55 protein-coding genes and 2 pseudogenes (2 of these 57 running past the window's edge) are annotated in these 57,671 nt (G+C 62.6%); 19 read left to right on the top strand and 38 right to left on the bottom strand.

Features of this window, described 5'->3' with window-relative positions; all coding sequences use genetic code 11:
* The 5 genes in view from X773_RS42020 to ehuB are tightly spaced (at most 54 nt apart) and all read right to left on the bottom strand, a layout consistent with a single transcriptional unit that may run on beyond the window.
* Positions 1-564, bottom strand: the 5' portion of a protein-coding gene (locus tag X773_RS42020; protein ID WP_023674261.1) for a GntR family transcriptional regulator. Its footprint begins 168 nt before the window's first position; only the first 564 of its 732 coding nucleotides appear in the window; the start codon lies at positions 562-564; its stop codon lies off the left edge, out of view.
* Positions 561-1,340 (bottom strand): ectoine/hydroxyectoine ABC transporter ATP-binding protein EhuA, encoded by a 780-nt coding sequence (gene ehuA / locus X773_RS42015; protein ID WP_023717024.1) that lies wholly within the window; start codon positions 1,338-1,340, stop codon positions 561-563. Before ehuA ends, X773_RS42020 begins: the two co-directional genes overlap by 4 nt.
* Positions 1,337-1,996, bottom strand: a complete 660-nt coding sequence (gene ehuD, locus X773_RS42010; RefSeq protein WP_023674259.1) for an ectoine/hydroxyectoine ABC transporter permease subunit EhuD — start codon at positions 1,994-1,996, stop codon at positions 1,337-1,339. Before ehuD ends, ehuA begins: the two co-directional genes overlap by 4 nt.
* On the bottom strand, positions 1,993-2,721 hold the full coding sequence (gene ehuC / locus X773_RS42005) for an ectoine/hydroxyectoine ABC transporter permease subunit EhuC (protein WP_023674258.1): 729 nt from the start codon (positions 2,719-2,721) through the stop codon (positions 1,993-1,995). The genes ehuD and ehuC overlap by 4 nt, the downstream gene beginning before the upstream one ends.
* A gap of 54 nt (positions 2,722-2,775) precedes the next feature.
* Complete coding sequence (gene ehuB / locus X773_RS42000; protein WP_023717021.1) at positions 2,776-3,645, bottom strand: ectoine/hydroxyectoine ABC transporter substrate-binding protein EhuB; 870 nt, start codon at positions 3,643-3,645, stop codon at positions 2,776-2,778.
* Between the two features lie 237 nt (positions 3,646-3,882).
* Between ehuB and X773_RS41995 the strand changes: the two genes are divergently transcribed.
* The 6 genes from X773_RS41995 (at position 3,883) to X773_RS41970 (ending at position 11,305) form a co-directional block, all read left to right on the top strand.
* Positions 3,883-5,073 (top strand): M24 family metallopeptidase, encoded by a 1,191-nt coding sequence (locus X773_RS41995; RefSeq protein WP_023674256.1) that lies wholly within the window; start codon positions 3,883-3,885, stop codon positions 5,071-5,073.
* 74 nt (positions 5,074-5,147) lie between these two features.
* Positions 5,148-6,296 carry a Xaa-Pro peptidase family protein gene (locus X773_RS41990; RefSeq protein WP_023674255.1) on the top strand — a complete coding sequence of 383 codons (1,149 nt, stop codon included), beginning with the start codon at positions 5,148-5,150 and terminating at the stop codon, positions 6,294-6,296.
* 10 nt (positions 6,297-6,306) lie between these two features.
* Complete coding sequence (locus tag X773_RS41985) at positions 6,307-7,563, top strand: sarcosine oxidase subunit beta family protein (RefSeq protein WP_023674254.1); 1,257 nt, start codon at positions 6,307-6,309, stop codon at positions 7,561-7,563.
* 13 nt (positions 7,564-7,576) lie between these two features.
* Positions 7,577-7,858, top strand: a complete 282-nt coding sequence (locus X773_RS41980) for a sarcosine oxidase subunit delta (RefSeq protein WP_023674253.1) — start codon at positions 7,577-7,579, stop codon at positions 7,856-7,858.
* Entirely contained in the window at positions 7,855-10,809 is a 2,955-nt protein-coding gene (locus tag X773_RS41975) for a sarcosine oxidase subunit alpha family protein (protein ID WP_023674252.1), read from the top strand. Before X773_RS41980 ends, X773_RS41975 begins: the two co-directional genes overlap by 4 nt.
* On the top strand, positions 10,802-11,305 hold the full coding sequence (locus X773_RS41970; protein ID WP_031211100.1) for a sarcosine oxidase subunit gamma family protein: 504 nt from the start codon (positions 10,802-10,804) through the stop codon (positions 11,303-11,305). Before X773_RS41975 ends, X773_RS41970 begins: the two co-directional genes overlap by 8 nt.
* 65 nt (positions 11,306-11,370) lie before the next feature.
* Here the strand turns inward: X773_RS41970 and X773_RS41965 are convergent, their stop codons facing one another.
* The 21 genes from X773_RS41965 to X773_RS0137015 form a co-directional block, all read right to left on the bottom strand.
* The gene (locus X773_RS41965) at positions 11,371-11,835 is read right to left on the bottom strand and encodes a cupin domain-containing protein (RefSeq protein WP_023674250.1); all 465 of its coding nucleotides are present in this window, start codon (positions 11,833-11,835) and stop codon (positions 11,371-11,373) included.
* 204 nt (positions 11,836-12,039) lie between these two features.
* Positions 12,040-12,915: an aldose 1-epimerase gene (locus X773_RS41960; protein ID WP_023674249.1), complete on the bottom strand. Its 876-nt coding sequence runs from the start codon at positions 12,913-12,915 to the stop codon at positions 12,040-12,042.
* A gap of 5 nt (positions 12,916-12,920) precedes the next feature.
* On the bottom strand, positions 12,921-13,721 hold the full coding sequence (locus tag X773_RS41955) for a FadR/GntR family transcriptional regulator (RefSeq protein ID WP_245274602.1): 801 nt from the start codon (positions 13,719-13,721) through the stop codon (positions 12,921-12,923).
* A gap of 2 nt (positions 13,722-13,723) precedes the next feature.
* The gene (locus X773_RS41950; RefSeq protein ID WP_023674247.1) at positions 13,724-14,725 is read right to left on the bottom strand and encodes an ABC transporter permease; all 1,002 of its coding nucleotides are present in this window, start codon (positions 14,723-14,725) and stop codon (positions 13,724-13,726) included.
* Positions 14,722-16,242 carry a sugar ABC transporter ATP-binding protein gene (locus tag X773_RS41945; RefSeq protein WP_023674246.1) on the bottom strand — a complete coding sequence of 507 codons (1,521 nt, stop codon included), beginning with the start codon at positions 16,240-16,242 and terminating at the stop codon, positions 14,722-14,724. Before X773_RS41945 ends, X773_RS41950 begins: the two co-directional genes overlap by 4 nt.
* Positions 16,243-16,339: 97 nt before the next feature.
* Positions 16,340-17,323, bottom strand: a complete 984-nt coding sequence (locus X773_RS41940) for a substrate-binding domain-containing protein (RefSeq protein WP_023674245.1) — start codon at positions 17,321-17,323, stop codon at positions 16,340-16,342.
* 30 nt (positions 17,324-17,353) lie between these two features.
* Positions 17,354-18,130, bottom strand: a complete 777-nt coding sequence (locus X773_RS41935; protein ID WP_031211099.1) for an SDR family oxidoreductase — start codon at positions 18,128-18,130, stop codon at positions 17,354-17,356.
* Positions 18,131-18,135: 5 nt separating this feature from the next.
* Complete coding sequence (gene dgoD, locus X773_RS41930; protein WP_245274601.1) at positions 18,136-19,413, bottom strand: galactonate dehydratase; 1,278 nt, start codon at positions 19,411-19,413, stop codon at positions 18,136-18,138.
* 103 nt (positions 19,414-19,516) lie between these two features.
* The gene (locus X773_RS41925; protein ID WP_023674242.1) at positions 19,517-21,022 is read right to left on the bottom strand and encodes an aldehyde dehydrogenase family protein; all 1,506 of its coding nucleotides are present in this window, start codon (positions 21,020-21,022) and stop codon (positions 19,517-19,519) included.
* Positions 21,019-21,507, bottom strand: coding sequence for a (2Fe-2S)-binding protein (locus X773_RS41920; RefSeq protein WP_023674241.1), 489 nt, complete (start codon positions 21,505-21,507; stop codon positions 21,019-21,021). The genes X773_RS41925 and X773_RS41920 overlap by 4 nt, the downstream gene beginning before the upstream one ends.
* Positions 21,504-24,650: a molybdopterin cofactor-binding domain-containing protein gene (locus X773_RS41915; protein WP_023674240.1), complete on the bottom strand. Its 3,147-nt coding sequence runs from the start codon at positions 24,648-24,650 to the stop codon at positions 21,504-21,506. Before X773_RS41915 ends, X773_RS41920 begins: the two co-directional genes overlap by 4 nt.
* Positions 24,647-25,513 (bottom strand): aromatic ring-hydroxylating dioxygenase subunit alpha, encoded by an 867-nt coding sequence (locus tag X773_RS41910; protein WP_023674239.1) that lies wholly within the window; start codon positions 25,511-25,513, stop codon positions 24,647-24,649. The genes X773_RS41915 and X773_RS41910 overlap by 4 nt, the downstream gene beginning before the upstream one ends.
* Positions 25,514-25,527: 14 nt before the next feature.
* Positions 25,528-26,901, bottom strand: a complete 1,374-nt coding sequence (locus X773_RS41905) for an amidohydrolase (RefSeq protein ID WP_023674238.1) — start codon at positions 26,899-26,901, stop codon at positions 25,528-25,530.
* 42 nt (positions 26,902-26,943) lie between these two features.
* Complete coding sequence (locus tag X773_RS41900) at positions 26,944-28,512, bottom strand: GMC family oxidoreductase N-terminal domain-containing protein (protein WP_023674237.1); 1,569 nt, start codon at positions 28,510-28,512, stop codon at positions 26,944-26,946.
* A gap of 7 nt (positions 28,513-28,519) precedes the next feature.
* Complete coding sequence (locus X773_RS41895; RefSeq protein WP_023674236.1) at positions 28,520-29,128, bottom strand: thiamine pyrophosphate-dependent enzyme; 609 nt, start codon at positions 29,126-29,128, stop codon at positions 28,520-28,522.
* Positions 29,125-29,625 carry a thiamine pyrophosphate-binding protein gene (locus tag X773_RS41890; protein WP_023674235.1) on the bottom strand — a complete coding sequence of 167 codons (501 nt, stop codon included), beginning with the start codon at positions 29,623-29,625 and terminating at the stop codon, positions 29,125-29,127. The genes X773_RS41895 and X773_RS41890 overlap by 4 nt, the downstream gene beginning before the upstream one ends.
* 90 nt (positions 29,626-29,715) lie before the next feature.
* Complete coding sequence (locus X773_RS41885) at positions 29,716-30,636, bottom strand: LysR family transcriptional regulator (protein WP_031211097.1); 921 nt, start codon at positions 30,634-30,636, stop codon at positions 29,716-29,718.
* Positions 30,637-32,439, bottom strand: coding sequence for an adenine deaminase C-terminal domain-containing protein (locus X773_RS41880; protein WP_023674233.1), 1,803 nt, complete (start codon positions 32,437-32,439; stop codon positions 30,637-30,639). It abuts the gene before it with no gap.
* A gap of 36 nt (positions 32,440-32,475) precedes the next feature.
* Positions 32,476-33,111, bottom strand: coding sequence for a glutathione S-transferase family protein (locus tag X773_RS41875; RefSeq protein WP_023674232.1), 636 nt, complete (start codon positions 33,109-33,111; stop codon positions 32,476-32,478).
* Positions 33,108-33,830, bottom strand: coding sequence for a Rieske 2Fe-2S domain-containing protein (locus tag X773_RS41870; protein ID WP_023674231.1), 723 nt, complete (start codon positions 33,828-33,830; stop codon positions 33,108-33,110). Before X773_RS41870 ends, X773_RS41875 begins: the two co-directional genes overlap by 4 nt.
* Entirely contained in the window at positions 33,827-34,129 is a 303-nt protein-coding gene (locus X773_RS0137015) for a hypothetical protein (protein WP_023674230.1), read from the bottom strand. The genes X773_RS41870 and X773_RS0137015 overlap by 4 nt, the downstream gene beginning before the upstream one ends.
* Before the next feature lie 223 nt (positions 34,130-34,352).
* On the opposite strand from X773_RS0137015, the gene add reads away from it, so the two are divergent.
* From add to guaD, 8 genes are all read left to right on the top strand, one after another.
* Positions 34,353-35,393: an adenosine deaminase gene (gene add / locus X773_RS41865; protein ID WP_023674229.1), complete on the top strand. Its 1,041-nt coding sequence runs from the start codon at positions 34,353-34,355 to the stop codon at positions 35,391-35,393.
* 27 nt (positions 35,394-35,420) lie between these two features.
* Positions 35,421-36,542 carry a BMP family ABC transporter substrate-binding protein gene (locus X773_RS41860; protein WP_031211089.1) on the top strand — a complete coding sequence of 374 codons (1,122 nt, stop codon included), beginning with the start codon at positions 35,421-35,423 and terminating at the stop codon, positions 36,540-36,542.
* A gap of 116 nt (positions 36,543-36,658) precedes the next feature.
* Positions 36,659-38,263: an ABC transporter ATP-binding protein gene (locus X773_RS41855; RefSeq protein WP_051406067.1), complete on the top strand. Its 1,605-nt coding sequence runs from the start codon at positions 36,659-36,661 to the stop codon at positions 38,261-38,263.
* A 2-nt stretch (positions 38,264-38,265) separates the two neighbouring features.
* The gene (locus X773_RS41850) at positions 38,266-39,318 is read left to right on the top strand and encodes an ABC transporter permease (protein ID WP_023674226.1); all 1,053 of its coding nucleotides are present in this window, start codon (positions 38,266-38,268) and stop codon (positions 39,316-39,318) included.
* A gap of 10 nt (positions 39,319-39,328) precedes the next feature.
* Positions 39,329-40,264, top strand: a complete 936-nt coding sequence (locus X773_RS41845) for an ABC transporter permease (protein WP_023674225.1) — start codon at positions 39,329-39,331, stop codon at positions 40,262-40,264.
* Between the two features lie 7 nt (positions 40,265-40,271).
* Entirely contained in the window at positions 40,272-41,672 is a 1,401-nt protein-coding gene (locus X773_RS41840; RefSeq protein WP_023674224.1) for an 8-oxoguanine deaminase, read from the top strand.
* 23 nt (positions 41,673-41,695) lie between these two features.
* Positions 41,696-42,559, top strand: coding sequence for an aromatic ring-hydroxylating dioxygenase subunit alpha (locus X773_RS41835; protein WP_023674223.1), 864 nt, complete (start codon positions 41,696-41,698; stop codon positions 42,557-42,559).
* Positions 42,560-42,659: 100 nt separating this feature from the next.
* Complete coding sequence (guaD, locus tag X773_RS41830; RefSeq protein ID WP_023674222.1) at positions 42,660-44,027, top strand: guanine deaminase; 1,368 nt, start codon at positions 42,660-42,662, stop codon at positions 44,025-44,027.
* 77 nt (positions 44,028-44,104) lie between these two features.
* Here the strand turns inward: guaD and X773_RS41825 are convergent, their stop codons facing one another.
* Both X773_RS41825 and X773_RS41820 read right to left on the bottom strand, forming a co-directional pair.
* Positions 44,105-45,169: an alpha/beta hydrolase gene (locus tag X773_RS41825; protein WP_023674221.1), complete on the bottom strand. Its 1,065-nt coding sequence runs from the start codon at positions 45,167-45,169 to the stop codon at positions 44,105-44,107.
* Between the two features lie 341 nt (positions 45,170-45,510).
* Complete coding sequence (locus tag X773_RS41820; RefSeq protein ID WP_023674220.1) at positions 45,511-46,095, bottom strand: glutathione binding-like protein; 585 nt, start codon at positions 46,093-46,095, stop codon at positions 45,511-45,513.
* A gap of 430 nt (positions 46,096-46,525) precedes the next feature.
* Here X773_RS41820 and petA point away from each other — a divergent pair, with 430 nt between their 5' ends.
* The 4 genes and pseudogenes from petA to X773_RS41800 all read left to right on the top strand — a co-directional run bounded on the left by petA (position 46,526) and on the right by X773_RS41800 (position 50,640).
* Positions 46,526-47,035, top strand: a complete 510-nt coding sequence (gene petA / locus X773_RS41815; RefSeq protein ID WP_023674218.1) for a ubiquinol-cytochrome c reductase iron-sulfur subunit — start codon at positions 46,526-46,528, stop codon at positions 47,033-47,035.
* Between the two features lie 15 nt (positions 47,036-47,050).
* Positions 47,051-48,346: a cytochrome b N-terminal domain-containing protein gene (locus X773_RS41810; protein ID WP_023674217.1), complete on the top strand. Its 1,296-nt coding sequence runs from the start codon at positions 47,051-47,053 to the stop codon at positions 48,344-48,346.
* Positions 48,347-48,369: 23 nt separating this feature from the next.
* Entirely contained in the window at positions 48,370-49,887 is a 1,518-nt protein-coding gene (locus X773_RS41805) for a mechanosensitive ion channel family protein (protein ID WP_023674216.1), read from the top strand.
* Positions 49,888-49,913: 26 nt separating this feature from the next.
* Positions 49,914-50,640: pseudogene (locus X773_RS41800) on the top strand (pirin family protein).
* A 67-nt stretch (positions 50,641-50,707) separates the two neighbouring features.
* On the opposite strand, the pseudogene X773_RS41795 reads toward X773_RS41800, so the two are convergent.
* The 9 genes and pseudogenes from X773_RS41795 to X773_RS41760 form a co-directional block, all read right to left on the bottom strand.
* Positions 50,708-51,138 (bottom strand): annotated as a pseudogene (locus tag X773_RS41795) (DUF1810 family protein).
* A 41-nt stretch (positions 51,139-51,179) separates the two neighbouring features.
* Positions 51,180-51,461, bottom strand: coding sequence for a GNAT family N-acetyltransferase (locus X773_RS41790; RefSeq protein ID WP_023674211.1), 282 nt, complete (start codon positions 51,459-51,461; stop codon positions 51,180-51,182).
* Positions 51,462-51,515: 54 nt separating this feature from the next.
* A complete protein-coding gene (locus tag X773_RS41785; RefSeq protein WP_023674210.1) occupies positions 51,516-52,250 on the bottom strand; it encodes an ATP-binding protein in 735 nt (244 codons plus the stop codon).
* Between the two features lie 128 nt (positions 52,251-52,378).
* Positions 52,379-52,816 carry a CBS domain-containing protein gene (locus X773_RS0137000; protein ID WP_031211084.1) on the bottom strand — a complete coding sequence of 146 codons (438 nt, stop codon included), beginning with the start codon at positions 52,814-52,816 and terminating at the stop codon, positions 52,379-52,381.
* A gap of 137 nt (positions 52,817-52,953) precedes the next feature.
* On the bottom strand, positions 52,954-53,475 hold the full coding sequence (locus X773_RS41780; RefSeq protein ID WP_023674208.1) for a carboxymuconolactone decarboxylase family protein: 522 nt from the start codon (positions 53,473-53,475) through the stop codon (positions 52,954-52,956).
* Positions 53,476-53,741: 266 nt separating this feature from the next.
* A complete protein-coding gene (locus X773_RS41775; protein ID WP_023674207.1) occupies positions 53,742-54,389 on the bottom strand; it encodes a hypothetical protein in 648 nt (215 codons plus the stop codon).
* Positions 54,390-54,440: 51 nt separating this feature from the next.
* Positions 54,441-54,842 (bottom strand): cupin domain-containing protein, encoded by a 402-nt coding sequence (locus X773_RS41770; protein ID WP_023674206.1) that lies wholly within the window; start codon positions 54,840-54,842, stop codon positions 54,441-54,443.
* A gap of 46 nt (positions 54,843-54,888) precedes the next feature.
* The gene (locus tag X773_RS41765; protein WP_023674205.1) at positions 54,889-55,647 is read right to left on the bottom strand and encodes an SDR family oxidoreductase; all 759 of its coding nucleotides are present in this window, start codon (positions 55,645-55,647) and stop codon (positions 54,889-54,891) included.
* A gap of 66 nt (positions 55,648-55,713) precedes the next feature.
* Entirely contained in the window at positions 55,714-56,505 is a 792-nt protein-coding gene (locus X773_RS41760) for an alpha/beta hydrolase (protein ID WP_023674204.1), read from the bottom strand.
* Positions 56,506-56,975: 470 nt separating this feature from the next.
* Here X773_RS41760 and X773_RS74180 point away from each other — a divergent pair, with 470 nt between their 5' ends.
* Entirely contained in the window at positions 56,976-57,227 is a 252-nt protein-coding gene (locus X773_RS74180; RefSeq protein WP_084640930.1) for a DUF680 domain-containing protein, read from the top strand.
* A 241-nt stretch (positions 57,228-57,468) separates the two neighbouring features.
* Here X773_RS74180 and X773_RS41755 read toward each other — a convergent pair whose 3' ends face one another.
* Positions 57,469-57,671, bottom strand: partial view of a glucose 1-dehydrogenase gene (locus X773_RS41755; protein ID WP_023674202.1) — the final stretch only. The gene runs 547 nt beyond the window's last position; 203 of the gene's 750 nt are visible here — the last part of the coding sequence; its start codon lies beyond the right edge, outside the window — the gene reads right to left on this strand; its stop codon occupies positions 57,469-57,471.

Below are 57,671 nucleotides of genomic sequence, written 5' to 3'. Positions count from 1 at the left end.
GCCCAATTGCGGCATCAGCTTCAGGACGACGCGCGCGACCTGAAAATACAGGCGCTCGCTGATCTCGCGCAGTGGCTGGTTGCCGGTCATCGCCGTGAGCTCGTAGAAAAAATCCATGTTGAGGCGCAGGAAAGCGCGCTGGTCGGGATTGAGTATATCGGAATCGCAGCGCGCGATGAGCGCCCGTATCCGGTCGAGGTCGTCCGCCGTGCGCGGGATCGGCGAAAGCTTGCCGACGAGGAGCGCCAGCTCCAGGCGCAGATGATAGACCTGCTGCAATTCCTCGATGTCGACGTCGGTGACGATCGTGCCGACGCCGTGGACGGATTGAACCAGACCCTCGGATTCAAGGCGCGCCAGCACGCGCCGGACCGGCGTGCGGCTGATCTCGAATTCCTGGGCAAGTTCTTCCTCGGACAGGTGGCTTCCCGGCGCATAATCGAGCAGGCAGATGCGGTCGCGCAATATCCGGTAGATGCGCTCGAACCGCTCTCGCGCGGAGAGCGGGCGCGGCGGCGCGGCGGTCACCGTCGTGGGCGGCTTGGCCTCTGTCTCGATCGTCACCCAGCCTCCAGGACAGCGTGCAGGAATTGCCGTGTCCGCTCGTTCTTGGGAGCACCAAACAGTTCGCTTGGCGGTCCCTGCTCGCAGATCTTGCCTTGATAGAAGAAACAAACGCGGTCGGAAAACTCCTTGGCGAAGCCCATCTGATGGGTGACCATCAGCATGGTGAGATCATGCTCGCGCCCGATTTGCCTTATCACCTGCAGCACTTCGCCGACAAGCTCCGGGTCGAGCGCCGACGTCACCTCGTCGAACAGCATGATCTTGGGCCGCATGGCCAGCGCCCTGGCGATGGCGACGCGCTGCTGCTGGCCGCCGGAAAGCTGTGATGGATAGTGGTCCTTCTTCTGGGCCAGACCGACCAGCTCCAGCAGCTCGGCCGCTCTTGCCTCGGCGTCCGCCCGCTTCATTCCGAGCACCGTTATCGGCGCCTCTATGCAGTTCTGCATCGCCGTCATATGCGGAAACAGGTTGAACGACTGGAACACCATGCCGATCTTGGCGCGGATCTTGCGGATGTGGGCGAGATCGGCGGGAACAAGCTTGCCGTTCCTCTCCATATGGGTCAGCGGCTCGCCTTCGACCCAGATGACGCCGTCATTGATCGTCTCCAGCGTCATCAGCATGCGCAGCACCGTCGTCTTGCCCGAACCCGACGGACCGATGACCGAGACTTTTTCGCCGCGCGCTATTTCGAGATTGAGCCCGTCGAGAACGGTTAACGTGCCGTAGCGTTTCGATACATTGTCGAAGCGGACCATCGGTTGTTCAGTCATCGGGTGGTCCTCCGGTTGAGCAGCCCTTCGAGGGAGCGGATGAGCGCCGCCGAAACCAGGCTCATGGCAAGGAAAAACAGGCCGACCAGCGTGATCGGCTCGGTGTAGCGGAACGTTTCGGAGCCGATGATCTTGGCGGTCTGCATCAGTTCCATCACGGCGATTGCGGAAAGCAACGGCGTTTCCTTGAACAAGGCCACCAGATAATTGCCGAGCGCCGGAACGATCGGCGGGATCGCCTGCGGAATGATGATGTCGCGGAACGTCGTCCAGGACGAGAGATTGAGCGCGATCGAAGCTTCCCACTGGCCGCGATGGATGTTGTCGAAACCGGCGCGATAGACCTCGGAGCAATAGGCGGCGTAGTGGATGCCGATGGCCAGCACCCCGGCGGTGAAAGCGTCGAGCACGACACCGAATTTCGGAAAGACGAAATAGAGAAAGAATATCTGGATAAGCAGCGGGGTCGAGCGGATCAGCTCGACCAGCACCGAAATCGTCCAGCTGGTCCATGGCACGGCGATGCGGACGACCGCCAGCACCAGACCGAGCGAGGCGGCAAGTGCAAAGCCGATCAGCGTCGCCTCGATGGAAATGACGGCGGCGCGGGCAAGCACCGGCAGGATTTCCAGGGCAAATCCCCAATCCCAGATCATGCCGCCTTCCCCCGCGCCAGTCCGAGCGACGCCCGCCTTTCAAGAAGCCGCATGCCGATGGTCACAACCAGCGACATTGCCAGGTACATCAAAAGAACGAGGGTGAAGATCGGAATGGTCTTGAACGTGTTCTGGTTCATTTGCTGCGCCTTGAAGGCGAGATCCGAAAGCGTGATCAGCGAGACCAGCGCCGTCGATTTCAGAAGCTCGATGAACAGATTGCCCCAGGGTGGGATCATCGCGACAAAGGCCTGCGGCAGGATGATCCGACGCAACATCTGCGGGCGGCTCATGTTCAATGCCGTACACGCTTCCCACTGCCCGCGGGCGACGGACAGGATCGCGCCGCGCACGCACTCCGATCCATAGGCGCCGACATTCAGGCCGAGCGCGAGCACCGCCACCACGAACGCGTTGATCGTGACGCCGAATTGCGGGAGCACGAAAAACAGCCAGAACAATTGCACCAGTGCCGACGTTCCGCGGAAGATCTCGACGTAAACCGTGGCCAGCCATCTGAGCGGCGTCGGGCCGTACATCCTTGCAAGTGCCGCAAGCACGCCCATGACAATTGCCAGCAGGCTGCCGAGGACGGCGATCTCGATTGTCAGGACCGCGCCTTGCAGCAGCCCCGGCATAAACACTTGATATGATTCCTGTGTTGCCAAGGCACCGATCACGACAAGCGCGATGACCAGCATGGCAACGAGCGTACGGATACCCATGCGATTCCCCCAAGGAAAAAGGGCGGCGCTTTCGCGCCGCCAGCAGTTGGGAACCTATTTGCCAGCGCAGAGCTCTGCGGTGGTCTTGTTGGGGAGATAATCCTTGCCGAAGCCGAGTGGCTCGACCAGCGCGATATGCTCCGGCGAACCGAGGAACTTCTTCAGCTCGGCGTTGAAAGCCTCCTGCAGGTCGGTGTCTTCCTTGCGGAAGCCGAAGCCGCCATGACCTTTTACCGATTTGCCGGCGACCTCGCCGAAGGGCTTGGTCGATTCGACGCCGTCGGCTTTCTTGGCCATGTCGGCGATCGAAAGAGCGGTCAGCGCGGCTGCATCGGCGCGGCCCGACTGGACGGCGGCGACCAGGCTTGACTGGTCGGGCAAGGAGACGATCTGCCCGCCGGCAACGCCCGCTTCCTTGGCGAAGCCGCCTTCGACGGCGCCGGCCATCACGGCAAGCTTGAGATCCGGATTGTCCTTGATGCTGGAAAAATCCTTGATGCCTTTCGGATTGCCTTTTGCCACCAGCATAGCCTCGCCGATGCCGTAGGACGGCTCGGAGTAGTTGATCTCGGCGCAGCGCTTCGGAGTGATGAACATGCCGGCGGCGATGATGTCGAAGCGGCCGGCCTTGAGACCCGGAATGAGCGAGCCGAATTCGGTCAAAACACCGTCGACCTGCGGTATGCCCATCTTGGCGAGCACCGCCTTGGCGACTTCAGGGGCCTCGCCGGTCAGCTTGCCGTCTGGCGTGGCGTAACCGAACGGCGCCTCGTTGGCGAAACCGACGCGGATGTAGCCGTCCTTCTTGGCCCGTTCGAGGGTGGTTTCCGCGTGAGCGGACAACGACGTCAATGACGTCGCGGCGAGCGCGATGCAGGCAGCCGCCTTCACGACCATACGGCGCGATATCGATGATTTGAGCATGCTTTTCTCCCATTGGACAACTGTGGATGGTTCCCAGGGCGCGGCCTTCTTCGAGGTCGACGCCTGCTAGATCAGACGTATACAACTGCCCTAGACATTTCGCAAGCAGAGATATAGAAACCATGAAAATTCGGCGATAATTCGCAGTTAGCCAGCAAATTGACGTCGAGTTGTGCACAATTTGGCCTAGTTGCCATTTACAAAAGGCAAACGGCGTACCTGGAAGGCAGGATTTCGGTGGCGACCGCGAACGGCTTCGGGACATTCACGCAAGCGGAGTATGGGCAGCGCCTCGCCGGCGTGAAGACACGCATGCAAAAAGCCGGCTTCGATCTCATCGTTTGTCAGGATCCCGCCAACATGTGCTGGCTGACCGGCTATGATGGATGGTCGTTCTACGTTCCGCAGTGCGTGCTCGTCCATCTGGAGGAAGACCGGCCGATCTGGTTCGGCAGGGCGCAGGATGCCAAGAGCGCACGCCTAACCACCGGCCTCCCGGAGAAAAACATCGTGCCGTTCTCGGAACGGCTGGTGCAGCAGCCCGTCGAACACCCTTATGACGAACTCGCCCAACTGATCCGGTCGCGTGGTTGGGGAAAGGCCCGCATCGGCGTCGAGATGGACGCGCATTATTATACGGCGCGCTGCCACGCCCATCTGGTCCAAGGGCTGCCCGACGCGCACTTCGCCAACAACCACGATCTCGTTAACTGGGCGCGGCTGGTCAAATCCGAAGCCGAGATGGTGCTGATCCGCGAGGCGGGTGCGATCTGCACGCATGCCATGAACCGCGCCATCGAGAAAATGCGGCCCGGTGTGCCTCAGAACCATGTCATTGCCGAAATCTATCACGCGCAGATCATGGGCGTGCCCGGAGCGGGCGGCGACTATGCCGCGATCTGTCCGCTGATGCCCGTTGGCGAGGGCACCAGCACGCCGCATCTGACGTGGTCCGACGCGCCGCTGCCGGACAGCGGCCTCGCCATTCTGGAGATCGCCGGCGTGCGGCGCCGCTATCATGCGGCCCTGACCCGGACGGTGCATTTTGGCCAGCCGCCGCAAGCCATCCTCGACATGGCCAAGGCGATCGTCGAGGGCGTCGACGCTGGCCTCGAGAAGGCGCGCCCCGGCAACACCGCCGAGGAGGTGGAAGCCGCCTGGCAGGCAGTGCTGCAGAGGAACGGGCTGAAGAAGGAAAGCCGCGTCGGCTATCCGGTCGGGCTCGCCTATCCGCCCGATTGGGGTGAACGCACCGCAAGCCTTCGTCCCGGCGACACCACCGAGATGCAGCCCGGGATGTGCTTCCATTTCATGGCCGGCGTTTGGCTCGACGATTTCGGCATCGCCATCTCGGAATCCTTCGTCGTCACGGATCGCGGCGGCGAACGCCTCTGCGACGTGGCGCGCGAACTCGTCGTCATCGACTGACATGGCGGCCGGGAAACCGGCTGCCGAAAAGACCATGCCCGCCAGCAAGCCGGCAACAAGCACGAGGACGCCCGATGGACCGCAATCCGTTTTCCGAAGCCGAAATCGCTGGCCGCCTTGCCAAGGTCCGCACTGCTCTAGCCGAGCGCGAGCTCGACGGGGCGGTCTTCGCCTCGCCGGAGAACGTCTTCTATCTCACCGGGCTCGATCACTGGGGGTATTTTGCCCCTCACCTGCTGATCGTCCCGCTCCAGGGAAAACCTGTCCTGGTCACCCGCTCGATGGAAATGGTGACGATCGAGAAGCAGGTAAAGGCAGCGGAATTCCGTGGTCACTCCGACAGCGAAACGGCGGCCGACCTTGCCGCGCGGGTGCTTGCGGAGCTCGGCCTGTCCGGCAAGCGGATCGGTCTCGAATACTGGACGGCCGGCCTTAGCCATGGACTTGCCGTGGCACTCCAGATGCAAGCCGATGCCAAGTGGAGCGATGTCTCCGGTCTGATCGACAAGATGCGGCGGGTGAAGAGCGCCGACGAACAAGTGCTGATGCGGCGGGCCGCAAAGGTGACGGACGCCGGTGCCGGTGCCGCGATCGCCGCGATCTCGGATGGCGCTTCCGAACAGGAGGTCGCCGCCCAATGTGTTGCGGCAATGATCCGCGCCGGCGGTCATGCGCCGGGCTTCGGACCGTTCATCCGCCCGGCCGCGCGCCTGGGTGAAGAACACACGACCTGGGGCGACGGGATCTACCGCAAGGGCGAGCCGGTCTTTGTCGAATTGTCCGGGTGCATCTCACGCTACCACGCCCCGCTCGGCCGGCTCGTTCGCATCGGCCACATCAGCGACGAAGACGCCGCAATGGCGGAAGTGACCGCCAAGGCGTTCAACGCTGTCGTCGAGGCGCTGCGGCCGGGCGCCAAGGCGCGCGATGTCTACGCCGCCTGGCAGGCTGTCGCCGACGCGGCCGGTCTTTCCCACTATCGCCGCCATCACTGCGGTTATCTTGTCGGCGCCGGCCAGCCGCCATCATGGACCGGCGGAAATTCGGTGACCGGCTTAAAGCACGATTCCGACCTCGAGATCGAGACCGGGATGAGCTTCCACATCCTGTCATGGCTGATGGGCACCGGTCGCGGCGATGACTTCGTTTCCAACACGGTGCTGTTGACCGATGCGGGCGCCGAAGTGCTTACCCGCACGCCGGCCGGCCCGATCGTTCGATAGGCCTGCACACATGGCGCGCTACTCGGCATTTTCGATCTTACGCAACGCGCTGTCCGGCCAGAAGAATTGGCAGCGCGCCTGGCGTGCGGCGGAGCCAAAACCGTCCTATGACGTGATCGTCATCGGCGGCGGTGGACACGGCCTCGCCACCGCCTTCTACCTTGCCGAGAACCACGGCATCCGCAACGTCGCGGTGCTCGAAAAGGGCTATGTCGGCGGCGGCAATGTCGGCCGCAACACTACCGTCATCCGCTCCAACTACCTGCTCGACGGCAACACCCAGTTCTACGAATTCTCGATGAAGCTTTGGGAGGGCATGTCGCGGGCGCTGAATTTCAACGTCATGTTCTCGCAGCGCGGCCAGCTCGTCACAGCGCATTCGGCCGATCAGCTCGACGGCTTCAGCCACCGCGCCAATGTCATGCGGCTGAACGGCATCGATGCCGATATCCTCGACCGAGAAGACGTGCGCCGGCTGGTGCCTTATCTCGACTTTTCCGACACCGCCCGCTTCCCGATCCATGGCGCTATCTTCCAGGGCCGGGCGGGCACGGCGCGCCACGACGCCGTCGCCTGGGGCTATGCGCGCGCCGCCGACGGCCATGCCGTCGACATCATCCAGAACTGCGAAGTGACCGGCTTCCTCCGCGACCGCGACAGTATCGTCGGCGTCGAAACGACGAAAGGCCGGATCGGCGCCGGCAAGGTCGGCCTCGCTGTTGCCGGTCATACATCCGTGCTCGGTGTCAAGGCCGGCCTTGAACTGCCGATCGAAAGCCACGTCCTGCAAGCCTTTGTCACCGAACCGCTGAAGCCGCTGGTAGATCACGTCGTCGCTTACGGCGCCGACCATTTCTACGTCAGCCAGTCCGACAAGGGCGGGTTGGTCTTCGGCGGCAATCTCGACGGCTACAATTCATACGCCCAGCGCGGCAATCTCGGCGTCGTGCGCGAGGTGGCGGAGGCGGCGATTGCATTGATGCCGTGCATTTCGCGCGTCCGCCTGCTGCGCCATTGGGGCGGCGTCATGGACATGACGCCCGATGCCAGCCCGATCATCTGCCCGACGCCGATCGACGGCCTCTATCTCAACGGCGGCTGGTGCTATGGGGGCTTCAAGGCGACGCCGGCTTCCGGCTGGTGCTTCGCCCACACGATCGCCACCGGCAAGCCGCATCCCTTGGTCGCGGCCTACGGGCTCGATCGTTTCCGCACCGGCCACACGCTCGACGAGGCCGGCGCCGGCCCCTCCGCCTGGCTGCAATAGGAGGCGGGACAAAATGCTGCGCATCGAATGCCCCTGCTGCGGCCCGCGCGATCATGACGAGTTCCGCTACGGCGGCGATGCCTCGGTCACGCGTCCGGCCCATGACGATCCCGATCCAGAGGCCTGGTATCGTTACGTCTATATCAGGACAAACCCGGCCGGCCAGCACCGCGAATTCTGGCAGCACGTGACCGGCTGCCGCCAATGGATGGTGGTCGAACGCGACACACGCAACCACGCGATCGCATCCGTCGACTTCGCCAGGAAATCGACTGTCAGGAAACAACGGGCATGAGTTCGAACCGCAAACGCCTGCCAGTGGGTGGCCGTATCCGTCGCGAGGTGCCGGTCAATTTCACCTTCGACGGCCGCAAGCTGATTGGGTATCGCGGCGACACGCTTGCCTCGGCGCTGCTCGCCAACGGCGTTACCCTGGTCGGTCGCAGCTTCAAATATCATCGTCCACGCGGCATCTTTTCAGCCGGACCCGAGGAGCCAAATGCGCTGGTTACGCTCGGGAGCGCCGGCAGGCGCGAGCCGAACCTGCCGGCGGCGACACTGGAACTCGCCGACGGCATGGTCGTGGAGAGTCAGAACCGCTGGCCATCGCTTGCCTTCGACGTGCAAAGCGTCAACGGGCTGTTGGCACCGCTTCTGTCCGCCGGCTTCTACTACAAGACCTTCATGGGCCCGACGCGCCGCGCCTGGATGTTCTACGAACATTTCATCCGCAAGGCGGCCGGCCTGGGTAGAGCCGGCACCGGCCCGGATCCCGACCGCTATGAGGTTCGTCATGCCTTCGCCGATGTCGCCATTGTCGGCGGCGGCCCGGCGGGATTGTCGGCGGCGCGGGCAGCGGCCGCGGTCGGGGCGCGGGTTGCGCTGATCGAGCAGGATTTCCTGCTTGGCGGCCAGCTTCTGGCGGAACCGTCCGACAGCGCAGCGGCTGGATGGTTGAGGCAGGCCGAGGCCGAGTTGGAGGGCTTCGAAACCGTCGCGCTGATGAAGCGGACGACCGCTTTCGGCAGCTATGACGGCAATGTCCTTGGACTGGTCAAACAGCGCGATCCAACCGATCCGAAGCCGAATGGCGAGGCCCGCCAAACGGTCACTATGCTGCGCGCCCGCTCGATTGTTTTCGCCACCGGCGCCATCGAGCGGCCGATCGTGTTCTCGAATAATGACCGGCCCGGCGTGATGCTTGCCTCGGCCGCCCGGACCTATCTCAACCGTTTCGCCGTCCTGCCGGGCAAGAAAATCATTGTCGCCACCACCAATGACGGTGCCTGGCGCACCGCCTTCGACTATGCCGCAGCCGGCGCGGAGGTGACGGTTGCCGATCTGCGCGCCGTCCCGCCCGCAGCACTTGCCGCGGAAGCCGCACGGCTCGGCGTGGTGGTGCGGGCCGCAACGCGCATCGTCGACCTGCACGGCGGCCATGCCGTCAGGCAAGTAACGCTCAACGGGCCGGAGGGCCAGTCCTCGGCCGCCTGTGACCTGGTCTGCGTGTCCGGCGGCTGGTCGCCAACTGTGCATCTCACCTCGCACCTGGGGAGCAAGCCCACCTACCGCGACGACATCGACGGCTTCGTGCCGGGTTCGTTTCCGGCCGGCCGGTTCGGCGCCGGCGCGATGATGGGAACCTATGCGACGGCCGATGCCATCGACGACGGTCATCGCGCCGGTAGCGAGGCCGCAGCCTCCTGCGGCAAGTCGGCGCCGGTGCCCGCTCCGTCGAAACTCGATCTGGACGAGACCGCCACGAGTTCACTTCGCGAGATCCCTTCCGTTGGACGTGGAAAGGCCTTCGTCGATTTCCAGATGGACGTGACGACCGGGGATATCGAGCTCGCCCATCGTGAGGGCTATGAATCGGTCGAGCACCTGAAGCGCTACACCACGCTCGGCATGGGCACCGACCAGGGCAAGACCAGCAATTTTGCCGCACTTGCCGCGATGGCCGCCCTGCGCAAGGCAACAATCCCCGAGACCGGCGCCACGACCTTTCGGCCGCCCTATACGCCCGTGGCGATCGGCGCGCTTGCCGGGCGCGCAATCGGCCATCATTTCAAGCCGATCCGCCGCACGCCGATGCACGATTGGCACATGGCGAACGGCGCCAAGATGCTCGAGGTCGGGCTCTGGATGCGGCCCTATTTCTACCGGCAGTCGGGGCGTAACGTGAACGAGGCCTACGTCGCCGAAATGCGGACCGTACGTCAGGCGGCGGGCCTGATGGACATCTCCACGCTCGGCAAGATCGATGTCCAGGGCCCGGATGCGGCAATCTTCCTCGACCGCGTCTATGCCAACGGCTTTGCCAAACTGGCGATAGGCCGCGCCCGCTACGGCGTCATGCTGCGCGACGACGGTATCGTCTTCGACGACGGCACCACGACGCGGCTGGCGGAAAACCGGTTCTTCATGACCACCTCGACCGCCAAGGCCGCCGATGTGCTGTCGCGTCTCGAATTCCTGCTCGACACGGCCTGGCCGGATTTGCGCGTGGCCGTTACCTCGGTCAGCGATGAATGGGCGGCGATGTCGGTTGCTGGGCCTAACAGCCGCGCGATCCTGAATGCAGCGTTTCCCGCTCTCGACGTTTCCGAGGAGGCGCTTTCGCATATGGGACTACTCGAAAGCGAATGGGAGGGCCGTGCGCTCCGCATCCTGCGTCTCAGTTATTCCGGCGAGCGCGCTTACGAAGTCTATGTCGGCGCCACTGCCGGTGAACAGCTCTGGAGCCGCTTGCTCGAAGCCGGCAGACCCTTCGACCTGAAGCCTTACGGTGTCGAGGCGCTTGGCGCGCTGCGCGTCGAAAAGGGCCATGTCGCCGGACCGGAGATCGATGGGCGCACGACGCTCGACGATCTCGGCCTCGGCCGCATGGCCGGCAAGCGCAGCGGCTTCGTCGGCGACGTCCTGCGACGGCGCCCTGCCCTCCGGGCGCCCAACCGGCAGCGTCTGGTCGGGCTGGAATGCATCGAAGAGGGAAAACGCCTGCGCGGCGGCGCCATCCTGTTCCTGCCGGATGAGAAACCCCATGGCCATGGGCGCGGTCGCGTCACCTCCGTCACCTTCAGCCCCGAACGCGGCCATTATGTCGGGCTGGCCCTGCTTGCCGGCGACGTCGCGGCAGAAGGAAGCGAGCTCGTGGCGATCTATCCGATGAAGGCCGAAACGGTTCGCGCCCGCGTTGTCTCGCCGGTATTCATCGATCCGCAGGGAGAACGGCTGCATGGCTAGCTTGACCTCTTCTCGGGATTTCAGCCTGTGCGTGGCGGATTGTCCGCTTATCCAGATCGAGGGCTGGGACGCGACACTGAGACAATTCGAAAAGAGCGTCTCGGCGTCGCTCAACACGAAACTTCCCGCTTCGGTCGGAGAGACGGTTCGCCACAAGGGCCTTTTAACCATCCGCGTTGCACCTCGCCGCCTTTGGCTGGCTCTCGACGAAGGCACAGAAGCGCCAGCCCTTGTCGTCGACCCCGATCTCGGCTGTTCCGTGCCCCTCGGGGAAGGTCGTGTTCGTTTGAAAATGGCCGGCCCTGGTATCGCAAGGCTTCTGTCCGGCTGCATTGCCGTCGACTGGCACGCGCCGACCGCCGCTCCGGGCCGCGCCGTGCAAACATCCTTCCATCACGTGCCCGTGCTCTTCCTGCGCACCGGCGAGACCGCGTGCGAACTCATCGTGCCGCGAAGTTTTGCCCGCAGCCTCTCGGATTGGATTGCCGGCGGCTAGCCAATACCGGTTCCTCGGGCAAGGGCCGGCTTTAGCGGCGATCCAAGCCGCCATCACGAAGCCATCTACTCTCTTGCCGGCCAGTCCTGCAGAAGCGTAATCCCAAACTTCGGCGCGGCTACTTTGAGCCGCTCGATATCGGCAGGCGTCGGCGGCCCGACCACCTCTCCCTTGCTGGGTTCATGGCCACCTTCGGCGAGAAACTGCTCGAACACACTTGGCGTGTCTATCAGGATATAGCGAACGAGTTGATTGCCGGGATTCATAAGCTGGTGCGGGATGCCCCGCTTCAAAAACATGCTCTCGCCGGGCGAGAGCGTTCGGACCACACCGTCCACAATTGCGGTCAAGTGCCCTTCGATGACGTAGACCGTCTCGTCGTCATTCGCATGAACATGGATTGGCGTTTTCGTGTGCCCGTCGCTTCTGTTTTCGAAGAGACTCAACAAGCCTCCCGTCTGTTCGCCGGAGACCAGTCGCTTCATGACGATGCCTGCGAGCACGAATTCTTTTGGTTCAACATCCGTCATTGATCCAATCCTGCCAGGCACATTTGGTGGGCCGTCAAGCAGACGAGCTGCGCAGCGACATCCGGCAAACGTCGAATTGGCTCACCCGGTTCCCGGTCGCCGGAGTTCCCTCTTCCCAAGCTCCGTTTGGACGAAAAGCCGGCTTCGTTCTCACCGGACATGCTGGCCGACATCCGCCAATTCGAGGGCGCCGCAGAGATCCGCCTAACTGACGGCAAAGCTGCAACGGGCTGCCAGGCTCTCGCCGGGCCCAAGCACCGACAGTCCATTCCATTTGTCGATCGAACCACGATTGTGAGCATCGACAGCATGACTGACCGGTTCAAAACAGAAGAAGTCGCTCTCGTCCGATGGCGAATAGACCAGGTAGAAATTCAAGGGCGATGAAGCTTCAATCCGCAGGCTGCAACTGTGCTCCGGCCACGATATGGTGGCGACGCCGTTCCAACCGGCAAACAGATTGTTTATCCATCCACTCGGCAATACGGCTGGGGCGCCGAAATTCCAGTCGGGACGGGTTTTGACATCCACAAACCGTTCAGGGAGGTGGTTGGGCAGTTCGAGACAAACCTGCGAGGCCGGCGCATGAAGCGCGGTTCGTGCCGTTCTCGGGAACCATGGATGGATGCCAAGCCCGAACGGCAATCTCATCGAGGCCCGATTGACGACGCGAAGTTTCAGCTCGAGCCCCTGTCCGGCCAGCGCGTAGCTCACCTCGGCGCGATATCGGTATGGGCCGGGCCCGTTGCTGATGAGCGACAGCTTTGCGTTGTCCTGCGTTACGCTGTCGACGTCCCACTCGCTCGAAAATCCATTGCCATGAATGGGAAATGGCTCGCCTGCAACATTGGCAGGCAGTTCGTGGAATTTGGAGTCGAATGTGAACCCGCCGCCCGAGATGCGATTTGACCATGGCAAAAGCAGGTTGCAGGCAAGGTCGAACGGTTTGCTGCTCCCGCCGTTTGGCCAAGGCCTGAAGAGCGGCACGCGTCCATGGTCCAGTCTCGCAAGACCTGCCCCAAGCGATGGGACGATTTCAGCGGACAGGTCTCCGCTTCTGATCTTGATCGTCCCGACCATCCGCTTCAGACGGTATCGGCCTTGGCAGCGGCGATCGGCTGTTGATGGCGGCCTTTGCGAGCCACTGCAAGAAGGTCGTTCGACGCGATCCCGATGAGCGCCTTCATCTGATCGTGTGCATCGTCGGCCCTCCGCATCCTGATTGCCTCCAGCACGTCGCCATGCGCGCTCAGCGTCTGCTGGTAATTAGCGGTGGCCGATGTGGTCAAGCGGAAGGAGAAGCTGAGGGCGGCCGCAAGCATATTGCCGAGATTGGCGAACACCGGGTTGCGGCTGGCACGAAGGATGGCGGTATGAAACCTGACGTCGGCATCGAGACACGCAGCGAGATCGTCCTGCGGAGCAATGCGCATGGCTTCATAGGCCGCTTCGATGACTGCGAGATCGCCTGACGTCGCCATCTTGGCCGCAAGTTGGGCGGCAGCGGGTTCAATGACCAGCCGCGCCTCGATCAATCCGCGGACGAAATCGAGATCGGGCTCGATATCGCGCATCCATTCCAGAACCTGTGCATCCAGCCTGTTCCATTCGCTCGACACGCGCACACGCGTCCCGGCCCGCTTGCGCGCCTCGATCAATCCTTTCGCCGAAAGCGTCAGAAGAGCATCGCGAAGCGCGGTGCGGCTCGCCCCGTAGATAACGCAAAGCTCGGCTTCCGTCGGCAGGACGGAGTGCTGGGCGTAGGAGCCGGCGAGGATGCGCTGTCCGAGATCGCGTGCGATGCGATCCTTGAGCGATGACGTGGTGCCATCTGCGGCAGGAATGTCCTGCTTGCCTTGGCCAGTCGAAGCGATCGCCGCGTCCATCGTCATGTCCTGTTCAAGTGGTACTCGGCAATTACCACAGCAAGTATCAGCAGCGAGCCCTTGGCAAGCAACTGATAGAAGGTTGGCACGGACGTCAGTATCATTCCGTTGTTGAGGACGCCAATGATGGCGACGCCCAGCAGTGCGCCGACGATCGTGCCCTTGCCGCCCTGCAAGGCGCAGCCACCCAGCACGGCCGCTGTGATGGCCTCGAGTTCCAGGCCTTGGGATCCGGATACGGGCTGCCCGGAGCCGGTACGGGCAGCCAACAGAATCCCGGCCAATCCGGCCGCCACTCCACTCATGATGTAGATGCCGACGCGGTAGCGGTTGATGTTGATGCCGGAGAAGCGTGCGACAACGGGATTGCCGCCCAAGGCATAGATGTTGCGGCCAACGATCGAGCGGGCAAGGAAGAGATGGAACACGATCGCGGTCAGCAAGAGAATCCAGATCAGCAAAGGCAGGCCGAGGATTCGTCCGATCCCGATGAAGCGGAAAGTGTCGCTGAAAATCGCGATCGATTGTCCATCGGACATGATGAACGCGATGCCGCGGAAGATCGCCATCGTACCGAGAGTCGCGATGACAGCGTTGACCCGCCCATAGGTGATGATGATGCCGTTCACGAGGCCGGCAAGACCGCCCAGGACCAGGCCGGCAAGAATACCCGCGGCGGGTGATCCGGTGGCCTGGATGGCCATTGCCGTCGATACTGTGGTCAGACCGACAATTGCGCCGACGGCAATATCGAGCCCTCCGGCGACAATAACCACGGTCTGGCTCATCGCCAGAACGCCCAGGATGGTAATGCCTAGACCGATGTTCAGCAGGTTTCGGCTGGAGAAGAACACGTCGCCTCTCAGGGTGCCGAAAATGAGCACGAGAATGGCGAGAGCAACAAGAAGGCTTATGTTGTGAATGCCGATGCGCTCTGCGATGCGCAAGGAAGCGCGCCTTTTGCCGGTTTGCGTTGTTGCTGTCCTGAGCTCAAGGCTGTTCACTGAATTTGTCCTCCAAGCGATGCTGCAGATTGAGGCATGGCATGTCTCAGGATCGTGGCCTCGTCGATGTCAGGGCGGGAAAGTTCGGCCGTGATCCGGCCTCCAGCCATAACAAGCACCCTGTCGGCCAGCCCGATCAGTTCCGGCATTTCCGAGGAAATCAGGATTATGCCGATGCCGCTGGCGGCGAGTTCGTCGATCAGGCGATAGATTTCCGCCTTGGCACCGATGTCGATGCCGCGGGTCGGCTCGTCGAGGATGAGAAGCATCGGCTGCCGGGCAAGCCAGCGCGCGAGAACGACCTTCTGTTGGTTGCCACCCGATAATTTCGAAACCTGTTCGTCTAGGTTAGGCGCCTTGATCGACATCTTTGCTGCAAGCGGTGAGACGATCTCCAGTGCCTTGCGCCGGTTGAAGAAGCCGAAGGTCGACGTTCTGTCGGGCACGCAAAGCGAGGCGTTATCAAGAATGCTTCGGAACAACAGCAGCGCCTCGTGCTTGCGGTCTTCCGGGGCAAAGCCGATGCCCGCCACGATCGCTGCATGCGGGCTGTTAGGGCCAACGGGCACACCATTCATCGTTATGGTTCCGTCGACGCGTCTATCATAGCCGACAATCGCCTTTGCCAGTTCGGATCGACCCGCACCCATAAGGCCGGCAATGCCGAGCACCTCGCCACGGCGGACCTTGAGGCTCACATCGGTGACGTGGTCGGTGGTCAGGCCCGTCACCTCCAGCAACGGTTGCCCCGATTGCCACGTCTCGCGCGTAAACAGATCGGCTATGTCGCGGCCCACCATGAGCTTGGCTATGGTCTGCTCGCTGGCACCGGCAGCGGGGGAATCATCGACCAGCCGGCCGTCCCGCAAGACGACAATGCGATCCGCAAGGTCGATGACCTCGTTCAGCCTGTGAGAGATGTAGACGATCGAAGTGCCCTCGCCGCGCAGCCGGCGAATTACTGAAAACAGACGGCGCGCTTCGTCGTCGGTCAGTGACGAGGTCGGCTCATCGAATGCGATCAGCCGGCCGCCGGCACGTATGGCGCGCATGATTTCGATCATCTGGCGCTGTGCCGGACCGAGTGTGCTGCAGAGTTGACGCGGCAGCATATCCTGCTGCATGCCGAAGGTCGCAAGCACCTTATCAGTCTGGTCCTCGAGCCTGTGCCAGTCGAGCAGGACGCCTGCCAGCCGCGGCAGTTCGCCGACGAAAATGTTCTCGGCCACGGTCAGGTTCGGAACGATCTCCGGCTCCTGATGGATGACGCGTATTCCGGCTCTGTGGCTGTCGCGCGGTTCGCTGAAAACGATCGGCGCGGAGCCATGCAGCACGGTGCCGGTGTCCGGTGCGAACACGCCCTCGAGAATTCGCATCATTGTCGACTTGCCGGCGCCATTCTCGCCAACCAGGGCAAGCACCTCTCCTGGCCGAAAGGCAATCGAGACATTGTCGAGCGCCTGCACGACGCCGAAGCGCTTCGATATCCTGTCGAGCGAGAAGAAATCCGATTGCATCAAAAGCTCACTCCCGAGGATCGATCCCGTGTGCCCGCCGACGAACTGCCGGCCCAAAGAGCGTCATGCGCACTGCGGCGCATGACGCATATCTGGTTCAGTGGCAGAGCTTGGCTTTGTAGTCCGACGCAAAATTATCGGCGGTGATGTATTCCGGGTCCGTGAAGGACTGAACGGGAAGCTTCGTTCCGTCCTTGATGGAGGCCAAGAGAATCTTCACCGCCAGCGCGCCATGATTTTCCGAATTGAGCCACATCGTACCACGGAACGCCGAGGGCTTTCCGGATCCGAAGGCATCGCAGGCGCGGCTCCCGTCGATGCCGATCCCCATGCCCTGGTCTGCGGAATAGCCGGCATTCTCCAGTGCTCGCGCACCACCCAGCACGCCGTCATCGTTGCATGAATAGAATATCCAGTTCGTGACGCTGGGATTGGCCGTCAATGTGGTGGTCATCACATCGATGGCGTTGACCATCGTATTGTCGTAGGGGACGCGAACGATGCTGCCCGGCTTGAAATCGGGCACCGCCTTCAGGAACGCTTCTTCCGCGCCCTTGTTGCGCTGCATGCAGGTATCGGCCTTGCGGTCCTCGATCGAGGCGATGCGCACCTCTTTGCCCGCCCAGCCTTCAGCCTTGTAGAGCTTGGCAAGCTCTTCGCCCACCCGGGCACCGATATTGTAAGCATTCATGCCGACATAGGGGACCTGGGTGCCATCCTGGTAGTAGATATCGTCGTCCACCGCCACCAAGGGAATTTTTGCGGCCTTTGCTTTCTCCGCGATGACCGGTCCCAGCGCCTTGTCGGGGACAACGATGGCGATGCCTTTCACGCCATCGCCGACCATCGTATCGAAGGTCGTGATCGTCAAATTGGCGTCGAACTGAACGTCCTGCGACACGAACGCGGCCCCTGCCGCCTCAGCCGCTTTCTTGGCGCCGCCGACTTCGGCGACAAACCATGGATGGTCTCCCATCTTGTTGATGTAGCCGATCTTGATGTCGTCTGCGCTTGCTGCGCCACTCATCAGTCCGGCAGCCAGTACCGCAAATGTCGCCAAAGCCTTTGTTGTGGTTTTCATGAAGATCCTCCCTGAGCTCAATGGTGGTTGCTAGTCGTGGTAGAGAACCGAGCGCCCACCATCGATGGTGATCGTCTCGGCATTTATGAACGGCGCTTCGTCCGAAGCGAGGAAAACCGCCGTCATTGCAACCTCGTCCGGCCGGCCAATTCGCTTGGGCGGATGGAGGTCGTAGGCTCGCCGCTTCTCCTCGGCGGGGTTCGGGAATGTGTTCCAGTAGGCTTCCGCGATTGGCGTCTCGATATAGCCGGGGGCGATCGCGTTCACCCGGATACCGCGTGCGGCATATTCGATCGCCAGCGAACGGGTCAGGCCCAAAAGTGCATGCTTGGCGACCGGATACGGAAACGTATGGGGAATGATCTGGAAGGCGTGACAGCTCGCTATGTTGACGATGGACCCCGAGCCCTTCGCCAGCATCGTCGGCAAAACCGCCTTGGCGCAGAACCACGCGGCCTGGAGGTCGAGCTTGAGGCAGCGCTCCCATTCCTCATCCGGCATCATCAGTGGTTCGTAGAAGACGTTGGCACCGGCATTGTTGACCAGAATGTCGACGCCGCCATAGGCCGTGATCGTGCGGGCGACCATGTCCGCGACCGCGGATGCGTCGGTGACGTCCGTCTCGATGAACAGGGCGTCCGCGCCCTGGGCACGCAATTCGTCGGCGATTGCTTTGCCGCTTGCCGCATTCAGTTCGGCAATGACGGTCTTTGCCCCATGCATCGCAAAAGCCCGGGCGGTGGCGGCACCTATGCCTTGGCCGGCGCCCGTGACGATTGCGATCTTTCCTTGCAGCCGGCCTGCCATTGCATTCACCAGTCAACCACGGTGCCGTCCGGCATGACGGCATTGCGGGCATGCAGCACTTCCTGCTTAAAGGGGTGACGCGCGATCACGTCCTCATTGACGGTGACGCCCAGGCCCGGCAGTTCGGGCAGGTCCCAGCGGCCTGGTTTACGCCGAATTGGCCAGGTAACGACCTCGTCGTACCAGGCGACGGCACCGGACATCTCCTCCTGAATGACGACGTTTGGCGTCGATATGCCGAAGTGAAGAGCAGCGACGCCAGCGATCGGACCGAGCGGGTTGTGCGGCGCAAGGCCGATGCCTGCCGTTTCCGCCATGGCCGCGATCTTCTTTGTCTCCAGCAGACCGCCAGTGTGGCAGATATCAGGCTGGGCAATGTTGAAGGCACGGGCTGCGATCGAGTGCGTGAATTCGCGACGTCCGATCAGCCGCTCGCCGGAAGCAATCGGCACGGCCGATCGCGCCGTGATATGCGCCAGTCCGGCAACATCTTCGGGCGGCACGGGTTCTTCCGCGAACATGATGCGGGCCGGCTCGATTGCTCTGAGGTAATCCATCGCAGCGTTAACGGATGCAGGGCGTCCATGGAAATCGACCATGATGTCGATGTCCGGACCTATGGCCTCGCGAAGTGAGCCAACCATGTTGGCGACAGAATCAACGGCTTTCGCAGGCGATAGGTAGTGGGTGTAGGGAATGCAGACGACCTTGACAGCGTCGTAGCCTGCCTGCGTCACGATGCGTCCGCGTTCCACGATCGCGTCCGCGGATCCGGTCTCATAGACCGCCTTCATGTCCCCGAGGCCGAGATGCGTATAGGTGCGCAGATACTCGCGGACCTGTCCGCCCAAAAGGCGCCAGACGGGGACGCCCAATGACTTGCCCAGGATGTCCCAGAGCGCGATCTCGATGCCGCTGACGGCGGACATTCCCTCGACGCCGAGACGCCAAAAGCCGTGCCGCGTAAGTATCTGGTAGCACTGCTCCACGTTGCGCGGATCTTGCCCGATGAGCAGGGCCTCAAGGTCCTGAAGCGCCCCAACGACGGCTCTGGTCTTCCATTCCAGCGTTGCCTCACCCCAGCCAAACAGGCCTGGCTCGTCGGTTTCGACGCGAACGAAGACCCAGTTGCGCATTTCCGCATTGCAGACGCGCGCCTTGATGGCCGTGATTTTCACTGATCCTCCCAGACCTGCCGTCTTTTTTCGATGGCAATATGTACGATTTATTATGGATAATATGGACGAGTCAAGCGCAACGTCGATGTGGACCAGCGCCGCCAAGGAACTGGTCCTCAGGAGGATCCGAGCAATTTTCGATCAATCCCTGTCCGCCGATGGAAGGGCTGTCAGCCGCCGATCCACGAATATCGCGGGAAAGGCGCGGCTAAATCACCGCGCAGACCGTTTTCGTCTCGAGATAGTTCCCCAGGCCCGGTGCGCCGTTCTCATAGCCCCAACCGGATTGCTTGTGGCCGCCCTTCGGCAATTCCGGCGAGAAGTAGGAATGGCAATTGATCCAGACGGTGCCCGACCGGATACGTGCAGCAAGGCGGTGCGCAGCGGAAAGGTCGCGGGTCCAGACGCTTGCGGCGAGGCCGTAGGGCGAGTCGTTCGCATGGCTGATCGCCTCCGCAACATCGTCGAACGGTGTCACGGCAACGACGGGGCCGAAGATTTCCTCGCGCATCATGCGCATGTCTGGCCGTACGCCGGTAACCACGGTCGGCTCGAAGAAGTTGTCGAAGCGCCGGCCGCCGGCGATGATCTCGGCGCCGCTGGAGGCACCATCGCCGACATAGAAGGCGACGCGCGCAGCCTGGGTTCCGTTGACCAGCGGACCAAGGTCGGTATCCGGGTCAAGCCCGTGTCCGAGACGCAGCTTTCGCGCCTCTTCCGCCAGCCCCTCCACCAGACGGTCGTAGATCGAGCGATGCGCATAGACACGCGAGCCGGCGACGCAGACCTGGCCGGCATTGGCGAAGATCCCCCGAGCCACTCCGGGGATTGCGAGCCCCATGTCCGCATCGGGCATGATGATGGCCGGCGACTTGCCACCCAGCTCGAGCGTCAGCTTCTTCAGATTGCCGCGCGCTGCGGAGACGATCATCTTTCCGACTTCCGTCGAGCCGGTGAAGGCGACCTTATCGACATCGGGATCTGCAGCCAATGCTGCGCCCACGGTTTCACCGAGACCGGTCACGATATTGACGACGCCGTCCGGCAAGCCGGCTTCGATCATCAGTTCGCCGAGCCTGAGCGCGGTGAGCGACGTTTCCTCAGCTGGCTTGAGCACGATCGTACAGCCGGCGGCAAGCGCCGGGGCGAGCTTCATCGAGGCCATAAGCAGCGGCGAATTCCATGGCGTTATGGCTGCCACGACACCGATCGGCTCTCGCACCGTGTAGGCGAAAATCTTGCTGCCCGCCGGTTGGTAGCTGATGGAGGTGGGGATGGTCGTGCCGAGGACTTTCGTGGCAAAACCGGCAAAATAGCGGAACTGCTCGGCCGAGGCGGGAATCTCGGCGAAGCGCGAGGTCTTCAGCGACTTTCCCTGATCAAGCGTCTCGAGCTCTGCAAGCTCATCGGCATGGCGCTCAATCAGGTCGGCGATGCGCCATAGCAGCTTGCCGCGTGCCGACGGTGTCATGTCGCGCCAGCTCTCGCCTTCAAAAGCAGCACGCGCCGCAGCAACGGCACGCCCGGCGTCATCGGCTGTGCCTTGCGCCAGCAGCGCGAGCGTGTCGCCAGTCGCAGGATCGGTCGCGGGCAAGGTTGCGCCATCGCTGGCGTCGCACCAGCCGCCGCCGATCAGGTGCCGCATTTTGGGTTTGGCCAGGAACGCCTTGACGCCTGCATGCCTGGCTTCACCGTTTCGAATGATGACCGTCATGTCGGTATCCCGCGAGCGAGCGCCTCGACCGCGGCGAGAGCACCGCGGATGATGGAATGATAGCCGGTACAGCGGCAGATATTGCCTTCGAGCGCAGCGCGGATCTGAGATTCGTCAGGAGCCGGATTCTCCAACATCAGGGCGGTCAGCGCAACAGTGATGCCGGGTGCGCAGTAGCCGCATTGGAAGGCGTTTTCGCTCGCCAGAGCCTCGCGCAGGACATCGGCTTCGGGAAGATCGTCGAAACCTTCCGGGGTGATGATGGTAGCCCCGTCGAGCTGCCACGACATGACCAGACAGCCATTGACCGCGCGATCATCCATCAGCACGGAACAAGCGCCGCAGCGGCCGATGCCGCAAGCCATTTTGGCGGCAGTCATGCCGAAATGATCGCGTAGCAGGTCGATCAGGCGTAACTCGGCAGGCACGGCCAGCGCCCGGCGGCAGCCGTTGAGGTTAAAGGTAATCGCGATCTCGGCACTCACGCTGCACTCCTCTGCAGGGCATCGAGTACCCATTCAGGATCGACCGGGATGCGCTCGGGCCAAGCCCCTGTGGCGTCCGCAATCGCGTTGACGATGGCTGGCGTCACGGCGCCAATGCCAAGCTCACCAACTCCGCGCGGACCGAACGGGTCGTCCTCGTCCAGATCCTCCAACGCGAAGGTCGCGAGGCTTTCCGGCGTGTCGGCAATGCTTGGCAGCATGTAGAAATCGAGGTTGCCGGCAAGATACCGGCCATCCCGCATCGCCGCGTCCTCAGTGAGGGTGAAGCCCAGCCCCTGGACGCCGCCGCCTTCGATCTGGCCAAGATAGGCGGCAGCATCGAGCATCGGTCCGGCCGCGGTGTGCTGATGGAGCTCGAGCATGCGTACCTGCCCAGTGATGCGGCTCACGGCAACGCGCGCCAGTGTCGCGCCGAAGGCGAAGATCAGGCGTGCATTGCCTTCCAGATAGTCCGATTTCGGAAACTCGAAGCTGACGGCAGCAGCTGGCAGCCGGTCGGGAGGCAACGCCTCGGCAAGCTCGGCGAAACTCATGAGCAGTGAGCCGCTGTTGGAATGTCGCTCGACGATACCGCCGGGCGCCAGCGCCAGCGTCCCGGCTTCGCGGCAAAGCAGCTGGCCCGCTGCGGCCAGCAGGTCGCGCGCAAAAGCTGGTGCGGCGACTGCCGCGACCCGCCAGACCACGTGAGTGCCGCGCGAGGCGGTAGAGGAACCGGATTCGGGCGTCGCCGCCGTATCGCCGGTGACCGGCCGGACATCGTCGCGACCGCAGCCGAGCGCTCCGGCTACGGCGGCCTTGACCGAGGTGAGCAGGCCCTGTCCCATCTCGTCCAGGCCGTAGAGAGCTTCGATCATGCCATCCGCAGCCAAGCGCAACGCGCCTCCGGCCGGGTCCGGCGGCAGCGTGCCTAGTCCGTTGCCTTGATAGTTCATCGCCATCCCGACGCCGATCGTCTCACAGCCGTCGAACGACGGACCACGCGGCTTGGCCCAGATCGGGTCAGCAGCGGCGGCTTGCAGCATCTCGGCCAAACGTTCGGACGGCGCGACCTGCTGGCCGAGATGGCCTCGCGTGCCAGGCTCGCGCAAATTGCGGCGCCGTATCTCGATAATGTCGATGCCGGCGGCTTCGGCTAGCCGGTCCAGCTGGCACTCTACCGCGAAGGCCATCTGGTTGGCACCGAAGCCACGAAACGCGCCGCAGACGCCGTTATTGGTGTAGGCGAGCCTGCCCGAGCTGAGGACGTTGGGAACGACATATGGCCCGCAGGCGTGTTCGAGGGCCGTCTCAAGCACGCCCGGACCGAGCGACGCGTAGGCGCCGGCATCCGCGATCACATCCACCTGCTGTGCGAGCAGCCGACCTTCGGGGTCGCAGGCGGTACGCATATGGATGCGCATCGCATTGCGCTTGGTGCCCGCGATGACGGATTCCGCCCGGTCGAGATGCAGCCGCACGGCGCGTCCGGTCTTCAGCGCCAGCAGGGCCAGGGCCGGCTGCACGGTCAGCTCGTCCTTGCCGCCGAAAGCGCCGCCAGTCGGGCTGGTGACCACCCGTATCTGCTCTTGCGGCATACCGAGGATGCGCGAGAGCTGCATGCGGTCGCGGCGGCCATGCTGCCCACCGGCAAAGACGTTCAGGGTACCATCCGTACCGACGAAAGCGTAGCCGCCCTCCGTCTCCATAAAGCCGTGCATCTGGCTCGGCGTTTCGTAGACAGCCTCGACGATATGAGCTGCCTTGGCAAAAGTCGCGGCGGCATCGCCGCGCGTGAACTCGAAGCTGCACTGCAGATTGCCGGAGGCGTGGACCAGCTCCGCTCCAGCGGCGAGTGCCTGTTGGGGATCGCTCACAATTGGCAGCGGCTCGTATTCGACGCTGACGAGAGCAAGCGCGCGTTCGGCCGTCTTCATGTCAACAGCGGCAACAGCAGCAACCGCGTCGCCGACATAGCGGACCTTGTCGAAGCACAGTGCCGGCTGATCCTGCACGACAATGCCGAAGGCATTGCTGCCGGCGATGTCGCGGTGCGTTACAACCGCCGCGACTCCTGGCAGCGCCTCGGCCGCGCTCGTATCGATGCAAACGATCCTTGCATGGGGAATGCCGGCACGCCGAATGCGCCCGACCAGCATGGCGGGCTCGCGATGGTCGGTCAGGTATTCGAGCCTGCCTGCGATTTTCGGCGCAACGTCCGGCCGCTGGTGCCAGCGTGCGCCGATCTCCGATCGGGACACGAGAATTTCGGCAGGTGGATTTCCGGACGGCACGGTCCGCCGGCACGGCGAAGGTGCTCCTTGGGACAACTTTCCGCCGAGCCCGAAGACCAGCGCATTCGCCACGACACTGCGCCGATAGCGTTCGGACCGCCATACATCATCGATCGCCGGCGCCTCTTCGAGAATTGCGGCGTGCAGCTCGGCCCAATCGATCTCCTGCAGGCGGCGGCCGACAAGCAGTGCTTCAGCGCGGCCAAGGCGGGCCGCTTGCCCGCCGCCGCTGGCCGCGAGCCGCGCGACGGTGATGCGATCATACGCTGTCTCGACCAGCCCGGCGACACCGGCCACGCTTGGGGTGAATGCGGCGCGCAGGCCAACTTTGCGATGGGTCCAGCGAGCGGTAGGTTGCGGTCGAACAATCACCGCCTCGATGAGGTCCGCTGACGGCGTGTCAGCCAGCCATTGCGCGAGCGGCACGACGGCGTGTCCGGCCGGTGAGGCGATCTCCAGCTTCGCGTCGGACGCGAGCAGGGCCGGTAGAAGGCAACCCATGAGCCCGGCGACGTTGCCGCCCAGCGTTCCGAGATTGCGGACGGCAGGTCCCGCGGTGGCGCGGACGGCGGCTGCGAGCAAAGGCAAATTCTCGCCTATCGCCCGGTCACGCTCCATGGCACCCAGGGTCGTCAGTGCGCCGATGCGGAAGCCGTCGCCGGCCGGTTGGATGCCCTTCAGGCAGGCGATTCGGCCGATGTCGATGAGGCGCCGCGGCTTTGGCAGGCCCTTCGCCCAACCGAGCTGCAGCGCCGTGCCCCCGGCGACCAGTTGCGACGCGCCCTCGCCTGCCAATGACAGCGCCTCGGCAACGGAGGTCGGGCGAAGCACCTGGAGACCCGGCTCGGTCATGTGGCTCCGGCGGCCGTGCCGAAACGGATGCCCCTTTCCTTCAGCCAGCGGCGGTAGGCGATGGAGGACCCGTCGGCGCGGGTCGGGATTTCCATCCGTGGCTCGAGCGGAAGGCGCAGCGGCCGCTGGTTCTCCACGATGATCCGATCCTGCAGGAAGATGACCTGTTCGAAGTTGAGCAACGCCGTCTGCGTCGAAGCGGAGTCGACCAGATACATGACCGGCTGGGCGCGGCAGAGGTCTTCCTCGATGGGCTGAATGAACAGCGCGATCGCGTCGAGCCGGTCCGGCGCTCCAGGGCATACACGGTAAAGCATGACAACGAATGGGCTCGGCACACGATAGGTCAGGTGCACAAACGCGCCGGAGCTTTCCGTTGCGGCAATGCGCGGCTGGAAGAACGTGCAGTTGGTCGCCCAGACCTCGTCCACCTCGCGACGTATCTCGCTCAGATAGGCCGGCACTTCCGTGTGCGGCTCCGAACCGAGAATGTCGGTATGCACGAACGGGAAATGCGCCATGTCGAGGAAATTCTCTACGACGCGCAAACCCGACGCCCGCATCGTCACCCAGCCGCAGGGCACGTAGCGGCGGTCGGGTTCCGATGCCTCGGCGATCTCGAAGATTTCCTTCCCGGGCAGGCCCAGCGTCGTCCAGACGCAGCCGTAGCGCTGCCGGACGGGCAGCGCGGGGCCGCGGTTGCCGTCGTCCAGGACCTCCCGAACCGTGATTGCACCCGTGATGTCACGGACCAGTTCGATGTCCTGGCCGAGCAGCCGCGTGCGGCTCGGCGCGCCATCCAGATCGGCGACCATCGCCACCGCGTACCAATCGTCCAGTGCCGCCCTGTCCGTCGTCTTCATCACCGAGGCCCGCCCTATTGGGTCCATTGCAGGCTGCCGCCGGAATTCTGGGCAAGGAAAGCGGCGCGCCGGGCGAACAGGCCAGGCGCGACGCGATGGACTTCGGCGATGATCTCGCGCAGGTCGCCGGTGCGCAGCACGCCGTCCTCGGCCAGGATCTCGCCATCGACCATCGTCAAAGACACGTCGCTGCCGCGCACGGCGTGGACAAGATTGTGATGGAAGTTGAAATAAGGTCCGTCGCGGAAGACCGGCGTCATGCGCGGCGTATCGGTGCGGACCGCGATAATGTCGGCGCGCTTGCCGACTTCGATCGAGCCGATCTCGTGGTCGAGGCCGATCGCCCTGGCGCCGAGAATGGTGGCCATGCGCAGCACCTGCCAGCTATCCATGGCGGCGGCGTCGAAGTCCTTCAGCTTGCCCAGCAGCGAAGTCACCTTCATCTCTTCGAACATATCGAAATTGTTGTTCTCCTTCTCGCCGTCGGTGCCGATCCCGACAGGCACGCCGGCCTTCAGCATCTCGGCCACCAACGCGATGCCGCTTGCCAGCTTCATGTTGGAAACAGGATTGTGGGCCACCGAAACGCGGCGCTTGGAAATAAGCTCGATCTCTTCTCGATCGAGCCAGACGGCGTGGGCGATCATGGCGCGCGGCGTTTCGAAGAAGCCAAGGTCGTCCAGCGCGAACATCGGGCGTTTGCCGTAGCGCCGCTTAAATTCCGCGATCTCGATCTCGGCCTCGCTGCAATGCGTGTGGAAGCCGGTGTCGTGTTTCCTTGCGAGTTCGATCGCCCTGCGTTGGCCGGTCTCGTCGGCATAAAACAGATGCTCCAGCCCGACCCACACATTGATGCGGCCGCCCGCCTTGCGATGCCAGCCCTCGATCATCGCCTCGTTCATGTCGAGCGTGTCGAAGTAGTTGTAGTCGGGATGCTCGCCGACGTAAGGCACGGCGACCAGGCGGTTGCCGATCGCCTCGGCCGCCCTGGCGCTGCCTTCCATGAACCGCCACATGTCGACGACGGTGGTCGTGCCGCCGAGCACGGATTCCGCGTAGCAGAGCCACGATGCCGCCTCGGCCTCGTGCGGCTGCAGCACGCGATGCATCGGATTGATATGGAGCGTCAGCCAGTCCCAGACCGGCAGCTGCTCCGCCGTGCCGCGCAGAAAACCGGAATGCGCATGCGCATTGACCAGCCCGGGCAAAAGCACCGCATTGTCGAGCTTCTTCACGGCCACGGCCGGATACGCAGCGCGCAATGCTGCGAGTGCGCTGACCGCGGCGATACGACCATCCTCGACCAGCACGGCGCCATCAGGCAACACGTGGTTATCTTCATCCATGGTGAGCAGCGTGTCGGCAGCAAGGATGAGGCCTTGGGTCATCGAGGGTGGTACTCCGTGTGCGGTCCGTCGGTCATGACATCCTCAAGCTGCCGCCGCGAGCAGGAAATCGGCGGCGCGCTCGCCGATCATCGTGGCGGGCGCGTGGGTGTTGCAGGTCGGGATCGTCGGGATCACCGAGGCATCGGCGACATGCAGGCCGTCCAGCCCGTGCACGGCGAGACGGCTGTCTACGACGGCCATCGCGTCCTCGCCCATCTTGGCGGTTCCGCAGGTGTGGAAGAACGTCGAGCACGCCTCGCGGATGAAGGCGATGGTCTCGGTGCGGGTCAGTCGGCGGTCAGGTGCGGCAAAGTTGCTGAAGAGACCGGCGTTCGCCTTTGCAGCCGCCATCTCCATCACCATCTCGACCGCAGTGACCATGGCGTCGAGATCTTCCGGTTCCGCCAGAAAGTTCGGTTGGATTTCGAGCGGCCCGCCGGGCTTGCCGTCGAGCAACTTCAAGTGCCCGACGCTCTTCGAGCGCATCAGGCCCGCACCGAAGGAAAAGACATCGCCGGATAGATCGTAGCGCGCGCGGATCGCCGGTTCGGCGCTGTTGCCCTGGACGGGGAAGGCATGCAGGTCGGGCTGCGGCAGGTCCGGCCGCGACTTCCAGTTGACCATCGAGCCACCGCCATTGCCCACTATCGGTCCGATCGGTCGTTTCGCGCGGAAGACGCAGGCCTGCGCCAGCGGATGATCCTGAAGGTTCCGGCCGACGCCCGGCAGGGCGCAAACGAGCGCAATGCCAAGGCGCTTCAGTTCGAGCGGATCGCCGATGCCCGACAGCATCAGCATGCGCGGCGTGTCGATGGCACCGGCCGCGAGCACGATGCTCTCGCGCGCGCGTGTTTCGCGGATTTCGCCGCCGACGAGGTGCTGGACCGCGACGCATCGGCTGCCTTCGACCGTCAGGCCGATGGCCGCGGAACCGGTCAGCACCGTCAGCATCGGATGATCGAGTATAGGCACGAGATAGCCCGTCGCCGAACTCCAGCGCTTGCCGTCGCAGATGTTGAAATTCGCGGCCGCCGCCCCCTCGTTGCTGGGGCCGTTGGGATCGTCGATTACGGGGATGCCGATCTCGGCCGCGCCATCGATCAGCGCCTGCGCGACCGGGTGCAGTGCCGCCGGCCGCTCGACACGGAGCGGACCACCCGCACCGCGAAACTCGCTTGCACCATCGCGCCAGTCCTCGCAGCGCCGGAAATAGGGCAGCACGTCGGCGAAGCTCCAGCCCTTGGCGCCGCCAACCTCCCAGGCATCGTAATCATGTGGATGGCCGCGATACCACATCATCGCGTTGATAGCGCTTGAGCCGCCCAGCAGGCGACCACGCGGGATGCCGATGGTACGGCCGTTCACGCGCGGTGTCGGAGCATAGTCGTAGCCCCAGTCATAGGTGCCGCGGCCAAGCGGCACCCATTTGCCGGGGTCGTCGATTTCCGTAATCCCAAGACCCGTCGTGCCGGCTTCGATCAGGAGGACGTCGGCGCCGGCATCGACCAGCCGCCGCGTCACCGCACAGCCACCGGAACCCGAGCCGACCACGACGTAGTCGTAGCTGGGTTTGAGCGCGCGTCGGGGGACGACAGGTCCGAGGGTGCCCATGATCTCGTCAGTTGTGCTCGCTCGGGCCCATGATGACGATGCCTTCGCTCGCCTCGACGTGGCGGACGAAGATATACTTGTCCTCGCGGCCGTCGCTGTGTTTGCGCTTGATGTCCGGCTGAACCGTTCCCGAGACCTTGGCGACCACCAAATAGGGAGCGTCCAAGGCGAGCCCCCTCGCGCAATGCGCGTCGAACTCCTCCACGGTGCGCGCCGTATGGGCGTTCTCGACGCCGGCGCCGCGCGCGATCGCGGCAAGGTCGACGCGGCCCAGCGCCGTATGCGTCGGCGGGCCGCCGATCGACTGGTAGCACTCATTGTCCCAGACCACGATGAAGAGGTTTTTCGGTTGTTCGTTGCCGAGCGTGGCCAGGATGCCTAGATTGAAGAGCAGGCCGCCATCCGTATCAAGCGAAACGACGCGGCGGTGCGGCAGGCCGGCGGCGAGCCCGAAGGCCTGCGGCGTGACGCAGCCGAGTTGCTGCTGGAACAGGCTCGCCTCGCGCATATGCGGCGCGGCGTTGTACCACTCGTCGACGCTGCCGCCGAGCGAAAGGATCACCAGCTCATCCTTCAGCCGCGCGGCAAGAGCCTTCATGCAGTCGAAGCGTTTCATCGCACCACCTCGCCGCCGAGCGCCACGGCCGAATGGTAGTAGGACGCATAAGACCAGGAATAGGCGTCAACGATGGCGCGCTCGATCTTCGCCTCCTCGGTGACGATCCGGTACGGCACGCGCAGCGCGTTCAGCACCGGCTCCATGGTGATGCCATGCGGAATAGCCCACCAGTTGTTCTCTCCGAGCTCGCCGCGATAGCTCATCAGCATCACGACCGGGATGCCGGCTCCAAGGCCCATGCGGGCCAGCGGCTCGACCGAGGCGCGCAAGCCGGAATTTTCCATGACCAGCGCCGCGCGCTTGCCCGACAGGAAGACCCCGCCGCAGATCGCCGCGCCCTCACCCTCGTTGGTGACGCGGATCGTGCGGATATCCGGATCGGCATCAAGCGCCGGGTAGAGCTCCTTGAACAGCGAATCGGGCAGGTAGCAGACGATGCTCACTCCCGCCCGCTTAAGCCCCCGAATGACCGCGTCGACCGCACTCTGCTTCATGACATCCCCTTCGGCCGGGAAGTCTCGCAAAGCTCAGTTGTTCGAGATAGGGACAAATTACTCTCTTTATCGATGCGCAAAGTGCAACAACTAACCATGCAACGCCTCGACCATGCGGGCCAGCAGCGCCGCGAATGCGGAGGCCGCATCCGACATTTCGCGTTCCAGCCGGGCGAGCAGCATCAGCCGGTGCGGGTTCATGCGCGAATCGCGCAACGGCACGAAAACGATCGATCCGTCAGCCACTTCCGGTTCGATGCCGAGCTTGGTGCGAAGCACCACGCCGAGGTTGAGGCGCACCATCTCGGTCATCAGTCCGATCGAGTTGGTCCGCGACCGTCGCGTGATGTCGATCATGGAACGCCCGATCGCATCGTCGATCGAAATGCCCAAAGCAAGGCTGTTGTCCGAGACGATGACCTGTTCGCCGGCAAGATCGAACAGCTTCACTTCCTTGCGGCCGGCAAGGCGGCTGTCCGGATGAGCGACGACGCCGAGCGGCAGAGGCATGCTCGCGATCTTGCGCACGTTGCGCGGCACGCGCACGTCGAAAGCAAGCGCCAGATCGCATTCGCCGTCGGCAACTGCATCGCAGGCCCGCTGCGACCCGGCGACATGCACATCGACCGAGATCTGCGGGTGGCGTTTCCAGAATTCCTTCAGCGCGTTCGGCACCAGCCCGCGCGCCGCGCTCTCCACGATTGCCACGGACAACGAGCCGCGGTTGAGGCCACTGAGATCGTTGATCTCGGACGAGGCGCGCGCCAACTCGGTGATGCTCTGACGCGCGTGGTAGAGCAGAAGCTCGCCTGCGCTGGTCAGTTTCAGTCGCTGGCGCACACGCTCGAAGAGCGGCGTGCCCAGTTCGTCCTCCAGACCCTTGATGACGCGGCTGATGGAGGATGGCGCCACGTTGAGCGCCTGCGCGGTCTGGCGAACCGAGCCCAGCCGCGCGACCATTTGGAAATAATGAATGCGCGGTGAGACCAGCCCAAGTCGGAAGGGATCCACTCAGGCGGCCTCGAAGGCGGGGACGATCTCCATTTCCGGCACCAGCACGAGACCTTTGTCGGTGATACGGATTTCGGGGATGACCGAGAGCGGGATGAGGTTGAAGCCCATATAGGGAATGCAGCAGCCGGCCGCCTCCCATTCCCGTTTGAGGATCTTCACCTCCTCCGCGACCTCAGTGACGCGCTTGTCGGACAAAAGGCCGGCGATCGGCAGTTCAACCATGGCAGTCACTTTGCCGTCGACGACGACACAGACGCCGCCTTGCGTTTCCTCGATCGCCCGCAGCGCCACCTGCATGTCGGCCTCGTTGAGGCCGGCGATGATGATGTTGTGGCTGTCGTGACCAACAGACGATGCGACGGCGCCGCGTCGCAGCGTGAAATTGCTGAGCAGCCCGTAGGCGACGTTGCCGTCCGACTTGCCATGGCGCTCGACCATAGTGACGAAGCACAGGCCGTGGCGGTCGAAATGGTTCTGCCAGTCGTTGGCCGGATCGAGCGTGATCTTCTGGTGGCCGAGCGTGATCCCCGGCAATTCGGTGCGGATGGTATGCGCCACCACCTTGCCGGTTGGCAGGTCCGGCGTCAGCTTGATCTGCTTCGGCAACTTCACTGTGTAGTAGGCCGCGTCCGGATAGCGGTAGCGGGTCGAGAGGGCCTGGTCGAGCAGCGGCGTGATCTTGCCGCCATCGACGACGAGTTCGCCGCCATACCACGTGCTGACGGGATCGAAGCCGTCGTCGAGCAGCACCAGGTCGGCACGGCGGCCACCACCGAGGCCTCCGATTTCGCCTTCCATGCCGAAGCGCGTCGCGCCATGCAGTGAGCCCATAGACCAGGCCTGCTCCGGCGTCATGCCGGCCTTCATCGCCTCGCGCGTCACCCAGTCAAGGCCGAAGAGCATCAGGTCGTCAGCATCGCGGTCGTCGGTGCAGACCGCGATGCGCTTGTGCGAGGCTCCGAGTTCCGTGATCGTCTTGATCGCTGCGGGCAGGCTGTGCCACGGCGTCGTCGGCGGGCCGCCGCGCAGGAACAGCCAGATGCCGGCTTCGAGCATGTCGTCGGCGATCTCGCGGTCGATCGCCTCATGGGTGTCGGTGACGCCGGACGCCGCATAGGCCGACACGAATTCGCGTCCATAGACGTGTCCCGATACCGGGCGGCCGCGTTTCAGCGCCGCAGCGAGGATGGCATGGCTGCGTTCATCGCCCATAGCCACTGGCACGAAATCCATCTTCTCGCCGAGCGCCACGGCTTCCGGCCATTTGTCGAACAATGCGCCGATCTTCTCGGCTGTCAGGTCGCCGCCGGCCGTTTCCAGCAACGACGATGTCGCCGGGACGGTGCTCGGTACCGTCAGGAAAATGGACAACGGCGCCAGGCGCGCGTCCTCCAGCATCGCCTCGATGCCAGCAACGTCCATGACGTTGCCGATCTCGTGGCTGTCGCAGAAGAGGGTCGTGGTGCCGTTGAGCAGCGCCGCCTCGGCATAGGCGCAGGCCGTCACCATCGAGGATTCGATGTGGATGTGCGGATCGACCAGGCCGGGGGCGACGATGCCGCCCCTGGCGTCATATATCCTGGCGCTGCCGCCCTTATAAGTGCCGGCCGGCTTCACTGCGGCGATCCGCCCTCCCGACAACCAGATCTCGCGGCCTGGAAGCAGGCGCTCCGAATAGGTCGACAACACGCGTGCGCCGGCAATGACCAGATCGGGATCGGCTCGCCCGGAAGCGACGCCGGCCAGCCGCCGGGTCATGGACGAGAGCGGCTGGACGGAAAAGCGCGTGAGAGAGGTCATTCTGTTGCTAGCCTCGTCCTCGTTGAATTTTGGGCGTCAATGGTAATCGGGGATGCCCGGCATGGTCATGAAGCCGGGAAGCGCGCGGAAGCGACGCGCCCAGCGGCGCAGCGCCGGATACTCGTCATGGTCGACGCCGAAATCGCGGCTCAGCGCAAAAGCCGGAAAAAGCGCGATGTCGGCGATGGTCGGGCGGTGCGCAGCGAACCATTCTTTTTTCTCGAAACCCCGCGCGGTCATATGGTCGTCCATGGCGCGGAGCGCTTGCGCGGCACCGGCACGCAACGCAGCCTCGTCGCCGGCGGCACCGAACATGGCATGGCGGCGCGCGGCGCCGGCAACGCCGAGATCGCCGGCAGCAAAGAAAAGCCACTGCATCACTTTGGCGAAATCCGCACCATCCGCCGGCAGCCATGCACCCGTTGAATCGTGGCTGCGCGCCAGATGGGCGATGATGGACTCGGCGCCGAACATCGTCATCTCGTCGTCGCGGAGAATGGGCAGGCTGCCCGCCGGGTTCATGGCCAGGAATGGCGGCGTCTTCTGCTCCGCCCCCGGAAATGCATCGACTGCGACGGTCTGCCATTCCAGGCCAAGCATGGAAAGCGCCAGCCGCACCTTGTAGCAGCTTTCGTCCAGCTCGTAGTTGTATAGCGTGATCCTCGCCATCATGCGGCCCGCGTCGTCGAGGTCGCGCCGGCACGCCCGGTCTCGAGGTGGTGGCGCAGTTCACTCGTCCAAGCGAAGAAATGTTCCTGTCCCTTGCCGGCATATTTTGCCGCCGGTCCGTCAATCACGACATGCAGGGCCGATCGTTTGCCGGTCAGCTCTTGCAGGCCAAGAAGCAGCGTCTCTTCGCCGACCTTCAGGCTGAACAGCGTCCCGCTCAGCGCCTTCAGATCAGCGAGCCCGGATCCGCCGGAGGAAGATGTGGGCGGCATGGCCTGCACGACATCGATCACCATCCCGGCGGAACAGTCGAGATACAGGCTGCGGACCGGCACCACCTCCTCTGGCAAGGCAGGCAGTTCAGGCAATGCTGCTGCCGGGTCCAGCGTCGTCCAGATCATGCCAGCCGCCTCGGCCGTGCTGTAGACCGACACGGTAATGGACGCCGGCACCCTGAGATCGGGGTGGGCCGGAATGTATCGGCACTGGCCGGCCGTGTCGTACTGCCAGCCGTGATAAAGGCAGGCGATATGGTCGCCGCGGACAAAACCGAAGCTCAGCTTCATGCCGCGATGCGGGCAGCGATCCTCCCACACATGCGCTGCGCCGCTGTTGTCGCGCCACACCACCAGTTCGTTTCCGCCAAGGCGGATCCCGGCCGAACTGCCCGGCTCGATCGATCCCGACAGCGCCACTGGGTGCCATCCAGCCTGTATCGTCATCCTGCGTCTTCCTCTCTGGAATATCCCCGAATTTCGGCCCGTTCGCAGTCCATCACCAGACAGTCGATTGGTCCCAGGCTACATGCCATCTCGAAGGCATCGATGAGATCGGGCTGGCCCGAAACCTGGACGACAAAAAAATCGTCCGCGGCTTCGTGCACCAGCAGATCGAGATTGAGCCGAGCGGCACGCCTGTCGGCGAACTCGCTAAAGCTCGACGACACCAGTTGGCCGACGAAGCGCAGGCGCGTTGTTTGAGGCGGAGGCGCAAGGTTCTGCGCTTCCGGTAGGTGCTTCATGCCTATATTTCTCCCGGACTGCACATTTTTTAAGCAGTTTTAGAATGTGTCTAGTTAGGCATCATTTTTTGGCTTGTGCAAGCCCCGTTTCCCTGACATCTGTTGCGTATCAGGTGATCGGACAGTTGGAAAAAACCGCGATTATCGAACAACTCGGCAGCCGTCCGTCGCCCAAGAAAACCAGGTGCGGCTTGGGATTGCCGGTCCGGGCGGGTGAGCGTCGATGTCGTTGTCAAGTTTCATTCAGCTTATACCCAAGGTCGAGTTGCACTTGCACCTCGAGGGTGCCGTCTCCACAGAGACATTCGCCGAGCTGGCGGCGCTAAACGCGGTGTCGCTGCCGGACGGCAGATCGACATCGGAGCTCTACAGCTACGGCAACCTGCTGGATTTCCTGAAGATTTACGATCTGGTTTGCGCCTCGATCAGGACTGCGGACGATTTCTCTCGCATCACCTTCGAGGCACTGGAGCGCTGCGCGAAGGCCGGTGCGCGCTACGTCGAACTGTTCTTCAGCCCGCATGCGCATCTGGCTCATGGCGTGGCCTATTCGACTATGCTCGAAGGCATCCTCGACGGCTTTCACCGCGCAAAGGAGCGCTATGGGCTTATAGCAAAGCTGATACCGGCGCATGCGAAGCCGCTCGGCGCGGCAGGTGGCGAGCGCTTCCTGGACATGGTTCTGGCCGAGCGCCCGGCTGAGGTGATCGGCATCGGCTTCGATTACGACGAACGCCCGAACCCACCGCCGATGTTTGCGCGCATCGTCGAGCGAGCGCGGGCTGCCGGGCTCAATGTCACCAACCATGCGGGCGAGGATGGCCCGGCGGGCTACGTCCGCGACACCATCGACATTCTCGGCCTGGGACGGGTCGACCACGGTTACCATGTCGTCGACGACCCGGCGCTGATGGCACAGTGCAGGGAGATGGGCATCGTCTTCACCTGCTGTCCGAGCACGACGCTGGCCACCACCGTCTGGCGTGACCTTTCCGCGCCCGACCACGCGATCCGCCGCATGATCGAGGCCGGGCTTACCGTGACGATCCACTCCGACGATCCGCCCATGTTCGCCACGACACTCGACCGCGAATACGCGCTGATCGCCGAAAATTTTGCGCTCGGGCCGCCGGCACTGAAGCGGATCGCGCTGGCTGGCCTGTCCGCAGCATGGCTCGACGACGACATCAAGCAGGCATGGCTGGCCGACTGGTCGGCAGAAATCGACCGCCTCATGGAAACCGAACTGTCTCTCCCGAACTGAACACGACACGGAACAAAGGACCGAAGCATGATCGACCTGCGCAATCTCTCCCGCCGAGGCTTCCTCAACATGGGCGCCGCAGCCGGCGCCTCGCTGCTCCTGCCGAAATCCGGCCTTATCACGCCCGCCCATGCACAGACGCCGCTCGCCGCCGTCGCCGAGGAAAACGCGGTCATCGCCTTCGGCCACACCGGTCCGGTGACCGATGAAGGCTGGACCTGGAGCCACGACCAGGGCATGAAGGCCGTGCAGGAAGCGTTCCCGAAGCTGAAGACGCTGTTCGTCGAAAGCATCCCCTATTCGGCCGACGCGACCCGCACCTTCCGCCAGTTCGTCTCGGAAGGTGCCAACATGGTGTTTGCCACCTCCAACTATGGCGACTTCCTCTACGACGTGGCCAAGCGTTCGCCGGACGTCGCCTTCTATGAATGCGATGGCCGCAACCCGCTCGAAAATCTCTCGACCTACTATCTCGCCCATTGGTACCCGACCTACGTCACCGGTGTCGCCGCGGGCCTGATGAGCAAGAGCGGCAAGCTCGGCTACGTCGCCTCCTTCCCTGTTCCGTCGGTCTTTTCCGGCACCAATGCCTTCCTGATGGGCGCCCGTTCGGTCAATCCCAACGCCACGATGCAGACCATCGTCATCAATTCGTGGTTCGATCCGCAGGCTGCCACCCAGGCCGGCACCGCACTCATCGACAACGGCGCCGACCTTCTGTTCGGCATCATGGACGAAGCAGGCTATCTGCAGGTGGCCGAGCAGCGCGGCGCGAAGGCCGTGATGTGGAATACCGACATCCGCCGCTATGGGCCGAAGGCCTACGTCTCCTCGATCGCCATCGACTTCAAGAAATTCTATGTCGACCAGGTGCGCCTGCGCCTCGAAGGCAAGTGGACGCCCTCGCAGACCATCCTGCCGATGGGCGGCGGTATCGACCGCGATGCCTGGGGCGAGACGGTGCCCACCGAGGTCGCAAAGCAGGCCGATGCCGTGCGCGACAAGATTCTCGGCGGCTGGAGCCCGTTCGAGGGCGAGATCAAGGACACCAAGGGCAACGTCAAGGTGGCTGCCGGCCATCGCATGACCGAAGAGGAACTCTACAACTGGGATTGGTCGATCGAAGGCGTCAGCGGCCTCCAAGCGTGATCCCGAAAGATTGCAGAGTTTTCGGATAGACTATGCGGGCAGAAGGCAAAGCGCTAAGCGGGATGAATGATTTTGTTCCAGTTCATCATGCTTCGAGTGAGCACCGCTACGGCGGCATGGAGGTGCCGTCCACCTCCCCGGGGCGTTACGAGCCTGGCTCCGGCGCGCCGCCGCTCGTGCTGCTCAAGGGCATCAGCAAATATTTCCCCGGCGTCGTTGCCAACCAGGATGTCGACCTGGACGTGATGCCGGGGGAGATCCACGCCTTGCTCGGCGAGAATGGCGCCGGCAAGTCGACCTTGATGAACATCCTCACCGGCATCTATCAGCCGGATGCCGGTGAGATCGTCGTCGACGGCTATGCCAAACGTTTCGCATCTCCAGTCGATGCGATCTCCGCCGGTATTGGTATGGTCCACCAGCATTTCAAGCTGGTGACCGCCTTCACGGTCGCCGAGAATATTCATCTCGGCTGGTCCGAAACGCCCAAGCGTATTGGCTCGTCGGTGCTCGAGGCGCGGACTGCCGCACTGGCCGAGAAGCTGAACCTCGCGGTACGGCCATCCGCGCGCGTCGCCGATCTTTCGACCGGCGAGCAGCAGCGCGTGGAAATCCTACGCGTGCTCGCGCGCAACGCTCGCGTTCTGATCCTCGACGAGCCGACTGCAGTGCTTACTCCGGCGGAAGCGCGCGAGCTCTTCAAGGCGCTCAAGCAGTTCGTGTCCCGGGGCAATGCGGTGGTCTTCATCAGCCACAAGCTCGACGAGGTGCTGGAGATATCCGACCGCATCACCGTGCTGCGCGGCGGCCGCAAGGTGGCCACCGAAAAGACTGCGGACTGCGGCGAGAAGATGCTGGCGCGCCTGATGGTTGGCCGTGAGATCGTGCTTAGCAATCTGCGTGCCAGGCAGCCAGGCGCGGCCGGCATCTCCGCCGAGCCGGTGCTCAGCCTCAAATCTGTCGTCGCGCGTGACGACGTGGGCGGCATCCTTCTCGACGAGGTTTCGCTCGACATCCATGCCGGCGAGATTGTCGGCATCGCCGGTGTGGCCGGCAACGGCCAGAAGGAGCTGACCCAGGCCGTCACCGGCTTACGGCTGATCCATTCCGGCCAGATACTGCTCGGCGGAAAGGACGTCACGACCGCCGGCGCGGTCGATTACGCGAAGTTCGGCGTCGGCCACATTCCCGAAGACCGGCTGCACAGCGGCCTGGCGCCGGCGCTTTCAATCACCGACAACGCCATAATCCGCGAATATGCGACGGCGCCTGTTTCAAAAGGCTTCGTGTTCCGACCGCGCCTTGCGGCTGCTCTCGCACGCACGATCGCCGAAGCGGCATCCGTTGCGGTGCCCGATTTCGGCATGCCCATGCGCAACCTTTCCGGCGGTAATCAGCAGCGCCTCGTCGCACGCCGCGAGATGCGCATCGCAAGCAAGGTTCTGATCGCCGCCTATCCGAGCCGCGGCCTCGATGTCGGAGCGATCAACACGATGATGCACTACCTCGTCGAATTGCGCGATGCCGGCGTCGGTGTGCTCTTCATTTCCGAGGAGCTGGAAGAGCTGTTCAACCTGTCGGATCGCATCGCCGTGATGTTCCATGGCAAGATCATGGGCGCGGTGGAGACTGCCTCCACCGACATCGAGGAAATCGGCCTGATGATGGGCGGGCAGATGCGGTCCAGTGCTGGCGCCCAGGCCGCTGCCGGGAAGCACTGACCTTGGCGATCAAGTTTCAGCGCGTTCCATCCGCGCAGCCCTCCGTTGCCTTTGCGGCACGTGCCCTGGCGATCGTGCTGGCGCTGGGGGTCGCCGGCCTGGTTCTGGCCGCTCGCGGCAATGCTCCCGTCGAACTCGCCTGGGAGGTGCTCAGCTCGACTTTTGGCTCGAGCTTCGGGCTGGAAGACGTCGGACTTCTGGTCACTCCCCTGATCCTGACCGGCCTGTCGGTCTGGGTAGCGCTGAGAATCGGCGCCTGGAACATCGGCGCGGAGGGCCAATTCTATGCCGGCGCCTTCAGCGCCACGGCGGTCGCGCTGTTCATTCCCGGCCCGACCTGGCTGATCCTGCCTGTTATGTTCACCGCTGGCGCGCTCGGCGGGCTGCTCTGGATACTGGTGCCGACGCTGGCGCGCGCCTACGCCGATGTCAGCGAACTCATCACCACCCTGCTTCTGAATTTCGTGGCGACGCTGATGGTTTATTACGTCGCCACCGGCCCATGGCTCGACCCGAGCGGCCATGCGCTCGCGACCACCGCACGTCTGCCGCATGACGTGCCTGAATTCTGGGGTATCGTGCACTACGGTTTCCCGCTGGCGATCCTGCTCACCTTTGTCATCGCAGGACTGCTCAACTACACGCGCTGGGGCTACGAGGTAAGGATCGCTGGGTCGAATCCAAGCGCGGCGCTTTATGCGGGCATGCCGTTCCGCCGCCGCCTGATCGTCATCCTGCTGATGTCGGGAGCGATCGCCGGCATCGCCGGTATGCTGGAAGTAGCTGGCACGGTGCATCGCCTGCAGGGCGGCATCTCCAACAATTTCGGCTATCTCGGCATCATGGTCGCGGTGCTGGCGCGCGGTTCCTCACTTGGCGTGCTCGCAGGCGCGGCTTTGATGGGCGTCATCCTGAATTCGGGCATCATCCTGCAGACGCAAGGCATCACCGTCTCGGCCGTGCTCGCCATCACCGGACTGATCCTGTTCTTCACGGCGATCGGCAACGAACTCGCTCACTACCGCATCACGCGGACCGAACCGGCCGCGAGCTGAGGAAACACCCATGGACATGATCGCCGGACTGATCCAGACCTCCATTCTCGCCGGCGGCGTGCTGGCGCTGGCGGCGCTGGGCGAGACGCTCTCCGAGCGCGCCGGCGTCGTCAATCTCGGCGTCGAAGGGCTTATGGCGCTCGGTGCAATCACTGGCATCGCGGTCGTCGTCGCCACGCCGCACCCTATGCTCGGCTTCGTCCTTGCGCTTGCCGTCGGTTTCCTCGTTGGCTGCGTCTTCGCTCTTGGCACCGTCGTCGTCAAAGCGAACCAGGTGTTGTGCGGCCTGGCGCTGACGCTGATGGGCACCGGCATGGCCGCAACGATCGGTCGCGCCTATTCCGGCATGCCGGCGCCGGCGACCTTCGCGCCGATCGCTATTCCCTATCTTAGCGACATCCCGCTGCTCGGTCGCGCGATCTTCACGCAGAACATCCTTGTCTACCTGATCTACATCGTCCTGCCGGTTGTGCTGCACTACATCATGTTCCGCACGCGCCACGGGCTGAACATGCGCGCGGTGGGCGAAAACCCCGCGGCAGCCGACGCCGCCGGCATTTCGGTGCAAAGCATCCGCTTCTGGTATGTCGCCGCGGGCTCGGCGCTGGCGGCCGGCGCCGGCGCTTACCTCACGCTTGCCTTCGTTCCCTCCTGGTCGGAAGGCGTCGTGGCCGGCCGCGGCTGGATTGCCGTCTCTCTCGTCATCTTCGCAGGCTACCGGCCCCTCAACGCCGTGCTGGCCGCTCTGCTGTTCGGTCTCATCACCTCTCTCGGCTTCGTCGGCCAAGCACGCAACTGGCCGATCGCGGCGCCGATCCTGTCGATGCTGCCCTATCTCGGCACGATCGCCCTGATCATCGTGCCGGTGCTTGCCTGGCAGCGCATGCGCCGGGTAATGGCCGCGCCGGCTGCTCTCGGCGAACCCTATTTCCGCGACATGCGTTGAGACCATCATGCCCCGCCTGCTTGTCAAGAACATCGATCTGCTCGCCACCTTCGATGGTACGCGCCGCGAGATTTCCGACGGCGCCTTGTTGATCGACGACAACGTCATCGAAGCGGTCGGCACCACCGCGGAACTCAGTGCCTCCAGTGCCGACGAGGTGCTCGACCTATCGGGCCATGTGGTCATGCCGGGCATGGTGAACACGCATCATCATATGTACCAGAATCTCACCCGTGTGATGGCTCAGAACGACGAGCTGCTTGTCTGGCTGAAGACGCTCTATCCGATCTGGGCCGAGCTCGACGACGATGCCATAGGCGTCTCGGCGCGCGTAGCGATGGCCGAGCTCATCCATTCGGGCTGCACGACCAGCTCCGATCACCTCTACATCTTGCCCAACAATTGCACGCTCGACGCGACGATCGGTGCGGCCCGCGATATCGGTCTGCGTTTCCACGCTGCGCGTGGAGCCATGTCGCGCGGCGAAAGCCAGGGCGGCTTGCCGCCGGATCGCTGCGTCGAAAAGGAAGAGGATATCCTGAAGGATGCCGAACGGCTGATCGGCAGCTATCACGACGCGTCGCGACATTCGATGAGCCGAATCATCCTGGCTCCTTGCTCGCCGTTCTCGGTGACTCCGGAGTTGATGCGCGATGCGGCATCGCTGGCGCGCAGCCACAAGGGCGTGAACCTGCATTCGCACCTTGCCGAAGAGCTTTTCGAGGAGAAGTACTGCCTCGAAATCTATGGCAAGCGGCCGGTCGAGTTCGCCGAATCCGTCGGCTGGCTCGGTGACGACGTCTGGTTCGCCCACTCGATTTTCATGACCAGCGACGAGATCGACCGCTTCGCCGAAACCGGCACCGGGGTCGCCCATTGCCCGTCGGCTAACATGCGCTGCGGCCAGGGCATCGCGAAGATCCGCGAGATGCTCGACAAGGGCGTGAAGGTCGGCCTTGGCGTCGACGGCTCGGCCTCGAACGACACGTCGAACCTGTTCATGGAAGCGCGGCTGGCGCTGATGCTTCAGCGTGTCGCGCCGCACCACTACCTCTCCGAAAAGCCCGGCGGCCGCGGCGGTTTCGGCGGCACGCCGACGGCGCTGTCCGCGCGCGAGGCCCTCGAAATGGCGACGCGCGGCGGCGCTGCCCTGCTCGGTCGCAATGACATCGGCCATCTCGCGCCCGGCATGTGCGCCGACTTCATCGCGGTCAAACGCAGCCAACTCGGCCTTTCCGGCACCGAGCGCGACCCGCTCGCCGCGCTGGTGCTTTGCGGACCCTTCAAGGTCGACTATTCCTACATCAACGGCCGGCAGATTATCGCGAGAGGTGACTTCGCCTCTTTCGATGTCGAGGCGGCGATGGCCGACCACCGGGCTGTGATGGACCGCATCTATCGGCAGTGAGATAGCACAGGAAGGACGCAACAATGACCATTAAGCGAGCTGCGGAGCAGGCGGCCCTCGATCAATGGTATTGCATTGACGCGCTGAACGAGATTCCGGTCGGCACGATGGCGAACCGGCTTCTGGGCATCGATCTGTTGGTAGCCCGCGATACGGCAGGCGCGGTCAATGTGTCGCGTGCCGGCGACGGCAGCCAAGTCCCGGCCAGGGAACGCTACGGCTATCTATGGATCACGCTCGGCATGCCGGCCGGCGATGTGCTGTCGATCCCGGAGGCCTATGAGGACGATCGCCGGCCTGTCGTTTGCGGAGCGATCGCGGTAAAGGCGTCCGGCCTGCGCATCGTCGAGAATTTCCTCGACATGGCGCATTTCCCCTTCGTCCATACCGACATATTGGGCGCCGAGCCGCACACGGAAGTGCGGCATTACACAACCGAAATCCGCCGCGACGTGGATGAGGTGTGGGCGACCAACTGCGAATTCTTCCAGCCGCAGGCGGCACTCTCGGCGACCGGCGGCATCATGACCCAATACATGTACCGGGTCGCCAATCCTTTCGCGGTGATGCTCTACAAGACCTGCCCCAACGCGGCTACCCGGTGGGACGTGATCTGTCTGTTCGTGCAGCCCCTCGATCCGGACCGCTGCCGCGCGCACCCCGTCATGTTCCTGATCGACGACGTATCGACCACGACCGAACTTGTGCAGTTCCAGCAGCTTATCTTCCTGCAGGACCGCATCATCCTGGAGAACCAACGGCCACTTCTTTTGCCGCTCGAGCCGCGCGCGGAAATCCCGACGCGGGCCGACGGCTCGTCGATCGCCTATCGCCGCTGGCTGAAGGAGAAGGGCATCACCTACGGCACGACGGCGCAAGCCGCATGAGCGGCAGCCCTTCCGCTATTGTCATCGGCATCGACGGACGGGCAATCGCGCTCTGGCGCTTCGCGACGGCAGTGCGTAGCTGTTCTTCGGCGGAGGACAGGTGAGCGACCTGAGCGGCAAGACGCTTCTGGCCAGCGGCTTTCACGCTCCGGAGCGCGGGCTCGTGGAAGAGTTGCGCCATGCCCTGATCGCAATCGATCAATCAGGCATCATCGCCTCGGTGCTGCATCCGCATGATGCCGGCTATGACGAGGCGCTGGAGGCCGCGCGCCGAACCGGTTCGCTGGCGACCTTGCCGGCGCAGAGTTATCTGCTGCCCGGCTTCGTCGATCTTCACGTGCACGCGCCACAATATCCGCAGCTCGGCCGGGCTCTGGACGTGCCGCTCGAGGCCTGGCTCCACAAACACACGTTTCCCCTGGAGGCGCGCTACGCCGATCTCGCCTTCGCGCGGCGCAGCTACGGCCTGCTGGTCGACGACCTGATCGCTAACGGCACGACCACAGCGCTCTACTTCGCAACCATCCACCAGGACGCGACAAGGCTGCTCGTCGACATTTGCCTCGAACGCGGGCAACGTGCGCTGGTCGGCAAAGTGGCGATGGACAATCCCGATGAGTGCCCGGCCTATTATCGCGATACCTCGGCGGACGAGGCCATCGATGGCACGCGCGCTCTGATCGACTACGTGCATGGGCATCCAGACAATGCCACGGGACGGGTAAAGCCGGTCATTACGCCGCGCTTCATCCCCTCCTGTACCGACGCCGCCCTCGAAGGGCTCGGCACGCTTGCGCAGGAATGCGGCTGCCATGTGCAGACGCATTGCTCGGAGAGCGACTGGGCGCATGGCTACGTGCTGCAGCGCCACGGGATCAGCGACACGTCTAGCCTTGATCGCTTTGGCCTGCTGCGCGCCGGCAGCGTGCTCGCGCACGCCAATTTCATTACGCTTGCCGACATGGAGACGATCCGCGTGCGCAAGGCGGCCGTGGCGCACTGCGCCGTCTCCAACGCCTACTTCGCAGGCGCCGTGTTCCCGTTGAGGGCGGCCCTCGAGAAGGGTGTCAAGGTCGGGCTCGGCACCGACATTTCCGGGGGACCGAGCGCCTCGATGTTCGATGCGATGCGCGCGACGGTCATGTCGTCGCGCATGCTGGAAACCGGCACCGACCCGGCGCTAGCGGCCGAGACGCGCGGCACGGCCGGAACAGCACGCGTCGACTTTCGCGAGTCCTTCCACCTGGCGACGGCAGGCGGTGGCGCGGCACTCGGCTTGCCTGTGGGGCGATTCTCGCCTGGCTACCATTTCGATGCGATCCTGGTCGACACCGCCGCGCCCAGAGGCACAATTCACCTGTGGGACGAACTCGACGACGGCGACGGCATCCTTCAGAAGATCGTCTACTCCGCTTCCAGGGCCAACATCGCGTCGGTCTGGGTCGGCGGGAGAGCTGTTCTCGCCTAAGCGGACGGGAGGCTGTGCCGAGAACCAGGAATCTTCCCGTGTTATTCCTTACGGTCGGGGCACGTCATGGATTTTGATCAGTATTCGCCGACGTCGATAACAGCCTGGGCAAAGGCTTGCGGGGCTTCTTGAGGCAAGTTGTGGCCGATACCGCCGGTGATGATCCGGTGCGTGTATCTGCCCGAGAATTTCTTGGCGTAGGAACTGCTGTCGGGATGGGGTGCGCCATTGGCATCACCCTCAAGGGTAATGGTCGGCACTGTGATCACGGGAGCTTCGGCCAGCCGGTTTTCCAGAACGTCATATTCCGGCTCGCCCTGTGCCAGCCCGAGCCTCCAGCGGTAATTGTGAATGACGATGCTGACGTGATCGGGGTTGTCCAGTGCTGCGGCGCTGCGCTGGAAGATGTCATCGTCGAAATCCCACTGCGGCGAAGCGAGTTGCCAGATGAGTTTGGCGAAATCGCGCGTGTATTTCTCGTAGCCGGCGCGGCCGCGATCCGTGGCGAAGTAATACTGATACCACCATTGAAGCTCCGTCTCCGGTGGCAGCGGCACCATGCCGACCTGCTGATTTCCTATGAGATAGCCGCTCACCGAGACGATCGCCTTGCAACGCTCAGGCCAGAGCGCGGCAACGACATTGGCCGTTCGAGCGCCCCAGTCGCAGCCGGCGATCGTGGCCTTTTCGATCCCCAGCGCATCCATCAGGGCGATCGTATCCACGGCGAGCGCCGACTGCTGGCCGTTGCGCATCGTCTCGTCCGACAGGAAGCGCGTAGTGCCGTAGCCGCGCAGGTAGGGCACAATCACGCGGTACCCCTTTGCGGCAAGCAGGGAAGCGACATCGGCGTAGGTGTGAATGTCATAAGGCCAGCCATGAAGCAGGATCACTGGGGCACCTTCGGCGGGCCCCAGCTCCGCATATCCGACGCTCAGATTTCCGGCATTGACCTGCCCGAGCGAGCCGAATGATTTCTGCGTGGTTTGCGTAGCAGATGCCCTCGCCTCGACCGTCCTAGCGGCTGCCGCCTTTGCCGGCACGCTCAAGCCGAGTTCGGTGGCGGCGAACGTCACTGCCGCAGCACCAACAATGCGTCGGCGGCGATGATCGACCGTCTCGGGACCCTTACTCGCATTCATGATGAAGCCTCTGTAATGACCAACAAGCAGGAACGACCGGACCCGCCCGCCTCATCGGCCGACCGGAAATGTTGCCTATTTCGATGGTGACTGCGGGCGGCGGACCAACCATTGTAACCACTCGGCCAGGAGGCAGTGCGGCGAACTCTGATTGAATGCCGGTCAGGTCAAGCGTTTCCTCGATTTCCCTCCTCAGAAATTCGAGACTTAGGCCGTCGCCGCGCTTGGAAGCGGCTGGATGTAGCATCCGAAGGAACGGCAGCATGAGAATGACTCCTGATCTTCTGTTTGGGCGAGAGGACATGTTGCATCTGATCTTATGCTCGAAGTCGCCCTCGGCTTCAGACGAGGCCCTCGCGATCCATTGCGATGCGCACGGCCGGTCGGGCAGCCATTCGGACGCGAAGGGCTTGCAAAGGCGCGGGAACAGGGACGTGGAAGCGGGCCGCCCAAAGCAGCATCACGAAAAGATAAAAATCCGCGACGCCGGGTTTGTCGCCGAACAGATAGTCGGTCTCGAGCCCGTCAGCGAAGAACTCGAGTTGGCTCGTAATCGTCGCGCTCGCCCTGGCCTTTTCGGCAGCGCTGCTTTGGTGCCACATCGGCTTGAAGCTTCGGTGTATTTCAGTTGAGACATAGGTCAGCGCTTCGAGAAGGCGGGTACGGCCCAACGGCCCCGCCACTCCCAGTGGCGGGTATTGCGACGCAATCCAGTCGAGGACCGCGATATTTTCCGTCAGCGTTTCGCCGCTATCCAGCACGAGGGCTGGAACATAGCCCTTGCGCGTGACGGTTGTGAAATCATCCCCGGAGCCTGTCCGTTTGGGCTTGAGGTTCACACTTTCGCGCTCGAAGGAAACACCGGCCTCTTCCAGAGCGATGTGGTCCGCCAGGCTGCAGGCGAGAGGGCTGTAGTAGAGTTTCACCGCTTTTCCCTTTTCTAAACCCGATTGAATCCCGCAATTGGTCGTCGCCGAGCGAAAAACCTGCCCCGCGCCACGCGAGACAACCGCTCCAGAAACTCGCACTTGGCGGAGACGACGACTACGACACCGACAGCTAGACGTGCCTATGCCGAGGTATGGTCGGGGTGAAGTTCTGGATCGCCGTGCGCAATGCTGGGACGTATGCCAGCTCAGCGGCCAACGGTTATCTGGAGGAATCCAGAACCTTCCATGATGGCAACATCGCCGGCCCGGCCAGTCCTTCGCTCAGGAAATCCTAAACGAAAGTATTGGACGCACGTGCCGTTGGCACGATGGCTCACACCGGCCTCGGCCGGCATATTCCGCGCGGCACGAGCAGACTGGAAACGCGAAAGCCGTGGTCTGCTTTTGCTCGATTGCCACCAACGCGATGACGCAGCTTCCGACAATAGGAGTCGCCATCATGGCCGACCTTTCCGAAACCTCCACAGCCGAGCACACATTGCGCGTCGAAGCGCCCGCCGCGATCGAGGTCGACGTCTCCTCGCTGACGCCGGGAACGTCGCTGATCGTCGACTGGCACGGCAAGCCGGTGGTCGTGCGCAACCGCACCGAAAAAGAGAGGAAGGACGGCCAGGCAGTCAGTCTCGCCGAGCTCAAGGATCCAATTGCCCGCAACGCCAATCTGCCGGCCGATGCGCCGGCAACCGACGCCAATCGAACTATGCCGGGCAAGGAAGCCTGGGTGGTGATGATCCAGGTCTGCACCCATCTCGGCTGCATCCCGCATGGTCAGGAAGGCGATTTCGACGGCTGGTTCTGCCCCTGCCATGGTTCGCAATACGACACCGCCGGCCGCGTCCGGAAGGGGCCGGCACCCGAGAACATGGCGGTACCGGTGTTCCAATTCGTTTCCGACACCAAGATCCGTATCGGCTGAGGCAAGGGCATTTCGATGAGCGGCGACAAACACTCGACCTATACGCCCAAAACCAGAATCGAACGTTGGTTCGACGCCCGCCTGCCGCTGCCGCGGCTGGTCTATGACAGCTTCATCGTCTATCCCGTCCCGCGCAACCTGAACTACGCCTATACGTTCGGCGGCATTCTCACGATCATGCTGGTTTCACAGATCCTGACCGGCATCGTGCTGGCGATGCATTACGCTCCTGATACGGGGCTGGCCTTCAACTCGGTCGAGCAGATCATGCGCGACGTGAATTCGGGCTGGCTGCTGCGCTATCTCCATTCCAACGGCGCGTCGTTCTTCTTCATTGCCGTCTACATCCACATCTGCCGCGGACTCTACTATGGTTCGTACAAGGCGCCGCGTGAGCTGCTGTGGGTGCTCGGTTGCACCAATCTCCTGCTGATGATGGCGACGGCCTTCATGGGTTACGTGCTGCCTTGGGGGCAGATGTCGTTCTGGGGCGCTACTGTCATCACCAGCTTCTTCACCGCAGTCCCACTGATCGGCGACTGGCTCCAGCAGCTTTTGCTCGGCGGCTTCGCGGTCGATAATCCGACGCTGAACCGCTTCTTTGCGCTGCATTACCTGCTGCCATTTGTGCTTGCGGGTGTGGTGACCTTGCACATATGGGCGCTTCACGTCGTCGGCCAGAACAATCCGACCGGCATCGAGTTCAAATCGAAAACTGATGTCGTGGACTTCACGCCCTATGCCACCGTCAAAGATGCCTTCGGCATCCTCGTGTTCCTGTTCTTCTTCGCCTATTTCGTTTTCTACCTGCCGAACTACCTCGGCCATCCCGACAATAGCAGCATCGCCAATCCGCTGAAGACGCCGGCCCACATCGTGCCGGAATGGTACTTCCTGCCGTTTTACGCGATCCTGCGGGCCATCACCTTCAATATCGGGCCCATCGATTCCAAGCTCGGCGGCGTGCTCGCGATGTTCGGCTCGATCGCGGTGCTGTTCCTGGTGCCGTGGCTCGACACCTCGAGGGTACGCTCGGCGGTCTATCGGCCCTGGTACAGGGTGCTCTTCTGGCTGTTCGTTGCCAATGCTCTCTTTCTCGGTTGGCTCGGCTCCCGGCCGGCGGAAGGCGCATACGTCGTCATGTCCCAACTGGCGACGCTTTACTATTTTGCGTTCTTCATCATCGCCATGCCGGTGCTCGGGCTGATCGAAAAGCCGCGACGGCTGCCGAATTCGATCACCGAAGCAGTTCTCGAAAAAGACAAGGCCAGCGGCAGAGGCCCGATCGCCGGGCCGGAGACCAAACATTGAACTTGGCATCGCGGTGATCGTTCATGAGCTGGTGGAACTCTCCTCTGGTCTACCTCGTGTTGCTCGGCCTCGCCGGGATCGTCGTTTGGTCCCTCATCCCCAGACGCTTCGCCAATGCGAAGCTGCTCGTCCAACTCGGCTTTTTCCTCGCGATGTCGGCCATGGTTCTCCACCTGCGCGTCGTGCCATACGAGGCCGCAGGAGACAACGAGACAACCGGAGGAGCGATCCTCATCGGCTCGGTCAAGCTGCTCTGGTGGGTTCACCTTGCCTGGGCGCTGATCGGATTTGTCCGTATCTATCTCGTCTTTGAGCGAAAGCCGCGCGAGGCACGTCTCCTGCAGGACGTCGTGGTCGGTGTCGTCTACGCTGGAATGTTCCTGTCGATCCTGGCGTTTGTCTTTGCAGTGCCGGTCGGAACGCTCATTGCCACGTCGGGCGTCTTTGCCGTCATCCTGGGACTGGCGCTCCAGAATACGCTTGGTGACGTATTTTCGGCGATCGCGCTAAACCTCGGCCGCCCTTACGTGCTTGGAAACTGGATCATTCTGGGCGACGGAACCGAAGGCCGCGTTGTCGAGACCAATTGGCGGTCGACTCAACTCCTGACCCCGACCCACAATGTCGTCGCGCTGCCAAACAGCCTTCTCGCCAAGATCGGGGTAACAAATTTAAGCGGTCCGGACGAGAGCCATGGACTTGCCGTAACCGTCAAGGTGGTGCCAACGACGACGCCGGCGATCATCGTAGACCTCATGCGCACTGTCTTGCTGAGCTGCAATTCAATCCTCCAGGAGCCTTCGCCTTCGGTCACCATCAGAAGCCTGGATGCCGCAGCTATCGAGATCGAGTTGTTTTTTCGCGTCGCAAGTATCGACCAGCGAAGTGCCGCTCGGAACGAAATCTTCGATCTCATTTATCGCCATTCAAAGTCGACCGGCATGCTGCTGGCGGAGCCATTTTCGGGCTCGATTGCCATGACCAACCGGCCGGGCCACGAGACGGCGGCCTCCCAAGGCTTCACCCCGATCGAACTCATCAATTCCATACCGGTATTCTCGGCGCTAACGGATACCGAGCAGGAGTCGCTCGCCAAAGCGGCCTCGGTTCGCACCTACCATAAGGGCGAAATCATCGCACGACAGGGAGAGATGCTGCCGTCGCTCATGATCGTACGGACGGGAGTCATCGTCCGGCAAATTGGCGAGGGCGATGATCAACTGCAGGAGATCGGCCGGCTTGCACCTGGCGATTTCTTCGGCGAGACCGGCTTGCTCGCGGGCATTGGCGAGATGTCAAGTTTGCGGGCAATGACCCCCATCACGGTTTACGAGATAGACCAGGAAAGCTTTGCGCCGCTGCTGCACGACAGGCCCGAAATGGCCGAAGATCTTGCCGCGACCCTGTCGATGAGGGTGTCGGCTTTTAATGAAAGCGGCATCGCCGGACAGCACCACGCGGGCTCCAAATTCGCGCTCCTCAAAGCCATTCAGACAGTCTTTCGCGCCGCTCCGTTCAAGCGCGTTCGGGCACCTGGCTGATAAGGCATGCAGAAGGACAGAGATCCATGACCATCCGCCAAAGCGATATCACAGGCATCGATACACTCATCCAGCCGGCTATCCGTGATTTTGCGGACGGACTGAAGATAAGGCGCGTATTGCCGTCCTCGAATCGCCTGATGATCCGGCCCTTCATCCTGTTCGACCATTTCGGCCCCACTATGTTCGACGCAGGTCACGGTTTCGATATGGGACCACATCCGCATATCGGCATTGCGGCCGTGACCTACCTGATCGATGGCGAGATCGTCCATCGCGACAATTTGGGTAAAGTGCAGACCATCCGTCCTGGCGAGGCCAACTGGATGACGGCCGGGTCGGGCATCGTCCATTCCGAGCGCACGCCACCGGACGTTCTCCGACATGGTCTATGCCGAAATTGTGCTCACGAGCGGTGCGCGCTACCAGGTGAAACCCGAACACCGTGAGCGTGCGATCCACATCGTCGCCGGTGAGGTTGGAATTGCCGGCCAGCTCGGTACGTTTCATGAGGCCGAATTAGTAGCTCTGGCGCCCGGCGCTGAGATTGTGCTCCAGGCGCCTGCCTTCCATGCGGCGAGACTGATGCTGATAGGAGGTGAGCCCCTGGCCGAGCCACGTCATATCTATTGGAACTTCGTCTCCTCTTCAGCCGAACGGATCGAGCAGGCAAAGGCGGATTGGCGCGAACGCCGCTTCCCCGGCGTGCCGGGAGAGCACGAGCTCATGCCTCTGCCAGATGGCAGCGTGTGAGGGATAAGGCAGCGGATGGTGACCTCAGCGCCGCGACAGCTTTACGCCGGGTGGCGCAGGCAGACCACTACGACATCAAGTAGAGATCGTTCATCGTTTCCTCATCGAGCAAACCGTCGAACCAGACGTCGAAGATTGTCTCGAGCAGGAACTCGTCGTTGCTTGCTTCGGAAAACAGCGTGAGGGACGCGTGCAACTTCTTCGCATCACCGTCACCGAAGACAGCGCGAGCGCTTAGGCCGGAGAGCCGTTGCAGGGTGCCAACGCATTCCCGATAACGGCCTCCGAGGATCGGAATGACAGATAGGCGCTGGCTTCGTCGAGCGATGTGATTGCATATGGCTCAGGCGCTGCACCACTTCGCCTTGTGGCCAACCTTGGGAAGATGAACTCCATATAGGGAGTGCACATCATCCCTCGACGTAGAATGGCCAGCGCGTCGTCGTAGACCGGATCCTGTGCGCTGACGAACCTCTGCAAATCATACTCGTCAGGCATTTGGATAGATCCTTGGGAAACCCTCAACATTGGTGCCCTGACTAGCCGTCGACGACATCTGCATAGTCCGGGTGCTTGGCGAAAAAGCGGCTCATGAAGGGACATTTCAAGATCGCTTTACGGCCGGTTTTGCGGAGCAGTTCGAAGGTCCCTTGGGCCAATCGCGACGCGATCCCTTGTCCGGAAAATTCCGACGGGACTTCGGTGTGTATCAGCGCGACCTGCCCGCCCTCGAGCCGATAGTAGGCCGCCGCAAACATATCGCCGGCGATCGGCAGCTCGAAACGGTGCTGTTGGACGTTTTCAACGACTTGTGCATCCATCTCTATCTCTCGATTGTATGTCACGTCTGTCACCGGGGGGAGATTGGCCGGCCGCTATCGCACCGCAGGCAACCGCAGAGTGACGGTCGTGCCTGCCCCAAGTGTGCTCTGAATAGCGATGCTTCCGCCTGACTGCTCGACAAAGCGCTTCACCATCGGCAAACCGACGCCGCCGAGGCCTTCGCTTTTGGTGGTGAAGAACGGATCGAAGGCGCAGACCATCGTCTCGCTGGTCATCCCGAGACCGTTGTCCGCGACACGGATATCTACCTGACCGGCGGTAGAGCTTTCAGAGGCCAAGCCGGCATCGATCGAGATGAAACCGCCGTCAGGCATTGCATCGCGCGCGTTGAACAGAAGGTTCAGAACCGCATTTTGCAACCCAAAGCGATCGCATCTCACCAAAGGCAGGTCGGACCCAACCCGAAGCTCAAGACCGAAATTGGCATCCAAGGCGCTCCGCACGAGGGTTTCGATCTCAGCCAGGCAAGCATCTACGTTTGTGTATTCGATTTCCGCGTGGCTCTCTCGAGCCAGGCTGATGGTTTGCCGGACAAGGTCCCCAGCCCGTTCCAAAGCCGTTTTGGCGCCGGCAATTACAGGCCCAAGCGCCGGAGCCGCTTGGATGCTCGGATCGCGGGCCAGGTGGTTCAACGCCGACGAGGCGACCTGAATGAGATTGCCCAGGTCATGGACGATGCCGGCCGTCGACATTTGCACGGACATACCACTTCCAAGACCATCGGGCGGGCCGTCGAAGACATCTTCTTTTATGTCCGGACGAAACATTTCATAACCCCGTTGGCTCAGTCGACACCCATTTGCTTCAATACGCTATAATTTACGGCATTTATTGTCAATTATATCTAAGACGCCTCCGATACATACTTCTGTATATCCAAACGATAGACCAAGCTCTATTGATAGCCGATCCCGCTGATGTAGTTGGCAAGCAGCCGTTCCTGCAGTTCCTCTTGTTTGAAAAGCGCCTTCATCGCATCACGGATATCGAGGACGCCTAGCGGTTTCGAGTCAGCCCCTAGCACCGGCACATTCTGAAGGCCTTGCGCGGCCATGGTCTGCCAGACTGAATGAAGGTCGTCATCGGGACCACAGGACACGATGGACGTGCTCATCAATGCCGCAATCGGCGCTTCTGTTGGCCCTGAATTCGCCAGATGGCGGACAAGGTCGGACTTGCTCAGCACGCCTGCCGCCTCCCCACTGCCGTGGCACACCACGACCAGGCCTATTGCGGGCCTGGAAAGTGAGAGTGCTGCACTGCGGAGTGGAGCGTCGACATCAATCACCATGAGACGGGCCGATATTACTGGATGCAGACTGTCAATGCGCATGACGCCCTCCTGAGAGCGCCTCGCGGCCGCGGCCGGGAGGCTGAGATCGGTTCCAGTGTTGGTCGCCGAGCTCGGCGCCTTCGCCTGGCCGGTCAGAATGGCGCGCAAACAAGCGCCATTCTGACCCGTTCCAAAGATTAGCTCAGTGCTGCTTTGCTCAGGCCAAACTTCGCATCCCCCGAGCCCGGGACGGGTTTGAAGCCGATGTTCAGACGGTTCCAAGAATTGACCGCCATGACAACGAAGGTCAGATCGGAAATTTCCTTCTCGGAAAGCTGCGACCTGACCCGATCGTAGATCTCGTCGGGGACACCCTGCTCGGGCAGCTTGGTCAAGACTTCCGTCCATGCCAAGGCTGCGCGCTCGCGAGGAACGAACAAGGTCGAATCCCGCCAGGCTGCCAGGTGGTAAAGGCGCAGTTCGCGCTCGCCATGGATCTTCGCCTGTTTGACGTGCATATCGAGGCAGAAGGTGCACCCGTTCAGCTGCGCGGCTCGGACTGCAACAAGGTCGCGGATCGGTTCTTCGATCGACCCCTCTCGCGTCGCACCAAGAAATTCAATAAATTTCTTCAGAAGTTCCGGCGACTGCTCCGCATAACTCGCGCGTTGGGCGACGGCTTTTCCTTTCGGAGCGACCGGTGACGCTGCAATATTCATTACTTATCTCCTTGAGGTGTTTGCGATCCATTGCAGCGTAAGGATGACCGGTGAGACGAACTGTTGCTATCGTGCCGATGATATGTATTGCCACTCGATTGGGTTGGGGCGCCTAAACCGAAGTATAGGAGGTGGAAATTGGCACCTGACCGCTGCCCCCGGCAATTCGCTTTGGCGCAGGCATGCGACGGGCGCACAGCGTTTGGGTCACTTGAAGGGCGAGGCTGAACCGACCGGTGTCGATAGAACCTGGATCGAAACTGCGTTCACTCTTCGAAGGGAGCGTTCATCACAAGATCAACTGCCGAAGTCGCCTTGTAGCCTGAAACAAAGCGCTCGCCGAAGTCCCGGGCAAAGTTGTCGTAGGTGGTTTCCGGCCTGACCTCGGCGATATGGCAAAAGCATCGCGTCATCCGTCGCTTCATTTGGAGGCGTGGAAACTCACCGATGATCTTTGCAATCTCGGCTGACGAAATGAGGCTGTATTGCAAGCCGACGACATCGAGACAGATGCCGGCTGTGCAAAGCGCCACCTCAGCCTCCTTGTAGAGGCCGATTGACGGCGTCGAGTTGAGGGCGACGCTGTCCCAGATCAATTGGGCGCGCCGCTCGTCGAAGCCGCCCTCCCGAACGAAGGTGCGGGCAAGATCGGCGCCTTCCACTTCGAAACGGCGCGGCCCGGCGAAGTCCTCATTGAGCGTGACGTCATGCAACAGGGTTGCAACCGCAACAACCTCCGCGTCGTGCTGGATATTCTGAATCTGTCCGATCCGGGCCGCGAAAAGCCAGGATCGGACCACGTGGTTGAACAGGTAGGGTTCACATCGAGCGCGGGCATGTTCGATCGCTCGGCCAACAAGCGGAGTATCGGGGACCAAAATCCCCGCAAGTGTGCGGATGGCGATCGAATTCATGTCACTGACCGTCCCTTCGCCTACGCCCCGATGGTCCCGGGGGCTACGATTTCATTTCGCGTTCGTCGTCAGTTCCGTCTCGCTGGTGTCGACGACGAAAATAGCAAGCAGACGAGCGCCTTCCGTCTTGCTGGCGTTTTCGCTGACGGCATGACGGTCGCCAGGGAATTCCGAGAAACTCTCGCCGGCGCGATAAGTCTTCACCGGCCCGTCGTTGACCTGGCTTCGGATCGCCCCCTGCAGGACCGTGGCATAGATGAACGCGGATTTGGGATGGGTATGAGCCGGCGACGTACCCCCAGGCGCGTACTCGACGAGCACGGCTTTCATGCTCTTGCCGGGCACGTTTGGAAGAGCCTGGTCGTAGACAAGCTTCACGCTGGCGGCGTCATTGGCCATTGCTGCGGTGACGGAAGCGGAGGTGAGCGCGGCGCAGAGAAGTGTTTTGATCATGTCTGGTCTCCTTGTTGTGCGAATGGCGGGCCTATCCGATGATTACTTACTTCGGTGGTGTGTATCGGCTGAGCCAATCATCGAAACGCACGGCGCCGATGCGCGCGTTCTCGCCGGGCACCAGCGTTCGATCGTCGATTGCCACTTGGCCGTAGTAGAGCGCGCCGGGATCCGGGACGACTTTGCGCGGGTCGTTGGTGGCCTTCAGGAAGCGCTCGACAAGTTCGCTCATGCGAACACGCTCCGGGCCGGCAATTTCGATCATGCCGTTCAACGGCGCGGCAAGCGCGACGTCCGCCATCGCATCGGCAACATTATCAGCCGCCATGGGTTGGAAGTAGGCCGGCGACATATGAATGGTATCCCCGACGGCGCCCGTGTTTGCGATGGCGGCGGTGAATTCGAAGAATTGAGTGGCGTGAACGATGGTGTAGGGAATTCCGGACTCCCTGATCAGCTTTTCCTGAAGCAACTTGCCGCGGAAATAGCCCATGCCCTGCAGCCGGTCGGTACCGACGACCGACAGCGCCACGTGATGACGGACGCCGGCGGCCGTTTCGGCGGCAAAAAGATTACGCCCGGATGCCTCGAAGAACTCCAGGGCAGCCTTTTCCTCGAACGACGGCGAGTTCGCGAGGTCGACGACGACCTGCGCACCGGCAAGCGCGGCCGCCAGACCCTCTCCCGTAACGGTGTTGACGCCCGAATTCGGCGACGCCGCAAGCACGTCGTGTCCTTTGTTTCGCAGTCTCTCCACGGTCTTTGAACCGATCAGCCCGGTTCCGCCGATGACGACGATCTTCATGTCTGGTCTCCTGGTGTTGCGTGTCTATTTTCGTTGCTCGATCGGATGCTGGGCGTTTCCGGCCTGCTACTGACTGACCGATGCAGCAGCATCCTCGATGAGTGACGTGACCTCGTCGGGATGCGAAACCATGAGCGCGTGGGACGCACCCTCGATGACGACGGTCTTTACCGCGTGCGCACGCTTGGCCATGAAGCTCATGACGGCTGCCGGGATGTTGCGGTCATCCGAGCCGTAGATCATGTAGGACGGCAGCGTCTTCCATGAGGCGACGCCCGAGGCTTCAGCCAGAGCCGCCTGCGCAACAGGGCGTTGAGTGGCAGCCATCAGCAAAGTCTGCTCTTGCGGAACGTCGGCGGCGAACTGGGCGCGGAACTTGGCCGGCTCGATGAAGAGGTCTTGTCCGCCGTCCGGCAACGCGACGGGAGCAAGCGCGCTCCCCAAGGTGCTGCCGGGAAACATGCTGGACAACGTAAGGCTCGATTCGCCGGTATCCGGCGCGAAACCCGCCACGTAGACCAATGCCTTCACATTGGGATTGCCATTGGCGGCCTCGGTGATGACAGGCCCGCCGTAGGAATGCCCCACCAGCACGACCGGCCCGGAAACCGACCGGACGATGGCTGAGACTGCTGTCGCATCGCTGGCAACGCCGCGGAGCGGATTAGCTGCGGCTATCGCTACATAACCGTCTTTGCTGAGCTTGGTGATGACTGCATCCCAGCTCGACGATTCCGCGAAGGCGCCGTGCACCAGCACGATCGTCGGCTTGGGCTGAGAATTCGCGGCCTGCGCCATCCCGCCGCCCGACGCGGCAAGCGCTGCGGTGAGGGCCAGGACTCGAGTTATGTTTCGCATTTGCTTTCTCCCGTGTGGCCTGTGGTGACCAATGCTCAGGAGAATGCGCCGACGCGGCCCGCCAACCTATTGTGCGGAAGGGTCTGTCATACAATGCCAAGGTGCAGGGTAGGTCACCAGGGAGATCAGGTGCCCTGCAGCATGATTGAGCTATCTATGCGGGTGTGCATTGTCGGCGGTAGCCGGAACAGACACTGAGGGCGCGCGGCCAGAGAGTTGTGTTTGCAAGACTTCGCTGCCGCCGTGGCGAGAACCTGGCGCGGTCGATCCGTTGAGCGCTGGTGAGCCGGCCGGATCGAACACGGCGGCAAAGCCTCCTCTCGTCAACGACATAGTTCCTGGCCTTCGGCCCGCATCGCCCAATGCCTTGGTATGAGTCAAACAGCCGGACCGTCTGATCGTGTCGCTGCGTCACGACATTTATATTTGCATGTGTGAATACCATCCAAACTATCAATGGAGTTACTGAAATGAAAATGACAGTCCTTGCTGTCGCCGTGTTTGTTATTACAGCAGGAAGCGCCACTGCCGGAAGCGACCACTATGGATCAAACGGAGCCCAGCAGCCTGCGACTGCCTCTGACAACATGTATACATCCTCGATCCAAAAAATGAACAACGATATCGGGGTGCCGAAAACCGCACGCAAGCCGACTGTTCCCAACGATGAATATGGCCAGGGCATCTGGGGGTCACTGATCCCGACCTACAGAAAAATTTGAAGGACCGGGGCGTGACCTCGGTCCTTCCGCCGTATCGGCGAGCCGACTTCTCTCTTGCGCGTCGATCCCTGCAATGCGACTTGCCATTTACGTGGCTCAATTTGCACCACGTCGACAAAACGTCTCGCCTCCGACCTATTTGGCGGGATTCGTGCGGCAGCTTCCCGGAAAATCGTCGTGAGGAAGACCGATTGCTCCGGCGTTATTCGCCAGTCTATTGGCGCGACATCGCAGTCGTGGCTCAGAGCACTGCCATCCCGCCGTCGACCCGCAGATTGATGCCCGTGACGAAACTGCTCGCGTCCGAGGCAAGGAACAGAGCAGCTTTTGCCAGCTCTTCCGGCTGCCCCATCCGGCCCAGGGGTATTGCCTCCGCCATCGCCTTTTCAAACAGCCCGCGCTGCTCAAACGGTACGCCTAGCTTATCGAGAATAGCCGTATCCA

The organism is Mesorhizobium sp. LSJC280B00, from assembly GCF_000502835.1.
Lineage (GTDB): Bacteria > Pseudomonadota > Alphaproteobacteria > Rhizobiales > Rhizobiaceae > Mesorhizobium.
The sequence above is the reverse complement of the archived record's forward strand: the minus strand, read 5'-3'. Positions and strand labels throughout refer to the sequence as shown.

Coding starts and splice junctions, on each gene's coding strand:
- ehuA (WP_023717024.1), bottom strand. CDS start 1,340: ATGACTGAACAACCGATGGTCCGCTTCGACAATGTATCGAAACGCTAC.
- ehuD (WP_023674259.1), bottom strand. CDS start 1,996: ATGATCTGGGATTGGGGATTTGCCCTGGAAATCCTGCCGGTGCTTGCC.
- ehuC (WP_023674258.1), bottom strand. CDS start 2,721: ATGGGTATCCGTACGCTCGTTGCCATGCTGGTCATCGCGCTTGTCGTG.
- ehuB (WP_023717021.1), bottom strand. CDS start 3,645: ATGCTCAAATCATCGATATCGCGCCGTATGGTCGTGAAGGCGGCTGCC.
- X773_RS41990 (WP_023674255.1), top strand. CDS start 5,148: ATGGACCGCAATCCGTTTTCCGAAGCCGAAATCGCTGGCCGCCTTGCC.
- X773_RS41985 (WP_023674254.1), top strand. CDS start 6,307: ATGGCGCGCTACTCGGCATTTTCGATCTTACGCAACGCGCTGTCCGGC.
- X773_RS41980 (WP_023674253.1), top strand. CDS start 7,577: ATGCTGCGCATCGAATGCCCCTGCTGCGGCCCGCGCGATCATGACGAG.
- X773_RS41975 (WP_023674252.1), top strand. CDS start 7,855: ATGAGTTCGAACCGCAAACGCCTGCCAGTGGGTGGCCGTATCCGTCGC.
- X773_RS41970 (WP_031211100.1), top strand. CDS start 10,802: ATGGCTAGCTTGACCTCTTCTCGGGATTTCAGCCTGTGCGTGGCGGAT.
- X773_RS41965 (WP_023674250.1), bottom strand. CDS start 11,835: ATGACGGATGTTGAACCAAAAGAATTCGTGCTCGCAGGCATCGTCATG.
- X773_RS41960 (WP_023674249.1), bottom strand. CDS start 12,915: ATGGTCGGGACGATCAAGATCAGAAGCGGAGACCTGTCCGCTGAAATC.
- X773_RS41955 (WP_245274602.1), bottom strand. CDS start 13,721: ATGGACGCGGCGATCGCTTCGACTGGCCAAGGCAAGCAGGACATTCCT.
- X773_RS41945 (WP_023674246.1), bottom strand. CDS start 16,242: ATGCAATCGGATTTCTTCTCGCTCGACAGGATATCGAAGCGCTTCGGC.
- X773_RS41940 (WP_023674245.1), bottom strand. CDS start 17,323: ATGAAAACCACAACAAAGGCTTTGGCGACATTTGCGGTACTGGCTGCC.
- X773_RS41935 (WP_031211099.1), bottom strand. CDS start 18,130: ATGGCAGGCCGGCTGCAAGGAAAGATCGCAATCGTCACGGGCGCCGGC.
- X773_RS41925 (WP_023674242.1), bottom strand. CDS start 21,022: ATGACGGTCATCATTCGAAACGGTGAAGCCAGGCATGCAGGCGTCAAG.
- X773_RS41915 (WP_023674240.1), bottom strand. CDS start 24,650: ATGACCGAGCCGGGTCTCCAGGTGCTTCGCCCGACCTCCGTTGCCGAG.
- X773_RS41910 (WP_023674239.1), bottom strand. CDS start 25,513: ATGAAGACGACGGACAGGGCGGCACTGGACGATTGGTACGCGGTGGCG.
- X773_RS41905 (WP_023674238.1), bottom strand. CDS start 26,901: ATGACCCAAGGCCTCATCCTTGCTGCCGACACGCTGCTCACCATGGAT.
- X773_RS41900 (WP_023674237.1), bottom strand. CDS start 28,512: ATGGGCACCCTCGGACCTGTCGTCCCCCGACGCGCGCTCAAACCCAGC.
- X773_RS41895 (WP_023674236.1), bottom strand. CDS start 29,128: ATGAAACGCTTCGACTGCATGAAGGCTCTTGCCGCGCGGCTGAAGGAT.
- X773_RS41890 (WP_023674235.1), bottom strand. CDS start 29,625: ATGAAGCAGAGTGCGGTCGACGCGGTCATTCGGGGGCTTAAGCGGGCG.
- X773_RS41880 (WP_023674233.1), bottom strand. CDS start 32,439: ATGACCTCTCTCACGCGCTTTTCCGTCCAGCCGCTCTCGTCCATGACC.
- X773_RS41875 (WP_023674232.1), bottom strand. CDS start 33,111: ATGATGGCGAGGATCACGCTATACAACTACGAGCTGGACGAAAGCTGC.
- X773_RS41870 (WP_023674231.1), bottom strand. CDS start 33,830: ATGACGATACAGGCTGGATGGCACCCAGTGGCGCTGTCGGGATCGATC.
- X773_RS0137015 (WP_023674230.1), bottom strand. CDS start 34,129: ATGAAGCACCTACCGGAAGCGCAGAACCTTGCGCCTCCGCCTCAAACA.
- add (WP_023674229.1), top strand. CDS start 34,353: ATGTCGTTGTCAAGTTTCATTCAGCTTATACCCAAGGTCGAGTTGCAC.
- X773_RS41860 (WP_031211089.1), top strand. CDS start 35,421: ATGATCGACCTGCGCAATCTCTCCCGCCGAGGCTTCCTCAACATGGGC.
- X773_RS41855 (WP_051406067.1), top strand. CDS start 36,659: ATGGAGGTGCCGTCCACCTCCCCGGGGCGTTACGAGCCTGGCTCCGGC.
- X773_RS41845 (WP_023674225.1), top strand. CDS start 39,329: ATGGACATGATCGCCGGACTGATCCAGACCTCCATTCTCGCCGGCGGC.
- X773_RS41840 (WP_023674224.1), top strand. CDS start 40,272: ATGCCCCGCCTGCTTGTCAAGAACATCGATCTGCTCGCCACCTTCGAT.
- X773_RS41835 (WP_023674223.1), top strand. CDS start 41,696: ATGACCATTAAGCGAGCTGCGGAGCAGGCGGCCCTCGATCAATGGTAT.
- X773_RS41825 (WP_023674221.1), bottom strand. CDS start 45,169: ATGAATGCGAGTAAGGGTCCCGAGACGGTCGATCATCGCCGCCGACGC.
- petA (WP_023674218.1), top strand. CDS start 46,526: ATGACGCAGCTTCCGACAATAGGAGTCGCCATCATGGCCGACCTTTCC.
- X773_RS41810 (WP_023674217.1), top strand. CDS start 47,051: ATGAGCGGCGACAAACACTCGACCTATACGCCCAAAACCAGAATCGAA.
- X773_RS41805 (WP_023674216.1), top strand. CDS start 48,370: ATGAGCTGGTGGAACTCTCCTCTGGTCTACCTCGTGTTGCTCGGCCTC.
- X773_RS41790 (WP_023674211.1), bottom strand. CDS start 51,461: ATGGATGCACAAGTCGTTGAAAACGTCCAACAGCACCGTTTCGAGCTG.
- X773_RS41785 (WP_023674210.1), bottom strand. CDS start 52,250: ATGTTTCGTCCGGACATAAAAGAAGATGTCTTCGACGGCCCGCCCGAT.
- X773_RS0137000 (WP_031211084.1), bottom strand. CDS start 52,816: ATGCGCATTGACAGTCTGCATCCAGTAATATCGGCCCGTCTCATGGTG.
- X773_RS41780 (WP_023674208.1), bottom strand. CDS start 53,475: ATGAATATTGCAGCGTCACCGGTCGCTCCGAAAGGAAAAGCCGTCGCC.
- X773_RS41775 (WP_023674207.1), bottom strand. CDS start 54,389: ATGAATTCGATCGCCATCCGCACACTTGCGGGGATTTTGGTCCCCGAT.
- X773_RS41770 (WP_023674206.1), bottom strand. CDS start 54,842: ATGATCAAAACACTTCTCTGCGCCGCGCTCACCTCCGCTTCCGTCACC.
- X773_RS41765 (WP_023674205.1), bottom strand. CDS start 55,647: ATGAAGATCGTCGTCATCGGCGGAACCGGGCTGATCGGTTCAAAGACC.
- X773_RS41760 (WP_023674204.1), bottom strand. CDS start 56,505: ATGCGAAACATAACTCGAGTCCTGGCCCTCACCGCAGCGCTTGCCGCG.
- X773_RS74180 (WP_084640930.1), top strand. CDS start 56,976: ATGAAAATGACAGTCCTTGCTGTCGCCGTGTTTGTTATTACAGCAGGA.